Below are 56,129 nucleotides of genomic sequence, written 5' to 3'. Positions count from 1 at the left end.
CCCGACCACGGCCGAATGAAGTCCTTCTACCTGCTGCGGAGCACGATTGATGAGTACTCCCATTGATCTGACGGGTCTGAAAGAGCGCCAGAAAGTCGCCTGGGCCAGCGGTGATTACGCGGTGATCGGTACCACCTTGCAGATCGTCGGCGAAAACCTCGCCGAGGCCTGCGACCTGCACTGCGATGAGGAAGTGCTGGATGTCGCCGCCGGTAACGGTAATGCGACTCTGGCGGCGGCGCGACGTGGTTGTCAGGTGACCTCGACCGACTATGTCGCGGCGCTGCTGGAGCGGGGACAGGATCGGGCACGGGCCGAGCATCTGGATGTGATTTTTCAGGTCGCCGATGCCGAAGCGTTGCCGTTCGCCGACGAGAGTTACGACGCGGTGCTGTCGACCTTTGGCGTGATGTTTGCCCCGGATCAGGCGACTGCCGCAGCGGAACTGGCGCGGGTCTGCCGAAGGGGCGGGCGCATCGGTCTGGCGAACTGGACGCCGGAAGGTTTCGTCGGCCAGATGTTCAAGGTGCTCGGTCGCCACGTCCCGCCCCCCGCCGTGGCCCAGCCGCCGTCGAACTGGGGCACCGAAGCGTGGTTGCACAGCCACTTCAATGAGCGCGAATTTTTGCTGCAGGTCACCCGCCGCACCTTCAATTTCCGCTATCGCTCGGCGGCGCACTTCATCGACATTTTCCGCCACTGGTACGGGCCGGTGCACAAGGCCTTCGCGGCATTGCCGCCGGAAAGCGGGCAGGCGCTGGAGAGTGATCTGGCGGATCTGCTGAACCGCTCGAACCGGGTGGGAGAGAAGTCGCTGGTGGTGCCGAGCGAGTATCTGGAGGTGGTCATCACCAAACGCTGAATGTTCAGAATCATGCCAAAACCTGTGGGAGCTGGCTTGCCAGCGATGGCGGCCGTCCTGTCCAAACGATGTCGACTGGCAGTCCGAAATCGCTGGCAAGCCAGCTCCCACAGGTATTCGTGATTGGCAGGTCTGGTGCTATTTCAGGTGCGGCCGATCAAACCACTCCAGCGCCGTACGCCAGATGCAGATCCCCAGAAAGTACGCCGACGCCAGCAACCACAAACCCATCACCAGCGGATTGATCATCGGGTGATTAAGCACCAGCGACAGGCTGCACAGCAGCCAGATGGCCGTCACCGCGATGTTGATCGGCATGAACCGGCGTACCCGGAACGGGTGCAGGAACTTCATGCGGGTCACGGTCAGCAGCGCCAGACCGATGATGGTCAGAAAGGTGATCCACGGCCCCGGGTCGATGATGTACAGGCACAGGGCAACCACGTTCCACGCGGCGGGGAAACCGACGAAATAGTTGTCCTTGCTCTTCATGTTGACGTTGCAGAAACAGAACAGCGACGACACCAGAATCAGCGATACGCTCAGCAGCAGGGTGTAGTCGGGCAGGGGAATGTAGCGATAGATGAACAGCGCCGGAATGAACACGTAGGTCAGGTAGTCGATCACCAGATCGAGGATCGAGCCGTCGAAACTCGGCAGCACCGACTGCACATTGACCTTACGCGCGAGCGCTCCGTCGAGACCGTCGACGATCAATGCCACGCCCAGCCACATCAGGCAGTGAGTCGGCTGGTTTTCCAGCAGGGCGAGGGTCGCCAGAAAGGCTGTGACCACGCCGGTCGCGGTAAAACCATGGGCGCCCCATGCTTTGAGCCTGGCGATGTGTACGGTCGATATCACAGGGGCGTTCTCCAGAAAAATGAAGCATGCCGGTTATCACCCTCGGGCAAAGGGCGCCGGCAAACCGGGTCGGGGTTGCAGCTATCGACCGGTTTGGCCGGGATAAGGTTCACCACCTTTGAATCTTAGCTGCCCGCACAAAAAATACCTCGGCGAAATCTGCCAGCGTCAGCCAGACGGTGCTGGCGCGCCGGCGTCGGCGGTCTATTGTTGCCTGACGCATTTATTGCCAATGGCTGAGGACGAGATCATGAACACCAGTGATTTGCTCGAACAACTACTGCGGGGCCAGGCCTCGGTGGGACAACCAAGTGGCGCTTCGGCCGGCGCAGGTCTGGGCGGACTGGGCGGCTTGCTCGGTGGCCTGTTGGGCGGCGGCGCGAGTACAGGCGCCAGTGGCGCGCAGTCCGGTGGGCTGGGCGGTTTGGGTGGATTGCTGGGTGGTCTGCTTGGCGGCGGTGGCGGCGGTGGATTGGGCGGCGCGTTGGGCGGGGCACTCGGTGGCGGCGGTACACAAAGTCGTTCCGGCGGCACCAATTATGCGGCACTGGCCTCGTTGGGAATGATGGCGTTCCAGGCGTATCAGGCCTGGCAGCGCAGTCAGGCGTCGGCGGCGCCACAGCAGATTCCGCCAACCGCAAATCTGCTGGCCGGGCCCGAAGTCGAGGAGCACGGGCATGCTGTGCTGCGGGCGCTGATCGCGGCAGCCAAGGCTGATGGTGAGATCGATGACCGGGAACGGCAGATGATCGATGAAGAGATTGGCAAACACACCGACGATCCAGAATTGCAGCAATGGTTTAACGCTGAAGTTGCCAAACCGCTGGATGCGAACGAAGTCGCGCAGGCGGCCAACGACGACCCGGCGACGGCCGCCGAAATGTACCTGGTCAGCGTGATCCTGGTGGACGATCAGCAAGACGCCGAACGCAACTACCTGGATGAACTGGCTGCCGCGCTGCAGATCGACCCGCAATTGCAGGTGCATCTGGAGGCTCAGGCCAAAGGTCAGGCCTGAAGCACCGTCAAAAATCGCGGTCTCGGGCAGCCCTTGCCGGGACCGCGATGCTCCGTCCGTCAGGGCAATTTTCATGTCGATTGAATTTTTCTCCGTAGCGGTTGCTCTGCTGATGTAGAGGCGTGAAACAACGCCCTGACCGGCCACCCGAGTGAGAACACTGACATGACTGCCCTGACCCCTCTGCATGCGCCGAGTGCGCAGCAACAGCCCATCACTGCCGACGGTGACCTGCGGCGCATTTATGAGGCACTGCTGCTTGAGGATGCGCCTGAAACTCTCGCGCAGGACTTTGTTGCCGAGCAGTTGCAGCGCGCCGCGCTGTTGCCCGAGGAACTTCCGCAGGATCCGTCGGCGTGGCAAGGCTGGGTCGCCGAACATTGCACAGAAGTTGCCCGGCAGTACGCCGATTACCTGCAACAGCGCCAGGCCGGCGGACCGCGCCAGTTCTTCCGCAACAAGGCTCACGCGTTGTACTTTCTGCAGGCCGTGGCGCCGACCAAACTGGTCGATGGTGCTTGGCTGTACGGTTTGTTGGCGCAGTGGCGCGACCCGCGTTTCGACGGATTGCTGTGTACCTATCTGGAAGAGTTGGGCGACGGCAATCCAGCGCAAAACCACGTGGTGATCTACCGCAAACTGCTCGCTGAGCACGGTTTGCAGGACGCCAGCGCCATCGCCGATGAACGCTACCTGCAAGGTGCGCTGCAACTGGCGCTAGGTGCCTGTGGCGAAAGCTTGCTGCCAGAGGTGATCGGCTACAACCTCGGCTACGAACAACTGCCGCTGCACTTGCTGATCAGTGCCTATGAACTCAGCGAGTTGGGCATCGATCCGTACTACTTCACCCTGCATGTGACCATCGACAACGCCAGCACCGGGCATGCGCAAAAGGCCGTGCAGTCGGTACTTGACTTGCTGCCGCTGGAAGCCGATCGCGGCGAATTTCTGCGCCGGGTGTCGCTGGGCTATCGGCTCAATGACCTGGGGCAGGGCAGTCGCGCGATCATCGAGGGTTTTGACCTGGAGCAGGAAGTGCTGGCGATGCTCGAGCGCAAGCGCCCGTTCGGTCAGCACATGCATTCCGACTACTGCCGTTTCGAAGGCAAAACCGTCAATCAGTGGCTGGCCACTCCCGAGCAGCTACCGGGTTTCCTGCAGGCAATGCAGGACAAAGGCTGGATCAAACTCAACGAAGATCCGCAAGCCAGCCGTTTCTGGCAGCTGATCGATGGCGACGGTGCGGCGATGTTCGGCGTGTTCAGTCCGTATGAAAAGCAGCTGTTGCACGACTGGATTGCCGGTGACTGGACGTTGTCGGAGAAAAAAACGGTGCCAAGACGCAGCCGTCAGGTTGCCACCCCGGACGCCGCCGTGCCCGAACACGATCCCGATGTGCAGCGCCTGATGTCTGCCCTGCAAGGTCAGGACGGACACGCGCAAATGGCCACGCTGATCCCATGGTTGGCACCGGCCCGCCATGCCCATCCGGCGGGGCTGCTGGCGACACGTCGCTTCATCGAACTCAAATCCAGTCTGCGCTAAGGAAATCTCCATGAATCAGGAAGAACAACTGTCCGCCAATGATCTCACGCTGCTGCAACTCGGCCGGCGCTTGCAGGCCGACGGCTACCGTTTCATCACGCCAACGCCCTTGACCCATCAGCGGGTCAACCAGCGTGACGAAGGGCAGGTGGCCGATACCCTGCGCGACGTGTTCGGCTGGTCGCGCCCGTTCGAACCGGGGCTGTTGTCCGCTGACGAACAGCGGCAATTGCAGGAGGCACAAGTGATTGACGTCTACGACGGCCGCTTGAAAAGCCGGGTGCGCTGGTCGAGTCTTGATGACTTGTTGTTCGTGCATTCCGGCTTTCCCACCGATGCCGCCGATTCGGTGTTTTTCGGCCCGGACACCTACCGTTTCGCGCAGCTGATTCACGCGCATCTGCAACAGAGCTTCGCGCCGATTCAGCGTGCGGTGGACATTGGCTGCGGCGCCGGCGTCGGCGCCATCCTGATTGCCCGCGCACGGCGTGAAGCGCAGGTGCTGGCGGTCGACATCAATCCCGCCGCGCTGCGCCTGACCGCGATCAACGCAGCATTGGCCGAAGTCGCGAATGTCGAGGTGCAGGCCAGTGATGTGCTGCAGGGCACCGAAGGCAATTTCGACCTGATCGTCGCCAACCCGCCGTACATGGCTGACCCGGCCGGGCGTGCTTATCGGCATGGCGGTGGCTCGCTCGGCGCCGGATTGTCGCTGCGCATCGTCGAGCAGGCGCTCAATCGGCTGGCACCCGGTGGCTCTTTGTTGCTGTACACCGGCGTGGCGATGGTCGATGGCCGCGATCCGTTTTTCGACACGGTGGTGCCACGCCTGGATTCGACGCGATTCGGCTGGACCTATCGCGAACTGGATCCTGACGTGTTCGGTGAAGAGTTGTTGAACCCCGGTTACCAGCGCGTAGACCGGATCGCCGTGGTCGCGCTGACCGTGACCCGCATTGGCTGACACAAGGCAGGTGCGCCATGACCAGGAACCTCGACGACTACAACCGCATGCGCGACTTTTCCGCAACGTCGGAGCCCGCCGCGGTCAAACGCCGTGGCCGCAGCAAGGCCAGCGAACATGCGCTGCAGTTCTGCATCCAGAAGCACGACGCTTCGCACCTGCATTATGACTTTCGCCTCGAACTCGATGGTGCGCTGAAGAGCTGGGCGGTGCCCAAGGGCCCGTCGCTCGATCCCAAGGTCAAGCGTCTGGCGGTACACGTCGAAGACCATCCGCTGGATTATGCGACGTTCGAGGGCAGCATTCCCGAGGGGCATTACGGTGCAGGCGATGTGATCGTCTGGGATCGTGGCGTGTGGATTCCGCAGGAGGATCCGGCCAAGGCTTACGCCAAGGGCAAACTCAAGTTCGAGTTGCAGGGCGAAAAGCTCTCCGGGATCTGGAATCTGGTGCGCACGCATATGCCGGGCAAGAAGGAAAACTGGTTTCTGATCAAACATCAGGACAGTGCGGCGCGCCCGCAGGACGACTACGATGTGCTCAGTGCGGAGCCGGACAGCGTGCTCAGCGAACGCACCCTGATCAGCAAACCCAAGCTCGCCGCCGAGCAAGCCAAGCCAGTGAAGAAGTCCCCGGCGAAACCGCGTAAAGCGGCGTCCGGGACGCTCACGGGTGCGCGCAAGGCCAAACTGCCGGCGCAGCTCAAACCGGAACTGGCGACCCTGGTCGACAGTGCACCCGAAGGACACTGGAGTTACGAGATCAAATTCGACGGCTACCGGATCATGGCGCGCATCGATCACGATCAGGTGCAACTGTTCACCCGCAACGGTCACGACTGGACGCACAAACTGCCGCAACAGGCGCAAGCCCTGGCCGAGTTGGGGCTGGAATCGGCGTGGCTGGACGGCGAAGTGGTGGTCACCAATGAACACGGTGTGCCGGACTTTCAGGCGCTGCAAAACGCCTTCGAAGCCGGGCGCAGCGGCAGCATCATGTACTACCTGTTCGACATGCCGTACCTCAACGGCGTCGACCTGCGCGAAGTGCCGGTCGAGGAGCGTCGCGCGGCGTTGTCCACGGTACTCGGCGGGCATGAGCAGCCGTTGCTGCGCTTCTCCGAAGCCTTCGATGAAACGGCGGACGCACTGCTCAACAGCGCCTGCCAGATGCAGATGGAGGGGCTGATCGGCAAACGCCTCGGCTCGCCCTACGTGTCGCGGCGCAGCAGCGACTGGATCAAGCTCAAGTGCAAGCATCGGCAGGAATTCGTGGTTGTCGGCTACACCGATCCGAAAGGTGCGCGCAGTGCTTTCGGTGCGCTGTTGTTGGGCCTGCATGATCGCGACAGTGGCGAGTTGCGCTATGCCGGCAAGGTCGGCACCGGTTTCAACGAAACCACACTGAAAAGCATCCTCGCTCAGCTCAAGCCGTTGCAGGTGAAGAAGGCTGCCGTGGTCAATCCGCCCAGCGGCTTCGAGGCCAAAGGTGTGCACTGGCTCAAACCCAATCTGTTGGCAGAAGTGGCATTCGCCGAAATGACCAAGGACGGTTCGGTGCGCCACGCTGTGTTCCATGGGCTGCGCAATGACAAACCGGCCAAGTCAATTACCGAGGAGCGCGCGAAACCCGTGAAGACTTCAGCGAAAGCCACCCCGTCGAAGAAAACTGCTTCGTCGAAGAAAGCTGCAGAATCAAAGAAAGCTGCTGAGCCGAAGAAAGCCGAACCGGCGCCGTCCCAGCTGGGGCTGGCCAGCGGCAAAGTGCGCATCACTCACCCCGATCGGGTGATCGATGCGGTCAGCGGCACCACCAAGATGCAACTGGCCGAGTATTACGCCAGCGTTGCCGAGTGGATTCTGCCGCAGCTCAAGGATCGCCCGGTTGCGCTGGTGCGGGCGCCGGACGGCATTGCCGGCGAACTGTTTTTCCAGAAAAACGCCGAGCGCCTGGCGATTCCCGGCATCACCACACTGGACAAGGACGTCACCGGGCAACCGGTGATGCTGATCAACAACGCCGAAGCCTTGATCGGCGCAGTGCAGATGAGCACGGTCGAGTTGCACACTTGGAACGCCACCACCGTCGATCTGGAAAAGCCTGACCGGTTTGTTCTCGACCTCGATCCAGACCCTGCGCTGCCGTGGAAAAGCATGGTCGAAGCCACGGCGCTCACCCTGACCGTACTGGATGAACTGGGGCTCAAGGCGTTTCTCAAGACCAGCGGCGGCAAGGGCATTCACCTGGTGGTGCCGTTGACGCGCAAACATGGCTGGGATGAGGTCAAGGACTTCAGCCATGCGATCGTCAGTCACATGGCGAATTTGTTGCCGGAACGCTTTTCCGCAGTGTCCGGGCCGAAAAATCGTGTCGGGCGGATCTTCATCGACTACCTGCGCAACGGTCTGGGCGCCACCACCATTTGTACCTACGCCGCGCGAACCCGTGAGGGACTGCCAGTGTCAGTACCGCTGTTTCGCGAAGAAGTGGGGGAGATCAAGGGTGGCAATCAGTGGAACATCAGCAATGTCCATGAGCGTCTGAACGAAGTCGGCGATGAGCCGTGGGCCGACCTGAAGAAAACCCGCCAGAGCATCACCGCGGAGATGCGCAAGCGGGTTGGCATGAAAAAATGATCAGGTGTCGCGCAGCAAGTCGTGAGCGTTGAGCAGCTCGAAAGCGATTTCGGGGCGGTTGTTCAGGCCTCGGCGAATGGCCGCCGGAATTGACTTGCGGGTCTTGCGGCACAGTCCCGGCAGCGCCTCGATCTGAATCTCGATGCCGAGCATGCTGCGCACTTCATGAAAGCCCGGGGAGATTTCCACCCGCAGGCCCAACTGTTCGTGCATGCGCTGTTGCAGATGCCGCAAGTCCGCAAGGTCTTTGAGTTGTTCCAGTCGGGCGAGGAGAATTTTTTCCTGCTCGCGGGTCAGGCGCAGAATGCGCAGATCCGTGCCCGGCGTTTCCAGCAACGCGTCGCGCCCGCAATCGCAGGCGCCGGGCGGGCAGGGTGAGCGCAAAGGCGCAGGAGGCGCAAGAGTCGTCATGGCCTCCATCATAGAGGCCGTCAGACGGTTTTGCCTATGCGCCCTCAGCTGCCGTCCATCGGCCGCTGCATCCCTGGCAACTACTGATTCAGGCCTTCGTAATGCACCAGAATCGCGTTGGCGAGGTCTTCATCGCTGGCATTGAGGCCGGGGTTGTCGTGCCGCACCTGTTGCAGTACCGACTCAAGATAAACCCCACGGATGGCCCCGCCGCTGGCGACGAACGCTGACAGGTCGTCGCGCGCCGGGATCACCATTTTGTGATCCTTGAAGGTCGAGTACAGCGACGCGGAAACGCCCGCCGAGGTGGCGACGTCTCCGGCATCGACACGGGCCAGAGCCGAGCCGACAGGGAGGCAGAGCAGGAGAGAAGCAATGAGCACTAACTTGCGCATGACGATGTTCCTCCACAAGCGCGAAGCAAAAAGGAAGGACTACATAATCTCAGAGGTGCGACCTTTGCCGGAGTTCCGTCCGAACACGCGGATACTTGCTGAAACGCTCTGAAGCGGCACATCTGCACAAATAAGCTTAACTGAAATCCTGAAAGGCGCATTCCGGCGCGCCTCAGGGGAGGAACCCACCGTGTCGATCAAATTGCGTTTGCTGCTGCTGATTGCCACCAGTCTGTTGACGGCGCTGATCGTGAGTCTGGTCAGCTATGTGGGGAATACGCGCATGTCCGCAGCGGTGAACGACAACGCGGTGACCATGACCGCGCTGCGCAATCACATGGAAGCCGACATGATGCACGACGCGCTGCGGGCCGACGTGTACTCGGCGATGCTGGTCGGCCTGGGCAAAAGTACCGGCACGGCCGCAGAGGTGCGGGACTCGATCAACGAGCACGCCACGCATTTTCGCGAAGTGCTGGAAGAAAACCTCAAATTGCCGGTCAACCCGACGATCAAGTCTGCGCTGGAACACATAAAACCCAGCCTGGACACCTACATTGCAGCGGCCGAGCGCATTGTCGGCCTGGCACTGGACAACCCGGACAGCGCGCAACGGGAGCTGGGCACGTTCAATGCGGCCTTCAGTCAGCTCGAAGAGCAGATGGCGGCCCTCAGCGAACTGATCGAAAGCAACACCCGTGACACCAGCCAGGCCACTGAAAGCGCTATTCGCAACGCCAACATCGCCCTCGGTGTGGTGTTGCTCGCCAGTCTGTTGCTGTTATTGGGGCAAGGGCGTTGGGTGACCCGCAGCATCATGGGGCCGCTGAAATCCGCTAACCAGATCGCGCAGAGCATTGCCCACGGCAACCTCAGCGAACCGATCAGCGAGCCGACCGGCAAGGACGAGGCCAGTACGCTGATCCGCAGCCTGGCGACCATGCAGCGCGACCTGCGCAACATGATCGACGTCGTTCGGCGCAACGCCCATGGCGTCAGCGGCATGAGCGAGCAGTTGAGCCACGGCTGCCATCAGGTCGCTGACAGCAGTCAACAGCAAAGCGCCGCGGCCGGCACCATGGCCGCCGCCGCGAGCCAGATGACCGCCAGCATCGAGGAAATCACTCGTCATGCCGAACGCGCGCTGGGCATGGCCAATCAGGCCGAGTCGCTGGCCAAGAGCGGCGGGCAGGTGATCCATCAGGTGGTCAGCGACATGGACGACATCGCCCGCTCGGCGCAACAGTCGGCACAGGTGATCCGTACGCTGGATCAGGAATCCGAAGGCATCTTCAACATCATTCAGGTGATCAAGAGCATCGCCGACCAGACCAACCTGCTGGCACTCAACGCCGCCATCGAGGCAGCGCGGGCCGGCGAGCAGGGCAGGGGCTTTGCCGTGGTTGCCGACGAAGTGCGCAGCCTGGCGGCACGCACCAGTGCCTCAACCCAGGAAATCGCCGCGATGGTTGCACGGATCCAAAACAGCACCCGGGAGGCGGTCAGCAGCATGGAGGCCGGCGTGGCCCAAGTCGACAAGGGCATGGCGGTCACGGCTGAAGTCGAACGGGCGATTCGCGAAATCCTCGACGCCACCCTCAGCACCACGCAACTGGTCAACGACATCACCCGCACCATCGTCGAGCAAAGCCAGGCCAGCAACGAAATCGCTCATCAGGTGGAAATGATCGCCGGGATGTCCGAGGGCAACAGTAAAGTGATCGGGCAGACGGCCAATACCACCGATGAACTGTCGAGTCTGGCGGGGGCGTTGGCGTTGTCGGTGGATCGGTTTCGGTTGTAACGCCGCCATCGCGAGCAGCCCATTCCTTGTAGGAGCGAGCCTGCTCGCGATGGGGCCAGCCCAGCCACCACAGGTTTCGGGATCATGTTCAGCCCATACCGGCCGATAACGCCCACAGCGGAAAAAGACTCTCAAGTCGGGAACAGACGCGCGGGTTTGCCCTGACGTGATATTCTTCGCGCCAACTTGGTTTGACCTTATTCGGTTTGCCTGCCTTTGGGGCGGGCTGACGGAATCCCTGTCGCTCAAGTAGCTGAAGCCAATAATGATAAGAAGTCAGTTCAGAAGGGACATTAACTGAGGTCGATGCGGTACGTCGGCCTTGTGTGCCCACCCGTCAAAATTGAAGTGTGCCGGAATCTGCGACGCGAGCCTGAGCGTCATCAAAGCGGATCGCATACAGATAACAGCGGCGGGCGGAAGGCGTTTTATCATAGGTGCAACGGATGTTTAAGAAAGTGAACACAGCCTTGCTCGGGCTGGCTTTGGCGATGGGGATGTCGTCCGCCAATGCTGCAGAAGCAAAGAAAGTCGACGTTCTGCTGATCGGCGGCGGCATCATGAGCACCACCCTGGGTGTGTGGATCAATGAGCTGGAGCCAAGCTGGTCGATGGAAATGGTCGAGCGCCTCGATGGCGTCGCCCTGGAAAGCTCCAATGGCTGGAACAACGCCGGTACCGGTCACTCCGCCCTGGCTGAGCTGAACTACACCCCGGAAGACGACAAAGGCAACGTGACGATCCCGAAAGCGGTCGAGATCAACGAAGCGTTCCAGGTGTCCCGTCAGTTTTGGGCCTGGCAGGTTCAGCAAGGCGTTCTGAAGAACCCTCGCTCGTTCATCAACACCACGCCGCACATGAGCTTCGTGTGGGGCGATGACAACATCAAGTTCCTGAAAAAGCGCTACGAAGCCCTGCAAGCGAGCCCGCTGTTCGCCGGCATGCAGTACTCCGAAGACCCGGCTGTGATCAAGAAGTGGGTCCCGCTGATGATGGAAGGGCGTGACCCGAACCAGAAAATCGCGGCCACCTGGAGCCCGCTGGGTACCGACATGAACTTCGGCGAAATCACCCGCCAGTTCGCCGGTTACCTGCAGACCAAGCCTAACTTCGACCTGAAGCTGTCGAGTGAAGTCGAAGACATCACCAAGAACGCCGACGGCACCTGGCGCGTCAGCTACAAAAACCTGAAAGACGGCACCAAGACCGAAACCGACGCCAAGTTCGTGTTCATCGGCGCTGGTGGCGGCGCTCTGCACCTGCTGCAGAAGTCGGGCATTCCTGAAGCCAAGGAATACGCTGGCTTCCCGGTCGGCGGCTCGTTCCTGGTGACCGATAACCCGGCCATCGCCGAGCAGCACCTGGCCAAGGCCTACGGTAAAGCTTCGGTTGGCGCACCGCCGATGTCGGTTCCGCACCTGGACACCCGTGTTCTGGACGGCAAGCGCGTCATCCTGTTTGGCCCATTCGCGACCTTCAGCACCAAGTTCCTCAAAGAAGGCTCGTACCTGGACCTGCTGACCAGCACCACCACCCACAACATCTGGCCAATGACCAAGGTCGGCATCAAGGAATACCCGCTGGTCGAGTACCTGGCCGGTCAACTGATGCTGTCGGATGAAGACCGTCTGAACGCGCTGAAGGAATACTTCCCGAACGCCAAAGCCGAAGACTGGCGCCTGTGGCAAGCCGGCCAGCGCGTGCAAATCATCAAGCGTGATGAAGCCGCGGGCGGCGTGCTGAAACTGGGCACCGAAATCGTTGCTGCACAAGACGGCTCCATCGCCGGCCTGCTGGGCGCATCGCCAGGCGCGTCGACCGCTGCACCGATCATGCTGAGCGTGCTGCAGAAAGTCTTCAAAGACAAAGTCGCCACCCCTGAGTGGCAGGCCAAGCTGCACCAGATCGTGCCAAGCTACGGCACTCAGCTGAACAGCGATCCGGCCAAAGTGGCACAAGAGTGGGCGTACACCGCCAAGATCCTCGAACTGCCAACTCCACCGGTGATCGGTCAGGCTGCTGCTCCGGCTGCACCTGCAGCTGAAAAAGCTGAAGCACCGAAGGAAAATGCTGCACGTGACATGGCGCTGTAACTAGACGCCAGATACGCAAAAGCCCGCTGAACCGGTAATGGTCAGTGGGCTTTTTTTGTGGCGCCTGATCCTACTTTGGTTTCGCGCTTGCCAGATACGCACCAAGCCGCCGCCCCATCTCTTCGCCGAGAGCCTGCAACCCGCTCAACGGCCGCACCATCACCTCGAACTCGACAATCTTCCCGCTCTCATCAAAGCGAATCATGTCGATCCCCTTCAACTCCTTGGTCCCGACCTTGGCGCTGAACTCCAAAACCACATTCAAGCCATCGGCCGTCACCAGTTCGCGGTGATATTTGAAATCTTCAAACACGTCGAACACGGTGTTGAGGATCATCGTCACCACTGGGGCGCCGGGGTAAGGCGAGTGGGCCATGGGCGAGCGGAATACCGCGTTCGGGTCGAGCAGTTCGGGCAAGGCCTTGAGATTGCCGGTGCGGATCATCTCGTGCCAGTGCTTTAGGGATTCGGCGGCGTTGGGGTGCAGGTTCAGTTCGGACATTGACCACTCCTGGGATTGTTATTGTTCTTCGCGCGACGGCAATCACTCTAGTTCAAAGCGGCGGATCACGAACCGTTGTGTGCCGATCTGAATACCAGATCATGTCCGGAGCGGATCAGATGGGCATCTGATCCGTATTTTTCTGTTGGATCTGCCTCTGTAACCGGCTCAGTCAGGCGCTCAGAATAGCCCGGCAATTCGGTCACCCGCGGCAGCCCTTCATCCCGAAGCGCCCGGTGCACCGCAAGCTCAACATTAAGGAGAGCAGCATGAACAAGATGGCGATTTTCCTCGGTGGGTTTCTGACGTTGACCATTCTGATCGGAATGCTTGCGACGATTTCTCCGGTCTGAACCCCGGTCGTTTTACTCCAGACTCCAGCGCCCTTTTTTATCGAAGGGCGCAACTGTTTCTACTGCGCTGTAACTTCTCGCATCACACCGAACTGGACTGAACCGGGAGGCGGCGCAAGCGATTGAGGGTGTCTGTACCAGCCTCTACGAGCAAGCCCGCTCCCACATGGATTTGTGAACAACACAGATCCAGTGTGGGAGCGGGCTTGCTCGCGAAGAGGCCAGTAGCGTCACTGAAAAGCTCTCAAGCGAATCAAGGCGCGCCAAACACCATCGTCCAGTAAACCCCCTCATCACTGCGCGCCTCACTGGCGAACCCGGCCCCGACCTGAGTGAACATCGGGTTCATCAGGTTGGCGCAATGGCCGGGGCTGGCCAGCCATCCGGCCATCGCCTTGCCCGGTGAACTCTGGCCGGCGGCGATGTTTTCGCCTATCTGCCGTCCCCGATAACCCGCCGCCCGGGCGCGATCTGCCGGCAGGTCGCCGTCCGGGTCGCGGTGGGCGAAATAGTTGCCGTAGGCCATTGCTTTGCTGTGGCCTTGTGCGGCGGCGCCCAGCGCGGCGTTCCAGCTCAGGGGGCGGGCGGCGGCGAAGCGTTGGCGCCCGCACATCCGTGGTCGCGCCCGGGCGGCGTTGACCTGCGCAAGCAAGGCCTTGCCGACGCTGCGGTTGTCGCCGACACGACCGTCGAGCACCGGTTGCGCCAGCACCACTTGCCATTCACCACGGGAGCGGCTGACGCCGATGTCGGCGTACTGAGCGTCGAGCAGTGCGCTGCAGTGGCTGTCTTGCAGCTGTTCGAAGGCTTCCTCGGCATCCCCGGCCCCAATGATGCGGATACTGCGTACCGCCACCGACGAATACCCCGAAGATTTCAATCTCTCGCGCAAGCCACCGCCGTAGCCATAGCCGATCGGCAGCGCCAGATTCGATTTCAGCGACAGTGGCGCCAGGCGCTGGGCCGGGCGGCGGTCGCAGCGTTGCGGATGGGCGCGGTAGTCGTTGATCGCGGCCACCAGCTGCCGCTCCTCGCTGGCGTGGGTGGTCTCGGTGAACAATGGGGCAAGGATCAGCAGGCACAGCGAAACGAAGCGTGATGAGCGAACGACATGGCGCATGGGACGGCAGACTCAGGGAAAAGGACAGTGCTGAAGTGGGCAGCCGCGGAATACGGCGCCACTAGGACTGGGCTTTTTGCACTTGGTTCATGCTGGCCATCTGGCTTTTTTGGTGGGTGATGAAGGGGAGGGCGATCCTTGGATTTTGTGTTGTTCGCACTGGCGCCTTCGCGAGCAAGCCCGCTCCCACAGGGGATTGCATTATCAAGGTGGGAGCGAGCCTGCTCGCGAAGGGGCCAGTTCAGCCAACGCAATAATCGGCTATCAGCGATCAAGCACTTCCTGCATCCACTGCAGATACTGCACCCGCTCGGAAATCGAGTTGTGCCCCGAATCCGGCACCACGCGCAGCGTCGCCACGCCTTTGGGGAAATGCGTCAGCAGCCGCTGCGTGCTGTCTCGTGGAATCACTTCGTCATCGCTGGCCGCCAACAGCAACGTCGGCACGCGAATGTGCGCGGCATAGCGGCCCGACTCGAAGCGATCCTTGAGCAACCATTTGACCGGAAACCACGGGTATTGGCGGACGGCAATTTCTTCGAGGCTGTTGTACGGCGTCACCAGAATCAATCTGGTCGCCGGACGCTGACTCGCCAGCCGCACCGCCACCCCCGATCCCAGGCTGCGGCCGATCACGGCAATCTGCGGATGGCTGGCGTACACCTGATCAAACAGCGCCAGCGCATCTTCGGCAATCGCTTCTTCCGAAGGTGAGCCGCCGCTGCCACCGAAGCCCCGGTAGTTCAGCAAAAACACCGCGTAGTCGGGAAAAGCCTCGCTGAACGACGGCAGATTGCGCGACACATCTTCGGCATTGCCGCCAAAGTAGATCAGCGCTTTTGGCCCGGCATGCGCGCGCGTGGTCACCCACACATCGGCCTCCGGCATCGCCAGTTTCAGCCGCGAATCTTCCGTAGTCACGGCGTTGTCAGGCTGGGGGAAATAGATCAGCGAGCGCTGAAAAATGAACAGCGCCCCGCACAGCAACAGGTAGAGGGCGATGAGCAAGGCGACGAGTGACATCAGTTTTCTGGACATTCGACTAACTTTAACGGGGCGCGGGTGTTCGCAGTCGCAGTGTAGTCCAGTGAATCGGGCCGGCCGCTGTCGCATACAAGGTGCAACAGATTCACGCAGCAGAGGAACCCGCATGAGCCACACTGAGGGTTGTTCCCGGCGCCGCTTGCTCACGCTGGCTGCCGGGGTTTCGGCGGTCCTGACCTTTGACCGGGCGTTGGCCACTGCCATCACACCGACTGCCACTTCGCCGAGCCAGGCAGGAGACCAGACCATGCAGACCCGCGCCATCCCTTCCAGCTCCGAGCTGTTGCCCATAGTGGGCGTGGGCACTTATCGCGGCTTTGACGTTGCTCCCGGCGATCCGGCTTATAAGCTATTGCCAGCAGTGCTCGACGAGCTGTTCAAAAAGGGTGGCACGTTGATCGACAGCTCGCCGATGTATGGCCGCGCCGAGCAAACTACTGGCGAGCTGCTATCGATTCACGAACCGCGTTCACCCGCGTTTCTGGCGACCAAGGTCTGGACCCGAGGGCGCAAGGAAGGTATCGCGCAGATGGAGGAATCCTTCCGTCTGCTGCGCACCGAACGCATCGACCTGATGCAGATCCACAATCTGCTGGACTGGCAGAGCCATCTGCCAATTCTGCGGGAATGGAAAGAACAGGGGCGCATTCGCTACATCGGCATCACCCATTACACGCCGTCGGCCTACGATGAAGTCGAAGCAGTGCTCAAGGCCGAACAACTGGATTTTTTGCAAATCAACTACGCCCTCGATGACCGTGGCGTGGAGAAACGCATTCTGCCGCTGTGCCGTGAACGCGGGGTGGCGGTGATCTGCAATCGGCCTTTTGGCGGCGGCGGGTTGCTCGCCCGTCTCAAGGTCAAGCCGTTGCCGGCCTGGGTCTCGGACGTGCAGGTCGACAGCTGGCCGCAACTGGCGTTGAAGTTCCTGCTGTCGCACCCGGCGGTGACCTGTGTGATTCCCGGCACCGGCAATCCGCGCTATATGGCCGACAACGCTGGTGCCGGGTTCGGGCCGATGCTCACCGATGCGCAGCGGCACCAGTTGATTGCGCTGCTGGGGTAGGCGGTCAACCGCGATACCGTAACGCCTCCACCAACAACGCGAACGCCGGCGCCGCCTGCCGTCGGCTCGGGTAGTACAGGTGGTAACCGGCAAACGTCGGGCACCAGTCTGCCAGCACTTGCACCAGACGCCCGTCGGCCAGATGCGGCGCGACGATATTTTCCGGAATGTAGCTGAGGCCGAAACCGTCGACTGCGGCGTCGAGTAGCGGGTAGACGCCATTCAGCGTGACTTGCCCGGACACTCGTACCTTGAGGCTTTCGTCACCCTTTTCGAACTCCCAGGTGTACAGCCCGCCGTTGGTGGGCAGGCGCAAGTTGTTGCAGGCGTGGTCAGTCAAGTCTCTTGGCGTTTGCGGGTGTGTACGGTTGGCGAAATAGGCCGGCGAGCCGACCACCGCCATGCGCATGTCGGGGCCGATGCGGGTGGCGATCATGCCTTGGGCCACGTCTTCGCCCAGCCGAATGCCGGCGTCGAAGCCTTGTCCGGCGATGTCGACGAAACCGTAATCGCAGATCACCTCGACGGCGATATCCGGGTACTGCGGCAGGAATTCCTTGAGCACCGGGCGCAGCAGCCAGTTCAGCGAATGGTCGGTGGCGCTGATGCGGATCCGGCCGGCCGGGGTTTCGCGCAGGTTGCTCAGGGCCGCCAGTTCCTGTTCGATCTCTTCGAAGCGCGGGCCGATGGTCTGCAGCAAATGTTCGCCGGCCTCGGTGGGTGAGACGCTGCGCGTGGTGCGGGTCAGCAGGCGCAGGCCCAGACGCGCCTCAAGGGCGCGGATGGTATGGCTGAGCGCCGATTGCGAGACGCCGAGTCTGGCCGCGGCTTTGGTGAAACTGCGCTCGCGGGCCACGGCGAGGAAGGCGAGCAGGTCACTGGCGTTTTCTCGAAGCATTGATGAGTGTCCTGCATAAGTTTTTTCGAATTCTAGTCGATTATCTGAAGAGTACGGCTCGGTAAAGTGCGGCTATTGATCACCGGAGACCATCGCCATGAACCCGATTGCCGCTTCTGCACTGACCCTGTCCTTACTTGCGGGTGAGGCCCAGGCCAACGAATCCCCGCGTGTCACTGTCACCCCCAACGGCTCGCAACCCTCGGCCCAAGGCCCGGCAGACTGGTTCACCGGCACTGTGCGTGTTGACGCGCCGTTCAAGGGCAGCGATGCCGCGCGTGTCAGCGGCGCCACGGTGACCTTCGAACCCGGCGCACGCACGGCGTGGCATACCCATCCGTTGGGTCAGACGTTGATCGTCACCGCCGGTTCAGGTTTTGTTCAAGAGTGGGGTCAGCCGGTTCGACAGATCCGTCCCGGCGATACGGTGTGGATCGCGCCGCAGGTGAAGCACTGGCATGGCGCCGCGCCGACCACAGCGATGACGCACATTGCGATTGCCGAAGTGCTGGACGGTGAAGTGGTGGAGTGGATGGAGCAGGTGAGTGCGGCACAGTACCCGAACTGATCTCTGTAGGAGCTGCCGCAGGCTGCGATCTTTTGATCTTGATCTTCAAAAAACAGATCAAAAGATCGCAGCCTGCGGCAGCTCCTACAGGGAGTCAGATCATCTCTGGCAAGGAAGAGAGAATCTTGTCCAGCGTAATCGGATACTCACGCACCCGCGCCCCGGTGGCGTTGTAGATCGCATTCGCTACCGCCGCGCTCACGCCGCAAATCCCCAGTTCCCCCACACCCTTGGCTTTCATCGGCGATGAAATCGGATCGGTCTCATCGAGGAAAATCACCTCCTGATGCGGGATGTCGGCATGCACCGGCACCTCGTATCCGGCCAGATCGTGATTGACGAAAAAGCCCAGCCGCTTGTCCACCGCCAGCTCTTCCATCAATGCCGCGCCGACGCCCATGGTCATCGCGCCGATCACTTGGCTGCGCGCGGCTTTCGGGTTGAGAATCCGACCTGCTGCGCACACCGCCAGCATGCGCCGCACGCGGACTTCGCCGGTCGCTGCATCCACCGCAACCTCCACGAAATGCGCGCCGAAAGTCGATTGCTGATACTGCTTGGCGAGGTCGGCGAACTCGATGCTGTCCTCGGCCTCGACCACGCCATCTTTTGCCGCATCACGCAGCGGCAGGGTCTTGCCGCCGGCGCGCACCTGACCGTCAGCAAACTCGACGTCACTACCGCTCATGCCCAGCTTCGTCGCCACCGCTTCACGCAGTTTCATGCACGCGGCATACACCCCGGCAGTCGAGCAGTTGCCGCCGAACTGGCCACCGGAGCCGGACGATACCGGGAAAGTCGAATCCCCCAGATGCACGCTGACATCCGCCAGGTCCACGCCCATCATCTCGGCCGCGGTCTGGGCGATGATGGTGTAGCTGCCGGTGCCGATGTCGGTCATGTCGGTTTCCACCGTGACCTTGCCGTCGCGCTCCAGCCGCACCCGGGCGCCGGACTTCAGCAGCAGGTTGTTGCGAAACGCGGCGGCGACGCCCATGCCGATCAGCCAGCGGCCTTCGCGACGACTACCGGGTGTGGCGTTGCGCTGGTTCCAGCCGAATTTCTCGGCGCCGGTCTGCAGGCATTCGATCAGCCGTCGCTGGGAGAACGGACGCTCGGTTTTCACCGGATCGACCTGGGTGTCATTGAGGATGCGGAACTGCACCGGGTCGAGCTTGAGCTGCTCGGCCATTTCGTCCATGGCGATCTCCAGCGCCATCAGCCCCGGCGCTTCACCCGGCGCGCGCATGGAATTGCCTTCGGGCAGATCCAGCGGCGCCCGGCGCATGGTCACCCGGCGGTGTTCCCCGGCATAAAGCAACTGGCTCGGCTGCGCGGCGACTTCGACCTTGCCGTCCTTGAGGTTGCCCGACCAGCCTTCGTGAGCGATGGCGCTGAGCTTGCCGTCCGCCGTCGCGCCCATCCGAATGCGCTGGATCGTGGCCGGGCGGTGGGTGGTGTTGTTGGCCATTTGCGGGCGGGCGAGGGCGACTTTCACCGGGCGGTTGGCCAGGCGCGCACCGAGGGCGGCGAGGATCGCGTCGGCACGAATGAACAGTTTGCCGCCGAAGCCGCCGCCAATGTATGGCGAGATCAGGCGCACGTTCTCCTTGGGCAGGCCAAGGGTAGTGGCGACGTCGCCGACGCTCCAGGCGATCATCTGATTGGAGGTCCACAAAGTCAGATGATCACCTTTCCACGCGGCCAGGGTCGCGTGCGGCTCCATCATCGCGTGGGACTGATCTGGAGTGGTGTAGGTCTGGTCGAACTGCACCGGCGCGGCGGCGAAGGCCTTGTCGAAATCGCCGTGAGTGACGTCGGGCAATTCGTCGTCTTCGACACCCTGGTCGCGCACGTTGGCCAGCTCGAACTCGCCTTTGGCCGCGACGTAATCGACCTTGACCAGTTGCGCTGCGGCGCGGGCCTGTTCGAAGGTCTCGGCGACCACCAGCGCCACGGCCTGGTGATAGTGCTGCACCTCGGGCCCGGCGAGCAGCGGTGCCGCGTTGTATTGGCCTTTGCCGAGCTTGACGGCATTGGCGGCGGTGACGATCGCCAGCACGCCGGGCGCGGCTTCGGCGGCGTCGAGATCGATGTGGCTGATGCGGCCCTTGGCGATGGCCGAGCCGACCATGAAGCCGTAGGCCTGATTCGCCACGGCCTCGTGCTGCTCGTAGGCATAGGGCGCCTGTCCGCTGGTTTTCAGCGGGCCTTCAATGCGGTCGGTGGGTTTGCCGACGACCTTGAGCTGGTCAATCGGGTTGGTGGTGGCGGGCGTGTCGAACTTCATGCTTCATCCCTCGCTTGCGCCAACACCGAGCCGAGCGTGCGCTCGACCAGGGTCAGTTTGAATTGGTTGTCGTGGGTTGGCGTGGCACCGTCGAGCAAGCGTTCGCTGACGGCTTTTGCGCCTTTGGGCAGCAACGCGTCGGCGTCTTCGACCCGCCACGGTTTCGGCGCAATACCGCCGACCGCCACACGGCCGCTGCCGTCCTTTTGCAGGATCAGACCGACCGATACCAGCGCGAAAGCGTACGACGAGCGATCGCGCACCTTGTGATAGATGTGCGTGCCGCCGACCGGCGCCGGCAGGGTCACTGCGGTAATGAACTCGCCTGCTGTGAGGCTGGTTTCGATGTTCGGCGTGTCGCCCGGCAGTTGATGGAAATCGGCGATGGCGATGCTGCGGGTGCTGCCGTCCGGCTTCACCGTTTCAACCTGCGCATCGAGGGCGCGCATGGCAATCGCCATGTCACTCGGGTGAGTCGCGATGCAGGCGTCGCTGACGCCGATCAGCCCCAATTGCCGACTGACCCCGCCAATCGCCGCGCAGCCACTGCCGGGCTGGCGTTTGTTGCAGGCCTGATTGACGTCGTAGAAGTACGGGCAGCGGGTGCGTTGCAGCAGGTTGCCGGCGGTGCTCGCCATGTTGCGTAACTGGCCCGAGGCACCGGCGAGCAGGGCGCGGGAAAGCAGTCCGTAGTCTTTGCGCACGCGGCTGTCAGCGGCCAGGTCGGTGTTGCGCACCAGCGCGCCGATGCGCAATCCGCCTTCAGGCGTGGCTTCGATCTGATCGAGGCCCAGGTGGTTGACGTCGATCAGGTGCAGCGGGGTTTCGATGTCGAGTTTCATCAGGTCCAGCAGGTTGGTGCCACCGGCGATGAACTTCGCGCCTTCGACCTGTGCCGCCAGCGCTGCGGCTGCGGCAGGGGAGTCGGCGCGGCTGTAATTGAACGGTCTCATGCTGGCACCTGCGCGACTTCAGTGATGGCTTCGATGATGTTCGAGTAGGCGCCGCAGCGGCAGATGTTGCCGCTCATGCGTTCCTGGAATTCGCTGGCGATCAGTTGCGGCGCTTCGGTCAGGCTCGGGCTGGCGTGGCTGGGAATGCCCTCGCGGATTTCCTTTAGCACCGCCACCGCCGAACAGATCTGCCCCGGCGTGCAATAGCCGCACTGGTAGCCGTCATGCTTGATGAACGCGGCCTGCATCGGGTGCAGGTTGTCGGGCATGCCCAGGCCTTCGATGGTGGTGATCTCGCTGCCTTCATGCATCACCGCAAGCGTCAGGCAGGAGTTGATCCGGCGGCCGTCGGCGATGACGGTGCAGGCACCGCACTGGCCGTGGTCGCAGCCTTTTTTGCTGCCGGTCAGGTGCAGGTGCTCGCGCAGGGCGTCGAGCAGGGTGGTGCGGTTGTCCACCTCAAGGGCTTGGGGTTTACCGTTGACGTTGATCGTCAGTTTGGCCATGGCGGGTTGCTCCAGACTGGCCGCGTAGGCCTTGAGGCTAATGAAGGGGGGCATTGCAAACGCGGTGGCGGTCACCGCGCCGAGGATCAGGAATCTTCGTCGGGAAATCGTCATGCTTCGATTCCTCTCTGGCTTAATCAGGACGGCAGGGATTGAAGGGCCCAAACGGGCGCGCCGGCATGTTTACCGGTCTCGTTCTTGGAATGACCTGCGCGGAGGGGAAAAGGTTTTTGCGGATTTGCGCTATAGAGTTATGCGCATGGCTCATCAATTGGCTGGGCAATGCTTAACCTTGTGGGAGCTGGCTTGCCAGCGATGAGGTCGTGTCAGTCAGCCTTTCGCTTAAATGACACACCGCCATCGCGGGCAAGCCCGCTCCCACAGAGTTTGTGATCAATGCCCGCCAACCACCATGTGCGTAAACGGCGCCACATACGCCTGCAATGTCACCAGCCCGCCCACCAGGATGGCCAGCACGATCGAGTGGAAGAACACGTAGCGCAGAATCTCGCCCTCATGCCCATACCAGCGGGTGGCGGTGGAGGCGACCACGATCGATTGCGCATCGACCATTTTGCCCATCACCCCGCCGGAACTGTTGGCTGCGGCCATCAGTACCGGGCTGATGCCGAGCTGTTCCGAGGTCACCCGTTGCAGTCCGCCGAACAGCACGTTCGAGGCCGTGTCCGAACCGGTCAACGCGACGCCGAGCCAGCCGAGCAGAGTGCCGAACATCGGGTAGAACACCCCGGTCGCGGCAAACGCCAGACCCATGGTGGCGTCCAGTCCGGAATAACGCGTGAGAAATCCCAGCGCCAGCATCGCGGCAATGGTGATCAGCGAAAACCGCACCACCCACAACGTGCGCAGGTATTGCTTGATCAGTTGCGGGATCGAATAGCCCATCAGCAGCCCGCCGACAATCGCCGCCAGCAGGATGCCGCTGCCGGTGGCAGTGAACCAGGTGAACTTGTAGATCGCCTCTTCGGCTTTCGGCGCCGGCACCACCGGTGGGACTTTCTGCACTTGCAGGTGCAGGGTGGTAAAGGTCAGCGCCGGCGAGAAAATCGGATTGGCCTCATTCAGCGGTTTGCCTTGCGCATCAAGTTTCACCGAATGGGTTACCGGATCCAGCGCCGGGCGCACGTCGAAGATGTTCTTGAAGCCCTGGGTGCCCCAGGCAAACACGAACACCGTGAGGATGATCCACGGCATCCACGCACGCATCACCGCCGGGCGCGCCTGATCGCTGAAGGCGCCGCTGGCGGTGACTTTTTCTTCCTCGACCCGGGAGTTGTCGACCCGCCCGGACAGGGCGGCCGAGGTGTACACCGTCGCCGGTTTCCAGACCCGCAGAAACAGGGTCAGGCAGGCCATGGAAATCAGCGCGGCGATCACGTCCACCAGCATCGGCCCGTGGTAGTTCGACACGAGGAACTGCGGCACCGCGAAGCTGACCCCGGCCACCAGAATCGCCGGCCAGATCTCCAGCATCTTGCGCCACCCGGCAAACGCCCAGATCAGCCAGAACGGTACCAGCACCGAGAAAAACGGCAGCTGCCGACCGACCATCATCGACAGCTCCATCTCGTCCAGCCCGGTGACCTTGGCCAAGGTGATGATCGGCGTGCCGAGGGCGCCGAACGCCACCGGTGCGGTGTTGGCAATCAGCGCCAGCCCCGAGGCGGCCAACGGCGAAAAACCGAGGCCGATCAGAATCGCCCCGGTCACCGCCACCGGCGTGCCGAACCCGGCCGCGCCTTCGAAAAACGCGCCGAAGCAGAACGCGATCAGCAGCAACTGCAAACGCCGGTCATCGGTGATTCGCGCCAGGGAATCCTGCAGCACTTTGAATGAGCCGTTCTCGGTGGTCAGGCGATGCAGAAAGATGATGTTGAGCACGATCCAGCCGATCGGCAGCAAGCCATTGGCCGCACCGAACAGCGCCGCCGAACCGGCCATGCTCGCCGGCATGCCGAAGGCGAAGATCGAGATGAGCAGGGCCGACGCCAACGCCAACAGAGCGGCCAGATGCGCCTTGACGTGAAAGAACGCCAGCGCCGCGAGCATCACCACCACCGGCACAGCAGCCATGAGCGTGGAGATCAACGGGTTGCCGAACGGGTCGTAAATTTGCTGCCAGACCATGGTCCACCTCTGCTTGTTGTTATCGAGGCGCAGATCCGTTGCGTGGGAGTCGCTAAGCAGCAGTATAGGTGGCATTTCGCCGCTGCCCGGATGCTGGCGGCGGGCCGATCAACGGTCGTGGTCGGGCAGTGAATCAAAGTCCTTTTGTCCGGTCGTATCAGCGGCTGCGCGCACTGCGTCCTGAAGGCGCGGGCAGTGACAGCCGTTCCGTGGTCAAGACTTTGGTGTTAGGGAAGTTTGAATGAAGCGTGCAACAACCTTGCTGTTGACGATATCCGCTGCTGTTTTGCTGGCTGGCTGTGTGGCGGACTTTGATGATGATCATCGCCACGGACGACATTACGACCGTGATCACGGTCGCTATTACGACCATGACCGGCGTTGGGATGACCGCGACGATGGTAGTCGCGACGGGCGTCGTTACTATCGTGATCGCGACGATGACTGAGTAGAAATCAAAAGGGCGTTCCCGCGACGGGAACGCCCTCGGCGATTAAAAATGAGCGCTCGCCCGGACGCTGGAATGCGCAGGCGCGGTGGCCTCGAGATCCAGCAAATGGGTGGCGAGTATGTCGCTCAGAAAGCGGAACTGATCGTTGATGCCGACCACTTCATTGCTGAAATGATTGCTCGCGGCGGGCATCAGCACATCATCGAAATCTTCGTTGAACAGCAGCGCCTGGGTCTTGCGCGAGACGACTTGCTGGTCGTAGTAGTTGCTGCCGAACACCGGGAAGCTCACGGAGAGGGTGATGGTGCGAATCATGATGGGTACTCCTCGTTGCGTCTCGGATGGGTGAATCGTGCCTTCGCCGGGCGGCGGGCGGAAGGCAATCGTGGCGATGGTGAATATCGACGGCGTTGATGGTTGATGTTCTCCCCAGTAGGAGTGGGTTTGCTCCCACCTTGAAATGCGTTCCCCTGTGGGAGCGAGCCTGCTCGCGATGGGGCCAGCCTGGCCACAACCGACAAATGGCCCAATACCCGCACCTATACTCAAATCTGTTTTCCTCCATTCAAGGACTCCACCACCGTGAACCTGCGTGCGCTGGTCGTCGCCGCACTGTGTCTGCTGGCTGGCTGTGCCTCCTCGGCGCGGGCCCCGGTGGCGCCGCGAGCGGTGGTGGTGTCCCCGGCGACCTGGCAGCAGATCGATCGCGACATCGTCAGCGCCTCGCAGCAATCCACCGAGCAAGTCAAAGTATTTGCCCGGGGTTCGATGGAACATTGGCGCACTCGCGTCTATCAGCAAACTGAAGAAAATTTCATTCCGTGGTTCAGCAGCTACTGGACCCAGGAATGGCTGTCAATGAAGGTCAGTTGGTACACCATCAGTGCCGGCGGCGAACAGGACGCTTCGGCCAAGCGCCTGGCGAGCTATCTGCTTGAGCAATATCAGGAAAGGGTGCTGGAACCGGTGGCGGTGGAGATTGATCCGGACGCGATCCTCGGGCAGGCCACGGCGTTCTACGCGCAACTGATGGCCCGGCAGATGCCGCTCATCGCCCAGCGCTACGGCGTGCCGGTGGCCCAGCTCAACGGGCGTCTGCAGAAGGTCCCGGCGATTGCCCTCGGGCCGCCGCCGGCGCGGGATGCGTCGCTCTATCAGGTCATCAGCACCGAGCCGCTGAACACCTTGCCGGCGTATGCCGCGTTGATCGACAAGATCCACACCGAAGGCGGCAGCAAGGGCATCGCTTCGACCGACGCCGGCATGGCCCCCGTGGCCAAACGCGCCAGCCAGCGGATGGAGGCGGAAATGGCTCCGCGCGGTGCGGCCAGTGCGGTGGCGGCTGCGGCGGGCAAGTTGGTCGGCGGGGTGATCTCGATCGGCGTGGCGGGCATCCGCGCGATCATCCAGGCCAACGACCGGCCCGACAGCGAAGCGCTGATTCGCAGCAGCCTGGGCAGCACGTTCGACAAGGCCTGGGCGAAACTGCTGCAGAACCCGACCACCGGGGTCATGGCCGGAACCCTGCATATCGCCGGGCAGGTCGAGGGCAGCCTTGGCGGGGGCGAACAACCGTCGGTCGGGCAGGGCGTGAATCGTGTCGAATGGCAACCGCCGCAATCGACTACCCGGCAGATCGAACCCAACGTGCAAGGAGAGTGATCATGGCTTACATCGATATTTTTGTAGCACCCGTGCCGAATGCCAATCGCGAACAGTACAAAAAACACTGTGAGATCGCCGCGAAACTGTTCAAGGAATACGGAGCGAAGGAGGTGGTTCAGTGCTGGGGCGATGACGTGCCGGAAGGCAAAGTCACGTCATTCCCGATGGCGGTAAAACTCAAGGACGGCGAGACGGTGTCGTCCGGCTGGCTGATCTGGCCCGACAAAGCCACCCGCGATGCCGGTATGGCAAAGATGATGGAAGACCCGCGCATGCAACCGGACGTCAATCCCATGGGGTTTGATGGACAGCGGATGATCTTTGGTGGTTTCAAGAACATTCTTGAAGCCTGAAACTCACCAGATTCCGTGTAGGAGTGAGCCTGCTCGCGATGGCGGTGTGTCAGTCAGCGGGTTTGCAAAATGTGCCGGCCTCTTCGCGGGCAAGCCACGCTCCCACAGGGTTTTGCGGATGGCGACGATCATGGGCACGCCACAAATCCAGTGTGGGAGCGGGCTTGCTCGCGAAAGCGGCGTGTCAGGCAATGTGAGGCTGAATGTGCGGACGCTTTCGCGAGCAGGCTCGCTCCCACATGGGGTGGTGGTCACTCCGGAGTGGGGGTGATACGGCAGCCTTTGCGGTTGCGAATCTGCTCTTCCGTGGGCCGTTCGCGGACGAATTCGAAACGCGGTTCACCTTCGCTGTAATGCACCAGCCAGCCCCATTCCAGCTCGCTTTCATCCTGCCCTGGGCTGGGTGGCCGGGCCCACCACGGTTCTTTGCTGAGGATCTCGCGCATGGCGACCTCCGGTTCGATGGCAATCCTTGAACTATAGCCGGGCGTCGCCAGTCGTCAGAGGAGCCTGTGTAGAATCGGCTGATCGACGAGCGAAGGAGTTGGCCCATGACCGATGATGCGCGCAGGGATGAACCGTTCAAGCGACTGTTTTTTGCCCTCGACTGCCCGCCACCGCAACGCAAGGCCATTGCCCAGTGGCGCGGCGAGCTGGGGTTGCGCACCGGCAAAGCGGTGCCGGCGGATAACTTTCACCTGACGCTGCTGTTCCTCGGTGCCGTACCGCTGGCGCAGATCAATGAAGTCTGCGAGGTCGCCGGCAAGGTGCGCACGCCGGGTGAACCATTGAAGATCTTGCTGGATCGTCTGCAGGTCTGGCATCGGGCCGGAATTCTGTCTCTGGCGCCGGAACAGGCGCCTGCGGCGCTGTTGCGTCTGGTGTATGCGCTGGAGCAGGAGATGCTGCCGTTCGGCTTCGAAGAATCACCACGCGAGTTTCGCCCGCACCTGACCCTGGCCCGTGACTATCGAACAGAGGCGCCGGAATCCACCACGCCGCCGGAATTCTTCCTGCGCGCCGAGCGCTTTGCCTTGTTCGAATCGCACAAGGGCCGCTACCGGATTCTGCAGGATTGGCCGCTGAATTGAGCGCAGAAAAAAAGGCGCCCGAGGGCGCCTGAAATTCACCTGAGCCGAGGGAGCCAGGTGAGGCCGTTCATTGCAGGGTGCAGCGGTGGTAAGGCGCTGCGTGAACGGGAAATCGAAAGTCAGACACAGACCCTGTGGGAGCGAGCCTGCTCGCGAAGGCGTCGGCACATTCAGCATTTTGGTTAACTGAACCACCACTTTCGCGAGCAGGCTCGCTCCCACATTTTTTGATTTGCAGTGAATTATTTACCGAGCTTCACCCGGGTCCAGCCGCGGGTCATGATCCGTTGGGTGGCAATCGGCTGATCCGGCACCGCATATAACGTCGCCATCACCGTCTGCGACGGATACGACCCCGGGTCGTTGCGGATCGCTTCGTCCACCAGTGGCGTAGCGGCCGAGTTGGCGTTGCTGTAGCCGTTGCTGTTGGTGATCTCGGCGATGATGTCCGGGCGCATCAGGAAGTTCATGAACAGGTAGGCGTTCTCTACGTTGGCGGCATCGCGCGGGATGGCGACCATGTCGTAGAAGCTGCCGGCGCCTTCCTTTGGAATGCTGTAGTCGATCTGCACTTTGTTGCCGGCTTCCACCGCGCGGGCCTTGGCCTGCAGCACGTCACCGGAGTAACCGACCGCCACGCAGATATTGCCGTTGGCCAGGTCCGAGATGTACTTCGAGGAATGGAAGTACGCCACGTACGGGCGGATCTTCATGAACAGCGCTTCGGCTTCGAGAATGTGCGCCTTGTCCTTGTCGTTCACCGGATAGCCCAGATAGTGCAGGGCGGCCGGGATCATTTCGGTCGGCGAGTCGAGGAAACTGATGCCACAGGCTTTCAGCTTCTCGGCGTTTTCCGGCTTGAACAGCAAGTCCCAAGAGTTGGTCGGGGCCTTGGCGCCGAGCACTTCCTTGACCTTGTCCGGGTTGTAGCCGATGCCGATCGAGCCCCACATGTACGGGAACGCGTGAGCGTTGTCCGGATCACTGGCGGCGGCGTTTTTCAGCAGCACCGGGTTGAGATTCTTCCAGTTCGACAGCTTGGATTTGTCGAGCGGCTGATAGACCCCGGCCTTGATCTGCTTGGCCAGGAAACTGTTGGACGGCACGACAATGTCGTAACCGGATTTGCCCGCCAGCAAACGCGCCTCGAGGGTCTCGTTGCTGTCGAACACGTCGTAGGTCACCTGGATGCCGGTCTCGTCTTCGAACTTCTTGACGGTGTCCGGCGCGATGTAATCGGACCAGTTGTAAACACGCAGCACCTTGTCGTTGGCCTGGACGCCCGTGGCGATTGCGCCCATTAAGGACAGTGTCAGCAGAGTCCTGCCAAACATTTTCATCGGTGAAACTCCATTCTTTTTATTCAAAAACACAAACCGGGTGTACGTAAAACCTGTGGCGAGGGAGCTTGCTGTGGTGAGGGGATTTATCCCCGATGGGTCGCGAAGCGGCCCCAAGCCAGGCACTTGCGGTGTAACAGGGACACCGCATGCAATGGTTTGGCGACTGCTTCGCAGCCGATCGGGGATGAATCCCCTCACCACAGTGTTCATCGGTGTTGCTTAGGCGGTGGCTGCGCGCTGAGGCTGCCACGCCTCATTCGCTGTCTGATCCATCGCTTCCTGAATCGCTTTCTTGCGGTTGGCTTCTGCCTTGCGACCGAAGTACCAGACCAGGAAGGTCACCAGCGACACCGCCAGCAGAATCAGGCTGGCCACGGCGTTGATCTCAGGCTTCACGCCCAGACGTACCGCCGAGAACACTTCCATCGGCAGCGTGGTCGAACCCGGACCTGAGACGAAGCTCGCCAGCACCAGGTCGTCCAGCGACAGGGCGAACGACATCATTCCGCCCGCTGCCAGCGACGGCGCGATCATTGGAATGGTGATCAGGAAAAACACCTTGAACGGCTTGGCCCCCAGATCCATCGCGGCTTCTTCGATCGACAGATCCAGCTCCCGCAGGCGGGCGGAGACTACCACCGCCACATAGGCGGCACAAAACGTGGTGTGGGCGATCCAGATCGTGACGATGCCACGCTCCTGCGGCCAGCCGATCAACTGCGCCATCGCCACGAACAGCAGCAACAGCGACAGACCGGTGATCACCTCAGGCATCACCAGTGGCGCCGTCACCAGACCGCCAAACAGCGTGCGACCCTTGAAGCGCGTCACTCGCGTCAGCACGAAGGCGGCGAGGGTGCCCAACGCCACTGCGGCAATCGCGGTGTAGCAGGCGATTTCCAGCGAGCGCACCACCGAGCCCATCAGTTGCGTGTTGTCGAGCAGGCCGACGTACCACTTCACCGACCAGCCGCCCCACACCGTCACCAGTTTTGAGGCGTTGAACGAGTAGATCACCAGAATCAGCATCGGCAGATAGATGAACATCAGGCCGAAGATCAACATGAACTTGGAAAAACCGAAGCGTTTCATCCCCGTGCCTCCATCTCTTTGGCCTGGCTGCGGTTGAACAGCAGAATCGGCACAATCAGGATCAACAGCATCACCACCGCCAGCGCAGACGCCACCGGCCAGTCGCGGTTATTGAAGAACTCTTGCCACAGCACGCGACCGATCATCAGCGTCTCCGGGCCACCCAGCAATTCGGGGATCACGAACTCGCCGACCACCGGAATGAACACCAGCATGCAGCCAGCAATGATGCCGTTCTTGGCCAGCGGCACGGTGATTTTCCAGAAGTTGTTGAAGTTGCTCGAACCCAGATCCGACGCGGCTTCCAGCAGGCTGCCATCGTGCTTCACCAGGTTGGCGTACAGCGGCAGCACCATGAATGGCAGGTACGCATACACCACGCCGATATACACCGCGGTGTTGGTGTTGAGGATCTCGATCGGGTGATCGGTGAGCCCGGTCCACATCAGAAACGCGTTGAGCAGACCGTTGTTGCTGAGGATGCCCATCCACGCGTAAACACGGATCAGGATCGCGGTCCAGGTCGGCATCATGATCAACAGCAGCAGGACGTTTTGCGCTTCCTTGCTCGCTTTGGTGATCGCATAGGCCATCGGGAAACCGATCACCAGGCACATCAGCGTGCTCAGCGCCGCGACCTTCAGCGAACCGAGGTAGGCCGACAGGTACAGCTCGTCTTCGCCGAGCATGGTGTAGTTGCCGATGTTGAGCATCAGCTGGAATTTCTGTTCGGCGTAGGTGTAGATCTCCGAGTACGGCGGGATCGACAGCGCGGCTTCCGAGAAGCTGATCTTCATCACCAGGAAGAACGGCAACATGAAGAACAGGAACAGCCAGATGAACGGGATGCCGATGACGAACTTTCGCCCGCTGGGCACCAGGCGCAGGAATTGCTGATTGAAGGTTCTCATGAGCGCAGTACCACGCCGCTATCGTCTTCCCACCAGACGTAGACCTTGTCGTCCCAGGTCGGACGCGCGCCACGGCGTTCGGCGTTGGCCATGAACGACTGGACGATCTTGCCGCCGGGCAGTTCGACGTAGAACACCGAGTGGCCGCCGAGGTAGGCGATGTCATGCACCTTGCCTTCGGACCAGTTGTAGCGCGTCTCTGGCTTGAGGGTGCTGACGAGCATTTTTTCCGGACGGATCGCGTAGGTGATCGACTTGTCCTGCACCGACGTGCTGACGCCGTGGCCGACGTAGATCTTCTGCTGCAGATCCGGGCTGTGGATGATCGCGTGACCTTCAAGGTCTTCCACCACGGTGCCATCGAAGGCGTTCACGTTGCCGATGAATTCGCAGACCATGCGGCTGACCGGTGCTTCATAGATGTCCACCGGGCTGCCGATCTGGGCGATCCAGCCGAGGTGCATGATCGCGATGCGCTCGGCCATGGTCATGGCCTCTTCCTGGTCGTGGGTCACCATCACGCAGGTCACGCCGACGCGCTCGATGATCTCGACCAGTTCCAGTTGCATCTGCGAACGCAGTTTTTTATCCAGCGCGCCCATCGGTTCGTCGAGCAGCAACAGCTTCGGACGTTTAGCGAGGGAGCGGGCAAGGGCGACGCGCTGGCGCTGACCGCCGGACAACTGATGGGGTTTGCGTTTGGCGTATTGGGTCATGTGCACCAGGCGCAGCATCTCTTCGACACGGGCATCGATTTCGCTGGCCGGCAAACGGTCCTGCTTGAGGCCGAAGGCGATGTTCTGCGCCACAGTCATGTGCGGGAACAGCGCGTAGGACTGGAACATCATGTTGATCGGCCGCTCGTACGGCGGCATGTCGGTGATGTCCACGCCGTCGAGCAGAATCCGCCCTTCGGTCGGGCGCTCGAAACCGGCGAGCATGCGCAGCAGGGTCGATTTGCCCGAGCCGGAGCCACCGAGCAGGGCAAATATTTCGCCCTGATGGATCTCCAGGGACACATCGTCCACTGCCGTGGTTTCGTCGAACTTCTTGGTGACACGATCGACTTTCACCAGAACCTTTTTCGGTTGCTGGTGGCCTTCAAGTGCCTTCCGGTAAGTGCTGGAGGCGTTTGCCATGTGAAACTCCCAACAGGTTTCGTTCGCTCGGCCAACGTGGCCGGGCTTAAGTGGATTGCAAGCCTGTAAGCGCAATTTCAGTCATTACATATCCCCCTGTAGGAGTGAGCCTGCTCGCGATGAGGCCATCTCAGTCGACATCTCTGTTGACTGGTCTACTGCTATCGCGAGCAGGCTCACTCCTACAGGGGAATTGCGCATGCCTGACTGACCTTGCGCTGCCGAGGGCTTGTTCGGCGCCGCCGTCCTGGCTGCCTGGGTCGTACTTGTTGTTATTACGGTTTGTTGTTTTCACGGATGACGGATGCGCACACGCGCAACCGCCGACCCCGTGGGGGCAGTAAACAGTTTTGAAATCCTGGGTGGTGTCAGCGCTGGTTGCGTCGCGCTGCCCGTTGCCGGCAGGCCTCGCCGAATGCCTGGAAAATCTTCAGGTAGTTCGGGTTGTCCAGCACCTGCCATTCCGGGTGCCATTGCACGCCGAGGGCGAATGTCGGGCTGTGCTCGACCGAGATCGCCTCGATCAGGCCATCCGGCGCCACCGCTTCGGCACGCAGGCCGGGCGCGAGGCGGTCGATGCCCTGGCTGTGAATCGAGTTGACCTGGAACTCGCCCGGCAACGCCAGCGCTTCGAACACACCGCCCGCCAGCACGCTCACGGCATGCGCCGGTGCGTATTGCACGGCCACGTCCGGGCTGTCGGCTTCACGGTGATCGAGCATGCCCGGCAGCTCATGCACTTTCTGGTGCAGGCTGCCGCCGAACGCCACGTTCATTTCCTGGAAGCCACGGCAAATGCCGAGCACCGGAACGCCCGCGGCAATGGCTGCACGCAATAAAGGAAGGGTAGTGGCGTCCCGCGCCGGATCGTGATCCGTACCGGGTTCGCTGGCCGGGCCTTGATAGTGGAAGGGCTCCACGTTCGAGGGTGAGCCGGTCAGCAACAGACCGTCGAGTTGACCGAGCAGGTCTTCGATTTCAGTCAGTTTGCCAAGGGAAGGAATGACCACTGGAAGACCCTGAGCGCCAACGCTGACAGCACGTACGTACTTGTCGCCGCTGATGTGATAGGGGTGCAGGCCAATCTGTTTGACGCACGCAGTAACGCCGATCAATGGCTTGAATGCCATTTTTATTCACCTCGAAGTTTGACACTTGAACGAGCTTTTCCGGAGCTTAGCCTCGTTGATTTTAATTAACAACTGCCATGTAAAAAATTCTAAACGCCGTTCATCCAATCTTCATGATTCCAGGCCTTGCGGCGCCTGCATTGGCACGTGAGTGTTAAAAAAAGCCCGAAAAATAAACGCTGAGCGGCCAGGTGTTCGCTATTGACTTCACTTTGCCTTTCGGATTGACTGGCTCGGCGAAACAGCAGTGAACATAATAATTAACAGCTAAATAGGTGCATCATGTCGGTCCCTCTGCGTGCCGTTCAACTCAACGAAGCAAACGCATTCCTTAAGAAACATCCTGAGGTTTTGTACGTCGACCTTCTGATTGCAGACATGAACGGTGTGGTGCGCGGCAAGCGCATCGAGCGCACCAGTCTTCACAAGGTTTACGAGAAAGGCATCAACCTGCCGGCCTCGCTCTTCGCCCTCGACATCAATGGCTCCACGGTGGAAAGCACCGGTCTGGGCCTGGACATCGGCGACGCCGACCGCATCTGCTACCCGATCCCTGGCACCCTGAGCATCGAGCCGTGGCAGAAGCGCCCTACCGCACAACTGCTGATGACCATGCACGAGATCGAGGGCGAGCCGTTCTTCGCCGACCCGCGTGAAGTGCTGGCCAACGTGGTGCGCAAGTTCGATGAACTGGGCCTGACCATCTGCGCCGCGTTCGAACTGGAGTTCTACCTGATCGACCAGGACAACGTGAACGGCCGTCCGCAGTCGCCACGTTCGCCGGTGTCCGGCAAGCGCCCGGTGTCGACTCAGGTGTATCTGATCGACGATCTCGACGAATACGTCGACTGCCTGCAAGACATTCTGGAAGGCGCGAAAGAGCAGGGCATTCCGGCTGACGCCATCGTCAAGGAAAGCGCCCCGGCGCAGTTCGAAGTCAACCTGCATCACGTCTCCGACCCGATCAAGGCTTGCGACTACGCGGTGCTGCTCAAGCGTCTGGTGAAGAACATCGCCTACGACCACGAGATGGACACCACCTTCATGGCCAAGCCGTATCCGGGCCAGGCGGGCAACGGTCTGCACGTGCACATTTCGATCCTGGACAAAGAAGGCAACAACATCTTCGCCAGCGAGGATCCCGAGCAGAACGCCGCGCTGCGCCACGCGATCGGCGGTGTGCTGGAGACCCTGCCTGCGCAAATGGCGTTCCTGTGCCCGAACGTCAACTCGTACCGCCGCTTCGGCGCGCAGTTCTACGTGCCGAACTCGCCGAGCTGGGGCATCGACAACCGCACCGTTGCGGTACGTGTACCGACCGGTTCGGCTGACGCCGTGCGCATCGAACATCGCGTGGCCGGTGCCGACGCCAACCCGTACCTGCTGATGGCTTCGGTACTGGCCGGCATTCACCACGGCCTGACTAACCAGATCGAGCCGGGCGCGCCGGTTGAAGGCAACAGCTACGAGCAGAACGAACAGAGCCTGCCAAACAACCTGCGCGACGCGTTGCGCGAGCTGGACGACAGCGAAGTCATGGCCAAGTACATCGACCCGATGTACATCGACGTGTTCGTCGCGTGCAAGGAAAGCGAGCTGGCCGAGTTCGAGAACTCGATTTCCGACCTTGAGTACAACTGGTATCTGCATACCGTCTGATTTGCAGACCAACACCGACCCAATGTGGGAGCGGGCTTGCTCGCGAATGCGGTATGTCATTCAAAGTTAATGTTGGCTGACACGACGTCTTCGCGAGCAAGCCCGCTCCCACAGGGGATTCGGTTACCCAATTCGATTGACGGGTGTTTGCCCGTCATCCATCCCCTTGTCGAGCCACAACAATGACAACCACACGCAACGACTGGGAACAACGCTTCCAGTCCCTGACCATCGAATCCCGCGCGTTCATCAACGGTGAATATCGCCCGGCGATCAGCGGCGCCACCTTCGAATGCCTGAGCCCCGTCGACGGCCGTTTTCTCGCCTCCGTGGCCAGCACCGATGAAGCCGACGCCAACCTCGCCGTCGAAGTCGCGCGCCAATCGTTCAACTCCGGCGTGTGGGCCAACAAAGCCCCGGCCGAGCGCAAACGCATCCTGATCCGCTTCGCCGATCTGATCCTGCAACACCAGGAAGAACTGGCGCTGCTGGAAACCCTCGACATGGGTAAACCGATCAGCGACTCGATGAGCATCGACATTCCGGCGACCGCCAACGCGATCCGCTGGAGCGCCGAAGCCATTGACAAAATCTACGACGAAGTCGCCGCCACCCCGCACGATCAACTCGGCCTGGTGACCCGCGAGCCATCCGGCGTAGTCGCCGCGATCGTGCCGTGGAACTTCCCGCTGATCATGGCCAGCTGGAAATTCGCCCCGGCGCTGGCGGCGGGTAACTCGTTCATTCTCAAGCCTTCGGAAAAGTCGCCACTGACCGCGATCCGCATCGCCCAGCTCGCGCTGGACGCGGGCATTCCGAAAGGCGTGTTCAACGTCCTGCCGGGCTTCGGCCACACCGTTGGCAAGGCGCTGGCGCTGCACATGGACGTCGACGTGCTGGCCTTCACCGGCTCCACGGCGATTGCCAAACAACTGATGATTTATGCCGGCCAGAGCAACATGAAACGCGTCTGGCTCGAAGCCGGTGGCAAGAGCCCGAACGTGGTTTTCGCCGACGCCCCGGACTTGCGCGCGGCCGCCCAGGCTGCGGCCGGTGCGATCGCCTTCAACCAGGGCGAAGTGTGCACTGCCGGTTCGCGCCTGTTGGTCGAGCGTTCGATCCGCGAGCAATTCATCCCGCTGCTGGTGGAAGCGCTGCAAGCGTGGAAACCGGGGCACGCCCTCGACCCGGCGACCACCGTCGGTGCGGTGGTCGATCAGCGTCAACTGGACAACGTACTGCGCTACATCAGCATCGGCCGTGAGCAGGGCGCCGAGCTGATTGCCGGCGGCCAGCGCACCCTCGAAGAAACCGGTGGCCTCTATGTGCAACCGGCGATCTTCGACGGCGTGACCAATGCGATGACCATCGCCCGCGAAGAAATCTTCGGCCCGGTGCTGTCGCTGATCACCTTCGACACCGTTGAAGAAGCGCTGCAGATCGCCAACGACAGTATCTTCGGCCTCGCCGCCGGTGTCTGGACCAGCAACCTGAGCAAGGCGCACACCTTCGCCCGTGGCCTGCGGGCCGGCAGCGTCTGGGTCAACCAGTACGACGGCGGCGACATGACCGCACCGTTCGGTGGCTTCAAACAGTCGGGCAACGGTCGCGACAAATCGCTGCACGCGTTTGACAAGTACACCGAGCTGAAAGCGACCTGGATCAAGCTCTGATTTTCTACAGCGGCGGTCGCTCCTGATGAGCGGCCCTCGGAGAACAATAAAATGAAGCAACAACACGTCAACAGCTACTACGCCGCCACCCGCAACGAAGTCATCGACTTCCCGACCCTTGAAGAGTCGGTCGAGTGCGATGTCTGCATCATCGGCGCCGGCTACACCGGCCTGTCCTCGGCGCTGTTCCTCACCGAGGCCGGCTATAAAGTCACGGTGCTCGAAGCGGCGAAAGTCGGCTACGGCGCCAGTGGCCGCAATGGCGGGCAACTGGTCAACTCCTACAGTCGTGACGTCGATGTGATCGAAGAGCGCTACGGCGACAAGACGGCGGAAATCCTCGGCAGCATGATCTTCGAAGGTGCCGACATCATCCGTTCGCGGATCAAGGACTACGACATCCAATGCGACTACCGCCCGGGCGGCATTTTCGCAGCGATGAACAAGAAACAGCTCAACGGCCTGGCCGAGCAGAAGCGCAGTTGGGAACGTTACGGCAACAAGAACCTGAAGATGCTCGATGCCGCTGACATCCGTCGCGAAATCGGCTCCGACGCCTACGTTGGCGGCCTGCTGGACTTGCAGGGCGGTCACGTACATCCGCTGAACCTGGCCCTCGGTGAAGCCGCGGCCATCGTGCGTCTGGGTGGCAAGATTTACGAGCAATCGGCAGCCGTGGAAATCAAGTACGGCGAGCCGAACGTCGTGCGCACCGCCAAAGGCCAGGTGCGCGCCAAGTACCTGCTGATCGCCGGCAACGCCTATCTGCCGCAAGGTCTGGACAACCGCGTGACCGCGAAAAGCATGCCGTGCGGCTCGCAGATCGTCGTCACCGAACCGCTGACCGAGAAGCAGGCGCGGAGCCTGATCACCAACAACTACTGCGTCGAAGACTGCAACTATCTGCTGGATTACTACCGCCTGACGGCCGATAACCGTCTGCTGTACGGCGGCGGCGTGGTCTACGGCGCCCGCGAACCGGACGACATCGAACAGCTGATCCGGCCGAAGATCCTCAAGACCTTCCCGCAGCTCAAGGACGTGAAAATCGACTACCGCTGGACCGGCAACTTCCTGCTGACCATGTCACGCATGCCGCAATTCGGCCGCATCGAGAAAAACGCCTACTACATGCAGGGCTACAGCGGCCATGGCGTCACTTGCTCGCATCTGGCCGGCAAACTGATCTCGGAAATGATCCGCGGCGACGCCGAACGCTTCGACGCCTTCGCCTCCCTGCCACACATGCCAATGATCGGCGGCCGCACCTTCTCCGCCCCGTTGACCGCCCTCGGCGCCGTCTACTACTCGCTGCGCGACCGTTTCGGCATCTAAGTTACCTCCCCGGCGGCGGCCCCCAGGACCCCGCCGGTTTTTTACCTGAAACACCAAGGTGACCACTGTAGGAGTGAGCCTGCTCGCGATGGCGCCAGTACAGGCACCATCACTCCCACAGAAACACTGCAAACCCTGTGGGAGTCTGGCTTGCCAGCGATGACTCCCTGACAACCGCCACAAAGCCAACTGACACAAAAGTGATCCGACTGTGGGAGCGAGCCTGCTCGCGAAGAGGCCATATCAACCAACATCGTTGTCGACTGACACACCGCTTTCGCGAGCAGGCTCGCTCCCACAGTGACTGTATTAACAAGGCAAGAGGGACTTTTGCCCCACCGTCCATCGAACCTGCTGAGCAACACCGGCAAACGTGATTTAATAGCCGCCTTTCACGGTTCCGGGACACGGGAGCAACGTGATCCGCGCGCCTTGCGCGGCACCCGCCACCCACCCCCATTACCCTTAAGTACTACTCACATAAGGCTGTCATGGATACGGGTTCTCGACTCAAACTAGTACGCGAAAGCTACAAACTCTCCCAGCGCGAGCTGGCCCGGCGTAGCGGCGTGACCAATGCCACCATCTCCCTGATCGAACAGAATCGCGTCAGTCCTTCCGTCAGCTCGCTGAAAAAGCTGCTCGAAGGCATCCCGATGTCCCTGGCCGACTTCTTCACCTTCGACCAGCCCCCGCGCGAACACCAATACGTCTTCCGCGCCAACGAACAACCCGACCTCGGCCGCCACGGCCTGCGCCTGCTGCTCATTGGCGCCTCGGTGCCGAGCCGTCAGATGCGCTTGCTGCGTGAGCAATACGCACCGGGCGCGAGCTCCGGGGAAGAGCCGATCGTGCATGCGGAAGGTGAGGAGTGTGGGCTTGTTACGCGCGGCACTGTTGAGTTGACCGTGGATGGGCAAGTGAGCGTGTTGAATGCGGGGGATGGGTATTATTTTCCGACGACACTGCCGCATAAGTTCCGGAATATCGGGGCGGATGAGGCGGAGATTATTAGTGCGAATACGCCGGCGAATTTTTGATTTGTTTTACTTTGAAAATTAATTCAATCCGTTGTGCTTGAGCACGTTTGCTGAAAGTGCACCACTGAACTCCAGAGAGCCAGCGGTGCATTTGGAGGCGTATATAGTGATTTTTTGTATGAGCCAATAGCCTCGAAAGCATTTTTTTTCTCGTCCAAACTCTAGCGAAGTCTTAATACGATCTGGTAGGCCCTGATCCTAGGCTGTCTTTCGCTGACGTTATTGTCGGGGCTGCCGAGGGAGCAGGTGAAATTCTGTATTTTTCGCGACTGTTATCAAATTCTTGCTCAGTCATGAACTTTCGGCTTTTTTCATCGTAATACCAACCCTCTTTTATTTCCTCCGTGCATGAAACGCTCTCACCTTTGAAATACATAGCCTCAGCCCCTTTCATGAGTCCAACTTTTATTATGCGATTGGCAGAAAACTCGTCGGACTTATTGTAGTAGGCATATAACGCACTCATGGATAATCTCCTGAACGATAAATATTGATCTTGCCGAAAACATAGGTTATCGCAATAGCCGTTTTTTCTAACCTGTCATTGCTGACAGGTTTTTGAATGAAAAATTAATAACTCACCTTTTAATCAGTTATAAAGCTTCACGTTCGCTGACTCGACGGTACCGCTAGCAAAACGGACTATTCGGTTTTGGGGCCGCTTCGCAGGCCCAGCGGGAGCAAGCTCCCTCGCCACATGAAGTGTTTTCCTACGAAGTTTTCAGATATCGAAACTACGCGAAATGACTGGGCGATAACCATTCGTCCGACACACCGCACCTTCGCCACACACCTTCTTCCAATGCTGTAACTCACCCAGCAGAGGAAGAGCCACCATGTTGAACCATAAAATCGCGGTGTTGACCCTCGCGGCGTTGCTGTCCGGCAGCTCGCTGTATGCGATCGCGGCCGGCGATACGCCCACCCCAACGGCAAACGACGGCAACAGCCAGACTCGCGACCCGGCGTCCCCTGCCACCCATGCCGATCCGGATGCCAATTCGCTGCCTGAAGGTGGGGATGGTGGCAAGACCGATAATGGGCCGGTGCCTTCTGCCTCCAAGCCCAGCCCTGCAGGTCAACCGTCCGGTAGCAGCAGTGGGGGTAACGGCGGTGGTTAACGGATATTGCGCATTAAAAAGCCCGGTCTTTTGAGCCGGGCTTTTCTTTGCCTGTCGCAAACACAGATATCAAACGCTTACTTCGCCTTCCAATGCCCACCACCATTCTCACAATCAATTCGCGCCTGGGCCAAATGATCCACGTCATAGTAATACGTGGTCACTTGGGCGTTGTCGGGGATATTCAGCGCCTTGGCATTTTTGTCTTTGCTGGTGGAGTGAGGGTTGGCCAGGGATTCCTGGGTGATCGTGGCGATACACGTGGCCTGATAGTGGTCGGCACAGTGCTCGACCTTGGTTTTCTTACTGTTGAGCATGTCTTTGCTTTCATTGCTGCACGACCAGTCGATGGAGCTGACGGGCATGCCTTCGTATTCGTAGCAGCTGTGGGTTTCCACCGCTGGCACCGAAGCGCTGGAGGATTGGGTCTGAACGTCGCAGCCTTCGGCCATGACGCAGGTGGGGATGACGGCGAACGTGGCGATCAGAAGCAGGAAGCGAATGTTCATCGGGGTTTCCTCTTCAGGGGCGCCGGGTCTGATCGAAGCTTTTGGCGCTTTATAGTTTCGAGATGGCGTGGAGGAGGGAGGTTCCATCGGGTTTTTGATTTGCTCGTGTGGCGTACACTGCGAAACAATCGGAAACATTAAGCGCCCAAGGATTGGAACATTGCCCATGATCGAAATCGGCAGCCGCAATAACGCGCTCCCATCGCAGCATCCCTTTCACGACATCTATCTGTTTCACATTGACCCTGCAAAGCCAGACTCGCCTTTCTGTTTCGAGCAGTCGATGTCGGGCGGGCACATGGAACACGGCGGTGCGCGATGGTTGGCGCTGAATGAGTTGGACGCTTGGCCGGGCGAGTGGCGTGAACACCTGAGAAAAGCTGATTGTGCGTGGGTTGCCGAGTTGATCGATGCCCATCCAAAAGCCGATCAGTCCACCGTGGTCTCGCTGATTCTTCAACGTCATTCCGGGCCAGCGAAGCCAACCGGACGGCTTGAAGCGATCCGCAATTGGCTCAAACGCAACATCCACGTTGGCGGCCGCTATGGCGTTTAAACCACGGAGACTTCCATGACTCAAACCCTCGAACGCGCTATCGCCATCGCCGCCACCGCCCACACCGGGCAGGTCGACAAGGGCGGTGCGCCGTACATTTTGCATCCGCTGAAAGTCATGTTGCGCATGAATTCGCTGGAAGAACGCATCGTCGCCGTGCTGCACGACGTGGTCGAGGATTGCGGCGTCAGCCTCGATGACTTGCGCAAGGAAGGTTTCAGCGAAGAGGTGCTGACGGCGATTGAATCAGTGACCAAAGTGCCGGGCGAATCCTACGAGGATTTCGTCGAGCGCGCGGCGCAGAACCCGATTGGCCGGGTGGTGAAACTGGCGGATCTGGAAGAGAACAGCGACCTGTCGCGGATTGCCTCGCCAAATTGGGAGGATCTGGAACGGGTCGAGAAGTATCGGCGGGCGATTGGGCGGTTGCGCACGTAAGAAGGAATACCCCCCTGTAGGAGCTGCCGAAGGCTGCGATCTTTTGATCTTGCTTCTAAAAATCAAAGTCAAAAGATCGCAGCCTGCGGCAGCTCCTACATGGGATTGATGTCGGGTCAGTTGAATAGCCAGGAAGGCGAAGAATATGAAATCGATTCTGTGTTTGTTGATCGCGGCCGCCGTTGGCGCTGCATTGCAGGTCAGCGGTGTTCCTCATGGCCTGTTGCTGGGGGCGATTCTTGTCACCGCATTGGTCGCCACCAAGTTCGGGTTTGCCCCTGCGACGCCTTATGGTTTGGGCTACATCCAGGTCACGCTGGGCATCGCCACCGGGCTGATGTTCGAGGCGTGGGACAGTGCGACGGCTTCGGCGATGTTGCCAAGCCTCGGCGTTCTGCTGATATGCCTGACCGTGCAGATTGCCCTCGCCGGATGGTGGCTGACTCGCGGCGCGGGATGGAATCGCACCGATGCGCTACTCGCGGTGTACCCCGGCGCACTGGCGGCGGTGTTCGATTTGCTGGAGTCGGAAAAGGCCTCGAGCAAGGTCATCATCGTGCACCTGATGCGCTTGCTGTTGATCACGGTGCTGGTGAGCTTTTTGATTCCCGGGCAAGCTTCGTTGACAGTGGTTGAAAGCGCTCCGTTGAGCACGGGTATGGCGTTGACCGTATTCGTTCTGATTGGCCTGAGCGTGGTGCTCGGGCGCTTGCTGCTGGTGATCGGCGTGCCTGCGCCGTTCATGTTGACGGCAATTCTGCTCACTGCGGTGTTTGTGAAATCGGGATGGCTGCACGGCTTTCACATGCCGGACTGGAGCCTGAACCTGGCGGCGCTGATTCTCGGCGTGCGGATTGGCTCGCGCTTTCAGGGACTCGGCCTTGCGGAGCTGGGGCGGCACGGGCGGACGGCGTTGGTGTCGGTGGGGCTGATGATCGTGGTGGCGGCGGCATTTGCCAAAGTGGCGGCGCGGTGGCTGGGCAGTGATCCGCTGTCGCTGTGGCTGGCGTACATGCCGGGGGCGATCGAGACGATTGCGATTGTCGCGTTTGCCGGCGGGCTGAATGTGGTGTTTATCCTCACGCATCATCTGGCGCGGATGGTGTTGCTGCACTTTGCGCCGGCGTTGTTGGTGCAGGTGCGGCGAGTGCGGGAACAAAGCTGATCCGGCCTGGACGTCGGGCCGGTGCGCCTACAGCACATTAGAAGCAAAAGATCGCAGCCTTCGGCAGCTCCTACACAGGAATTACGTTTTCCCTGTAGGAGCTGCCGAAGGCTGCGATCTTTTTTTTCGGGTCAACGCAGATGCGCGGCGAAGCCTTCCTCACCGGGGGCGACATCGTCCTTGAGCGTTAACGCCGGAATCTCGTAATCCCCGGCATTCTGCTGCCGATACGCTATCGGCCGCGTGCTCCACAATTCATCCAGACGCGTGCCCAGTGCCTCGCAGGTCTCGGCAAACCGCGCTTGATCCATGCGGCTGGCGCGGTACACCAGGAAGGGCGGCACCACGTCGAAACCGGGGTAGAACAGCACGCCGTGCTGAATCGGAAACAGCAAATCATCAATCGGCCCGTTGATCCCGCGCGGGCTGTAATGCGAATCCCAGCCTCCGGTGGTGACCAGCAGCATCGCGCGTTTGCCTTTCATCTTGCCTTCGCCGTAGCGCTCGCCCCAGCGCGCATCGGAGTGTTCGCCGACACCGTAGGCAAACCCGTAGGCATACACGCGCTCGACCCAGCCTTTGAGGATCGCCGGCATGGTGAACCACCACAGCGGGAATTGCAGGATCAGCGCGTCGGCCCACAACAGTTTTTCCTGCTCGCGGGCGATGTCGGCGGACTGCCGGCTCTGTTGGTAAGCCAGTTTCGAATCGATCGAGGCGTGGAATGGCCGGCTTTCATCGCGACCGGGCGCGTCATCGGCGTCGATCGTGGTCTTCCAGTTCATCGCATACAGGTCGGAGACCTGCACGGTGTGGCCGGCGGCTTGCAGACGCTGGACGGTGAAGTCCCTGAGCGAGCCGTTGAGCGAAGTAGGTTCGGGGTGGGCGTAGACCAGTAGCACATTCATGTGGCAACTCCTTGGTTGAATGCAGGCAGGATCAATCCTTGATCGGTATATTGGAAATGAATGTCTGATATGTCAGGTATAGCCATGAATAATTTACGACGTCTGGATATCAACTTGCTGTTGACCCTAGACGTGTTGTTGGCAGAACACAACGTAACCCGCGCCGCAGAGCGCTTGAGCCTGTCGCAGCCTTCGGTGAGCGTGCACCTGGCCAAGTTGCGCGAGATCTTCGGCGACCCGCTGTTGCTGCCCGGGCCACGGGGCATGCGGCCGACGGCGCGGGCCGATGAACTGCGCGAGCCGTTGCGCGAGGCACTGGAAGCACTGGAACGCGCGGTGGCGCCGGCCAGCGCGTTCGATCCGGCGCAGGCCCGCCACATCTGGAAAGTTGCGGCGACGGATTACGGTGAATCGACGGTGGTGCTGCCAGCCCTTAGCGGTTTGCGCACTCAGGCGCCGGGCACACGGTTGGCGGTACTCGATCTGATGCCGGCGCAGTTGGCCAGGCAGGCGGAGCAGGGCGTGTTTGACCTGGCGCTGCACATCACCGAAGAGGCGCCGCTGGATCTGCATCAACGGGTGCTGTTCACCGAGCATTACGTGTTGGCCGGTCGCGTCGGGCATCCGGGGTTGAAGCGTAAGCCGACTCGCGAACAGTTCTGCGCGCTGGAACACGTGATGGTGTCGCGCGAGGGCGGGGGCTTTTTCGGGGTGACCGACAAGGCGCTGGCCGAGGTCGGCCTGGCGCGCAAAGTGGTGCTGTCGGTGCCGCATTTTCTGATGGTGATGTCGGTGCTGGCGAGTACCGATCTGGTGGCGATGCTGCCGTCACGCTTGGTTCGCGACAACCCGGCGTTGCAGGTAGTCGATGCGCCGTTGCCGGTGCCGGGCTACGAAATGGCGATGTTCTGGGGCGAGCGCGCGCATCGCGATCCGGCACACAAATGGTTGCGTGAGCATCTGGCGGCGTCGGTATGACGGATCAGGCGTGGCCCAACGCAATCGCAAAAGACACCACGATCATGCACGCAAACGCAAAATTGAGATTCATCAGCTGTTCATCCTGAGCCTTTTTAAAGTGAGGCCATTCTGAACAGGCTGAATGCAAAGAAAAAATTCGGCATGTTGATTCCAATGATCGAAACAATTGATACCGGCCGGTTTGTGTTTGCCCAAGGCTTTCGCTAGTCTCGGCAAAACCTGCAACTACAAGCATAAACAGGCAAAACCATGCACGATCATTCGGTCACCGAACTGCCATCCCTGCGTCGGCAGAAAATCCTCCTGATCCTCGAACGCGACGGCAAGGTCATGGCCTCCGAGTTGAGCCAGCACTTCGCCGTGTCCGAAGACACTATCCGCCGCGACCTCGCCGAACTGGACAACGCCGGGCTGGTGCAGCGCGTGCATGGCGGGGCGCTGCCAAGGCCCAAGGACAGCGGCAAGGATTACTTCACCCGTCTGGAGGAGACCGATGAGGTAAAAGTGCGGCTGGCGCAGTTGGCGGCGCAAAAGGTCGAGGACGGGCAGATTGTGCTGTTCGATTCCGGTTCGACCGCGTTGCAGGTGGCGCGCTCGTTGCGCGCGGATATCCAGATCACTGCGGTGACCGCCGCGCCGATGACAGCGATTGCCTTGTCCGAATACAAGGGCGTGAAGGTGATTCTGGCCGGAGGGCAACTGAACCCGCGCACGATGTCGGCCAGCGGGCACGAGGCGGTGCGCATGCTGGCCGGCATCAAGGCCGATCTGGCGTTTACCGGCGTCTGTGCGATTCACCCGGAGGTGGGCATCACCTCGCTGCACTTCGATGAAGTGCCTGTGAAACAGGCGCTGCTCGACAGCGCGACGCGGGTGATTGCGGTGACCACGGCGGACAAGCTCGGCGCGGTGGAGCCGTTTGTGGTGGCGTCGTGCACGCGCCTGCATACGCTGATAACCGAGCGGCACCTGGCGTCGGGGAGTGTCGAGGATTATCGGCGGTTGGGGATTGTGGTGGAGCAGTTGCCCGACTGAAGTTTTGTGCTGAGGCTGATGGCCTCATCGCGAGCAGGCTCACTCCTACAGTTGGAACGCGTTTCCCTTGTAGGAGTGAGCCTGCTCGCGAAGGGGCCAGTGCGATCAACGCAACTTTTCAAGCATCTGGTAATACCACATCCCCGCCGCCAGCAACGGATTGCCCAGCAAATCCCCCATCGGCACCCGAATATGCTGGCACTGCGCAAAGGTGTCGAACTGTTCCATCTGCCCGGTGATCGCGCGGCTCATGATTTCGCCCATGATGTGGGTGGTGGCGATGCCGTGTCCGGAATAACCCTGGCAATACCAGACGTTTTCCGAGAGCTTGCCCAGTTGCGGGATGCGGTTGATCACGATGCCCATCGCGCAGCTCCACTGGTAGTCGATCTGCACCCCTTTGAGCGCCGGGAAGGTCTGCTCGATGCACGGACGCAGTTCGGCGGCGATGTCCCGTGAATCCTTGCCGCTGTAGTTGGCGCCGCCGCCGAACAGCAGGCGCCCGTCGGCCGTGAGGCGGTAGTAGTCGAGGACGAAACGGCAGTCGTACACCGCGAGGTCTTCGGGGTTGATCTGCCGCGCCAGATCGCCCAGCGGCGCGGTGGTGACGATGCCGCCCATGGCCGGGAAGATCTTGCCCTTTAGCTGGCCCGGTTCGAGCTTGTGATAAACGTCGCCGGCGAGCATCACCTGATTGGCGTCGATCTGGCCATGGGCGGTGCGCACCCCTGGGGTTTTGCCGTGAATGATTTCCAGCACCTCACTGTTCTCGAAGATCAAGGCACCTAGACTTTCCGCCGCCCGCGCTTCGCCGATGCACAGGTTGAGCGGGTGCAGGTGCATATTGCGGGTGTTCTTGATCGCGCCGTGGTAGAGGTCGCTTTGCAGCAGGTCGCGCACCTGACTGCGGTCGAGCAGGCTGACCTCATCACCCAGGCCGCGACGCACGGCTTCGTCGTAATCCTGGCGCAAACCGTCCATGTGGCTTGGCTTGTAGGCGGCGTGCAGATGGCCGTGTTTGAGGTCGCACTGGATGCCGTACTTCTCGACCCGCTGCTGGATAATTTCATGCCCGCGCCAGCGCAGGTGCCAGATGAAATCGTCGACTTCATCACCGAGTTTCGGGCGCATCTGTTTACGCATCGCACCGTCGCCGGAGAGGCTGCCGGTGACTTGTCCGCCATTGCGTCCGGTGGCGCCCCAGCCGATCTTGTGGCTTTCGACGATGGCGACCTTCAGGCCTTTTTCGGCGAGTTCGACAGCGGTGGCGACGCCAGTGAAACCGCCGCCGATGATCACCACATCGACCTGATGCCGGCCCTGCAGGGTCGGGTAGTCGGTGTCCTGGTTGAGGGTGGCGGTGTAGTAGGAATTGCAGCGTTGGGTCATGTCTGTGTCCACACAAATTCTTCGGTTGTACGCGGTCCCCTGTAGGAGTGAGCCTGCTCGCGATGAGGCCATGTCAGACACATTATTGCTGAATGACACACCGCTATCGCGAGCAGGCTCACTCCTACAGGGGTTAGTGGTGAGGCTTCAGGCTTCGGTCAGATACCAGCGCCAATCCTGTTCACCCACCTCGGCCATGAACTGCCGGTACTCGGCACGCTTCACCGCCAGGTACACCCCGAGAAATTCCTGCCCCAGGGCATCCCGTGCCCACACCGAATTTTCCAGCGCCTGCAGCGACGTCAGCCAATCGGTCGGCAGCAATTCCTTGGCCTGCGCATAGCCGTTGCCCTCGACCGGCGCGCCCGGATCAAGATTTTCACGAATTCCGCGATGGATCCCGGCAAGGATCGCTGCCGCCGCCAGATACGGGTTGGCGTCGGCGCCACAGATGCGGTGTTCGATATGCCGGGTATTGGCCGGACCGCCCGGCACGCGCAGGCTGACGGTGCGGTTGTCGACGCCCCAGGTCGGCGCCAAAGGCGCATAGCTGTTGGCCTGGAAGCGGCGGTAGGAGTTGGCGTTGGGGCAGAACAGCAGCAACGTATCGAGCAGCGAGGCGAGCATGCCGCCAATCGCCGTACGCAGCAGCGGGGTGCCCGCCGGATCTTCGGCGGCGAACAGATTGCGCCCCTCGCCATCAGCAAGGCTGACATGCATGTGCATGCCGGTGCCGGCCAGATCATCGAACGGCTTGGCCATGAACGTCGCTTGCATGCCGTGCTTGTGTGCCACGGCTTTGACCAGGCGTTTGTAACGCACCGCCTGATCCATCGCGAGCAACGCGTCGCCGTGTTCGAGGGTGATTTCCACCTGGCCCGGGGCGTATTCCGAGATCGCCGTGCGCGCCGGAATGCCGTGCAGTTTGCAGGCGCTGTAGAGGTCGGCGAGGAACGGTTCGATCTGCTCCAGTTCACGCAAACCGTAGACCTGGGTGTGTCGCGGTCGGCCACCGTCGGCGTCCAGCGCCGGTTGCGGACGGCCGTTGTGATCGCGTTTGGCGTCGAGCAAATAGAACTCCAGCTCGCAGGCCATCACCGGGTGATAACCCTCGGCCTTGAGGCCGTCGATCACCTTGATCAACAGATGACGCGGGTCGGCGATGCTCGCCGGCATTCCCTCGGCGGGGTGCATGCTGACCTGCACCGCCGCGGTCGGAATCTGCCGCCACGGCAGGCGCACCAGACTGCCTTCGAGCGGGTAGGCGCGGCAGTCGATGTCGCCGACGTCCCACACCAGACCCGAGTTTTCCACGTCTTCGCCCTGCACGGTCAGGCCAAGGATGGTGCTGGGCAGCGGGCGACCGCTTTCGTATACGGCAAGCAGTTCCTCGCGGTGCAACAGCTTGCCGCGCGGCACGCCATTGGCGTCGAGGATGAACAGCTCGATCATGTCGATATCGGGGTTCTGTTCAAGGAACAGGCGTGCGTCTTCGATGGCTGCGAATTTCATGGTCAATCACTCACGATGGCGCCGCATGGGCGCGCAGGATCGGGCCGGACACGACGCGGTAAATAGGCGTAGTGTCCTGGCAGGGATATCAAAAAGAAAAAAGTATTTCGCTAATGTCCGGCAGTCGGAAGTGACACTGAACCTGTGGTGAGGGGATTTATCCCCGACGGCGCGCGTAGCGGGCCAAAAAGATAGGGACTGCTGCGCAGTCCATCGGGGATGAATCCCCTCACCACAATGGATCTTTTCTGACTGATGGAAATCAGCAGGCGATATCCGGCGGGCGTGCGGAGTGACGCAGCTTGGAACGGCGCAGGGCCATGGGGAGATTGACGATACGGTTCATGCGCGGCCCCTGTGACAGAGGGCGCACACAGCGGAGACGTTCAACCTTTCTGGTTGTTGTGGTGACGTGCTCATAACGCGTGTTTCCGTTGGCGGAAAACGTCGGTGGCGGGGCAGGCCCGCCGACCGGTGTGCCCGGATAGTAAGGGGGAATTCGCGGGCGTGTAAACGGGAGAATCGCAGGCCAGGATTCAGCGCATCAGATGAAAGCCCAGCCCGGCAAGGGCGCAAACGATCAACACTTCGATCACCCCGCGTTTGAAAATGAACAGCGCCAGTGCCGCCAGCAGCGCCAGCCCGATCGAAAACAGATCCGCGTGCCCGGCAAAACCGTTCGGCCAGAACACGTGATAGGCGAAGAAACACGCCAGGTTGAGAATCACCCCAACCACTGCCGCAGTGATCGCGGTCAGCGGTGCAGTGAACTTCAGTTCGTTGTGCGTTGATTCCACCAACGGCCCGCCAGCGAGGATGAACAGGAACGAGGGCAGGAAGGTGAACCAGGTCACCAGCGTCGCCGCCAGTGCGCCCGCGGCGAACGCATGTTCCGCGCCGAACGCCGGTTGCACGTAACCGCCGATGAAACCGACAAACGCCACCACCATGATCAACGGCCCGGGCGTGGTTTCGCCGAGGGCGAGGCCGTCGATCATCTGCGTCGGCGTCAGCCAGCCATAGTGCCCGACCGCGCCCTGATAGACGTAGGGCAACACCGCGTAAGCGCCGCCGAAGGTCAGCAATGCGGCCTTGGTGAAGAACCAGCCCATTTGCGTGAAGGTGCCATCCCAGCCGAACAGCGCGGTCAGCAGGCCCATCGGCAAACACCACAGCGCTGCGCCAACCAGCAGCAGACGCCACAGTTTCGGCAGGCTGAATCGCGCATGCTCAGGTGTCGGTGTGTCGTCATCGATCAGCGCCGGGCCGAAGGATTTGGCACTGCTGCGCTGCCCGCCATTGTTGAAGCGCTGTGGCGCCAAGCGTCCACCAAAATAGCCGAGCAATGCCGCGCCGAGGACGATCAGCGGGAACGGCATATTCAAGGCAAAAATCGCCACGAATGACGCCCCGGCGATCGCCCACAACCAACTGTTTTTCAGCGCCCGCGAACCGATACGGTGCGCGGCGTGCAAGACGATCGCGGTCACCGCCGGTTTGATTCCATAGAAAATTCCGGCCACCACCGGTACATCGCCGAACGCGATGTACAGCCACGACAGCGCAATCAGGATGAACAGCGACGGCAGCACGAACAGCGCCCCGGCGATCACCCCGCCCCAGGTGCGATGCAACAGCCAGCCAATGTAGGTTGCCAGTTGCTGGGCCTCGGGGCCGGGCAGCAACATGCAGTAGTTGAGTGCATGCAGAAAGCGCCGCTCGGAGATCCAGCGCCGGCGCTCGACCAGTTCCTGATGCATGATCGCGATCTGCCCGGCGGGGCCACCGAAACCGATGCAGCCGAGCTTGAGCCAGAAGCGCCAGGCCTGGCGCAAGGTGACGGGAGCGGGGCGGGGCAGGTTGTTGGGCGCTGTGCTCAAACGAAACTCCGGAGTTTAATCCTGGCGGAGTGGCTATCTAATCAGACTTTCAACCCTCACCCCAACCCTCTCCCAGAGGGAGAGGGGGCCGACCGAGGTGTCTGGCGTCATCCATCGACCTGAGAGATCGAGTCGATTATGGATTTGGTCTTCAGCCATACGCCTGCGCGTGAAGGGGCCGACCGAGGTGTCTGGCGTTATCCATCGACCTGAGAGATCGAGTCGATGATGGATTTGATCTTCAGCCATACGCCTGCGCGTGAAGGGGCCGACGGAGGTGTCTGGCGTTATCCATCGACCTGAAAGATCGAGTCGATTATGGATTCAGAACCAATCTTTCAATTCGGTGAATTTCTTCAATATCCCCCAATCAGTCCCCTCTCCCTCGGGGAGAGGGCTAGGGTGAGGGGCTCTTGATCTTCAGGCATGCGCCAGACTCCAGCGCAGCGCCGCATTCTGGTCACTCTCCCGCGCCTCGACCCAGTACGAACCCTGCGCTGTGCTCTCGCGTTTCCAGAACGGCGCGCGGGTCTTGAGCACGTCCATGATGAACGCGCAGGCTTCGAACGCCATGTGCCGGTGCTTGCTGCTGACGCCAACAAACACGATCGGCTCGCTCACCGCCAGTGCGCCGACCCGATGCACAATCTCCACACCCAGCAGCGGCCAGCGCTCGCGTGCCTCGTCGGCGATCCGTTCGAGGGCTTTTTCGGTCATGCCCGGATAGTGCTCGAGGAACAGCTCGTTCACGCTCTGCCCGATGTTCAGATCACGCACATAGCCGATGAAATTCACCACCGCGCCGACCCGTGGATTGCGCGCATGCAGGTCGGCGGTCAACTGGCCGACGTCGAAGCTTTTGTACTGAACTCGAACCGTCATGCTCAGCCCCCGGTGACCGGTGGGAAAAACGCGATCTCGTCGAAGTCTTCGATCGCCGCGCTCGGTTGGCACAGCTCTTGGTTCAACGCACACATCAGGTTGCCGGCGCCAAGCACTTCGCGCCATTCCTCACCACGGGCCATGAGCATCTGCCGCACGTCCTCGATACAGGTCAGGTCGTCGCTCAGGGGGATTTTTTCCCCGCCCAGATTCAGGCGATCACGGTAGCTGGCGAAGTAGTTGATCAGGATCATTGCGCGTTCTCCCATTGAAAATGCCCGGAGCGGCCGCCCTGTTTGCTGAGCAGGCGGATGTCGCCGATGACCATGGCCCGGTCCACGGCTTTGCACATGTCGTAAATGGTCAGCGCCGCGACGCTGGCGGCGGTCAGGGCTTCGAGTTCGACGCCGGTCTGGCCGGTGAGGCGGCAGGTGCTGGTGATCTGCACGCGGTCCGGTTCGCAGGCCTTGAGTTCAACGTGAATCGAGCTGAGCAGCAGCGCATGGCACAGCGGGATCAGTTCGTGGGTGCGTTTGGCCGCCTGGATTCCGGCGATGCGCGCCACGGCGAAAACGTCGCCCTTGGGGTGACCGTTGGCCTGGATCATCTGCAGCGTTTGCGGTTGCATCTGCACCCAGGCCTGCGCCGTGGCTTCGCGGCGAGTCGCGGCTTTGTCGCTGACGTCGACCATGTTGGCGCGGCCCTGATCATCAAGGTGGGTGAGGGTGTTGCTCATGGCAAAAGCTCCTGGATCGGGCTGTAGATTCGGGGGGCGTTGCGGTGCGGCACGTGGATCAGATTGAGCCGATGCTTGAGCGCCCAACGCACGGTCAACGCGGTGGGGGCGGACAGGCTGACAAGGGTGCCAAGTCGGGCGCGCACGGCTTTGTGGATCAGCTCCAGGCTGCAACGGCTGGTGACCACCACGAAGCCCTGGCGCGCATCGACGTCAGCGATTTGCATCGCGCCGATCAGCTTGTCGAGGGCGTTGTGCCGGCCAATGTCTTCGCGGCACAACAGCGCCTCACCGCTGGCATCGAAGTACAGCGCCGCGTGCAGGGCGCCGCTGCTGCGGGCCAGTTGCTGAGCCTGTTCGATGCGTTGGCGGATACCGTCAAAATGCGCGGCCGGCGGCAGCGCGCAGGGTTGCAGAATCTGCAGTTGCGGCAACGCCTGCTCCAGCGCCTCGACGCCACAGATGCCGCAGCCGCTGGTGCCGGCCATCTGCCGACGATGATCTTTCAGCGCCCAGAACGCGCGACTGGATATCTGCACCTCGGCCTGACAGGCCTGATCGAAATGGCTCAGGCGGATGTCGTAGATCTCGTCGACGCTGTCGATGATCGCGTTGCTCAGGCTGAAGCCCCGGATGAAATCTTCAAGGTTGCCGGGCGAGACCATCATCACCGCCTGGCTCAGGCCGTTGAAGGTGATCGCCAGGGCGATCTCCGCGGCCAGGGCGACGTGCGAGAGCGGGGCGTGCGGCAGGTATTCGCGAAACGCCACCTGTGACGGTTGCGGGGCGGGGGCGTTGGGTTCGGTGTTGGATTCGACGTGGCAGAGCATCTTGAAAAGTCCCGAAGCGCTGAAGTGGGTTCAGGCTACGGGGGTGGTGAAAGTGCGTCCAATCGCTTGTTCTGATCTGGTGATTGGGTGGGTCGATCACCGCTGTTATATCCGAAATGTGTATTCGCTGGGCGGTCCTCTTCGCGAGCAAGCCCGCTCCCACAATTGAAATGCATTCAACCTGTGGGAGCGGGCTTGCTCGCGAAGACGGTCTGACAGCCAGCATCAATGTCTGGAGAGATCACTCAAGCAACCGGCAACTCAACCCCGAACAACTTGCGCGCCTCGGCAAAACACTTCTCGGCTATCGCCGAACGCGGCTCGGTCTTGCGCATTACCAGCCCCAGCGGCGCCAGCACGCTGGCATCCGGCAGTTGCATGAACGACAGGTGTTCGATTGGCTCTTCCAGCCCGCTGTCCAGCGGCATGATCGAGCAGCAGAAACCCTGGTGAATCGCCTGCAGCAGTTGATAGGTCGAATCACTTTCCAGGATCGGCTGCGGATTGAGCCCGCGACTGCGGAAGCTCAGGTCGATGGATTTGCGGTAATGCATGCCGGTGGTGATCATCCCCAGCGGCAGTTCGGCGGCGTCTTCCCAGCTCATTTCCGAGCCTTCGAAATGGTAGTGACGGTTGTCGTAAAGCAGACCGACGCGGGTTTCGCCGATCTCGAAAAAATCGAAATAGTTCGGGTTGACGTGGTCGAGGTAGCACACGCCCAGATCCAATTGGTTGTTGCCCAAACCGGCGATGATCTCGTCGGAACTCCCCGACGACAGGCTGAATTTCAGCTCCGGATAGGTCCCGGACAAACTCTGAATGTAATTGACCGGGTTGAAATTGCTCAGTGGCACCAGCCCTAGGCGCAAGCTACCGACCAGTTGCCCGCGGCACGCCGCCGCTTCGGCGAACAGACCGTCATGCGCGGCCAGCAGGGTGCGCGCCCAGGCCAGTACCCGTTCGCCGGCCTGGGTGAAACCCTCGAAGCGCTGACCGCGATTGACCAGCACCAGATCCAGCTCATCTTCCAGATTGCGCAGACGCATCGACAGGGTCGGCTGGGTGATGTGGCAGCGGGCGGCGGCCTGGCCGAAGTGTCGGGTTTCGTCCAGTGCGATCAGGAACTTGAGTTGTTTGATGTCCACGCAGGCACCTGCTCGTTGAGAAATTGAATGGAGTATTGACGCAGATGCGCGCAGCGCACGAAAAACGCGAGGTGTGACGATCTCACCTGCCTGTATCTGCGTCCAATCGGAAGAATTGAAAAGCCTATCGATCAGCTCTATCGCCCATGGTTTCAAAGGCGTTGGCCGAGGTCAACGGCGCCGATAGAGCAGCTCGATAATGTGGTTGGCCAGAGTGATTAGACAGTACTCATAAGTGGCACTTAGGCTGCTTGGCAATCTGATTGACTACTGCCGGAGATTCCCATGAGTGCGAAAGCGGATGCCCTGTTTGTCCCCCTGAACATTGCCGTACTGACCGTCAGCGATACTCGAGATTACGCGAGCGACACGTCCGGTCAATTGCTGGTCAGCCGTCTGCTGGAGGCCGGGCACACCTTGAGTGAGCGCAACCTGCTCAAGGATGACCTGTACAAGATCCGCGCCCAGGTCGCGCAGTGGATTGCCGACGACAGCATTCAGGTGGTGCTGATCACCGGCGGCACTGGTTTCACCGGGCGCGACAGCACGCCGGAAGCGGTGGCCTGTCTGCTCGACAAGCAGATCGACGGGTTTGGCGAGTTGTTCCGCGCCATTTCGATTCTTGACATCGGCACCTCGACCGTGCAAAGCCGCGCGCTGGCCGGGCTGTCCAACGGCACGCTGGTGTGCTGCCTGCCGGGTTCGACCGGTGCCTGCCGCACCGCGTGGGAAGGCATCCTCGCCGAGCAACTGGATAACCGCCATCGCCCGTGCAACTTTGTGCCGCACCTCAAATCAGTCGCTGCCTGTGGGCCGCGCGGATGAGCAAGGCAGGGTTGATGCCGGTCGAGGACGCCCTCGACCAATTGCTCGGCATGGCCAATGAGCAACGTCTGGCCGATAGCGAACTGTTGCCGCTCGACGAGGTGCGCGGGCGGGTGTTGGCCAGTGATCTGGTGGCGACACTCGACCTGCCGCCATGGCCGAACAGTGCCATGGACGGATATGCCTTGAATCTGGCCGATCTGCATCGCCAGCCGTTGAAGGTGTCGCAAAAGGTCTACGCCGGCCAGGCGCCGGACGCGCTGCTGCCCGGTACCTGTGCGCGGATCTTTACCGGCGCACCGTTGCCACCTGGCGCTACCTGCGTCGAGATGCAGGAGAACGTCGAAGTGCTGGAGGACGGCCGCGTGCGTTTTTTGCAGCCGTTGAAGGCGGGGCAGAACATCCGCGCGCAAGGACAGGAAAACCGCGTCGGCGACATCCTGCTGCGTGCCGGCAAACGCCTCGGGCCGTTCGAACTGGCGGTCGCCGCCGGGCAGGGGCTGGCACAGGTGCACGTGGTGCGACGCCCGCGCGTGGCGCTGCTGTCGACCGGTGACGAACTGGTCGAGCCGGGCCTGCCGCTGCGTCCCGGCAGCATCTACAACAGCAATCGTGTGCTGCTCGGCCACTGGCTGAAGGAACTGGGCTGCGAGGTGATCGACGCCGGGATCCTGCCGGATCGTCCGGCGCAGACGCGGCTCAAACTTGAGCAACTGCAAGTGGCGGCTGACCTGATCCTGACCACCGGCGGGGTGTCTGCCGGCGATGCCGATTGCCTTGGGCAGGTGCTGCGCGAGGACGGCAAACCGCTGCTGTGGAAGCTGGCGATCAAGCCTGGCAAACCGTTGACGGTGGGGCATTTCGGCAGCGTGCCGGTGATTGGCCTGCCGGGCAATCCGACCTCGGCGCTGGTGACCTTCGGCCTGCTGGCGCGGCCGTACCTGCTGCGCATTCAGGGCGTGGAAGAGGTCATGCCGTTGAGCTTCACGGTGAATGCCGGGTTCGCCTGGAACAAGGCGGGCAGCCGTCGAGAGTATCTGCGGGTGCGGCTGGAGGCGGGGCGCGCGGTGTTGTATCCGAACCAGAGTTCCGGCGTTTTGCTCGGAGCGACCTGGGCCGATGGGCTGGTGGAAGTGCCGGAAAACAGCACCCACGGCATTGGCGATCCGCTGCGCTTCATACCCTTCAGCGAACTCTTCTGACCCCGACACAAATCAAAACTGTGGGAGATTCTATGTTGCTCAGCAACCCTAGAATCTCAAACTGATCGGTATTCGCCCTGATTCTTCATCAGGGTG

At 61.1% G+C, this 56,129-nt stretch carries 55 protein-coding genes (1 of these 55 running past the window's edge); 26 read left to right on the top strand and 29 right to left on the bottom strand.

Annotated features, from left to right (window positions below; genetic code table 11):
* Both AC3WMV_RS08150 and AC3WMV_RS08145 read left to right on the top strand, forming a co-directional pair.
* Window positions 1-19, top strand: partial view of a DUF4242 domain-containing protein gene (locus tag AC3WMV_RS08150; protein WP_007962415.1) — the end only. The gene continues 254 nt to the left of window position 1, outside the view; the window shows 19 of its 273 coding nt (coding positions 255-273); the start codon falls outside the window, past its left edge; the stop codon is at window positions 17-19.
* A 30-nt stretch (window positions 20-49) separates the two neighbouring features.
* Window positions 50-862 (top strand): class I SAM-dependent methyltransferase, encoded by an 813-nt coding sequence (locus tag AC3WMV_RS08145; protein ID WP_097088834.1) that lies wholly within the window; start codon window positions 50-52, stop codon window positions 860-862.
* Between the two features lie 138 nt (window positions 863-1,000).
* Here the strand turns inward: AC3WMV_RS08145 and pcsA are convergent, their stop codons facing one another.
* Window positions 1,001-1,723 carry a phosphatidylcholine synthase gene (pcsA, locus tag AC3WMV_RS08140; protein ID WP_096796489.1) on the bottom strand — a complete coding sequence of 241 codons (723 nt, stop codon included), beginning with the start codon at window positions 1,721-1,723 and terminating at the stop codon, window positions 1,001-1,003.
* 250 nt (window positions 1,724-1,973) lie between these two features.
* Between pcsA and AC3WMV_RS08135 the strand changes: the two genes are divergently transcribed.
* From AC3WMV_RS08135 to ligD, 4 genes are all read left to right on the top strand, one after another.
* Window positions 1,974-2,741, top strand: coding sequence for a tellurite resistance TerB family protein (locus AC3WMV_RS08135; RefSeq protein ID WP_103367690.1), 768 nt, complete (start codon window positions 1,974-1,976; stop codon window positions 2,739-2,741).
* A gap of 165 nt (window positions 2,742-2,906) precedes the next feature.
* On the top strand, window positions 2,907-4,286 hold the full coding sequence (locus AC3WMV_RS08130) for an iron-containing redox enzyme family protein (protein ID WP_103367691.1): 1,380 nt from the start codon (window positions 2,907-2,909) through the stop codon (window positions 4,284-4,286).
* A gap of 10 nt (window positions 4,287-4,296) precedes the next feature.
* Window positions 4,297-5,250 carry a methyltransferase gene (locus tag AC3WMV_RS08125; RefSeq protein ID WP_103367692.1) on the top strand — a complete coding sequence of 318 codons (954 nt, stop codon included), beginning with the start codon at window positions 4,297-4,299 and terminating at the stop codon, window positions 5,248-5,250.
* A gap of 17 nt (window positions 5,251-5,267) precedes the next feature.
* Entirely contained in the window at window positions 5,268-7,886 is a 2,619-nt protein-coding gene (gene ligD, locus AC3WMV_RS08120; protein ID WP_103367693.1) for a DNA ligase D, read from the top strand.
* Here the strand turns inward: ligD and AC3WMV_RS08115 are convergent, their stop codons facing one another.
* Entirely contained in the window at window positions 7,887-8,309 is a 423-nt protein-coding gene (locus tag AC3WMV_RS08115) for a hypothetical protein (protein WP_103367694.1), read from the bottom strand. It abuts the gene before it with no gap.
* Window positions 8,310-8,377: 68 nt separating this feature from the next.
* On the bottom strand, window positions 8,378-8,692 hold the full coding sequence (locus tag AC3WMV_RS08110) for a DUF2388 domain-containing protein (RefSeq protein WP_103367695.1): 315 nt from the start codon (window positions 8,690-8,692) through the stop codon (window positions 8,378-8,380).
* A 190-nt stretch (window positions 8,693-8,882) separates the two neighbouring features.
* On the opposite strand from AC3WMV_RS08110, the gene AC3WMV_RS08105 reads away from it, so the two are divergent.
* Window positions 8,883-10,496, top strand: a complete 1,614-nt coding sequence (locus AC3WMV_RS08105) for a methyl-accepting chemotaxis protein (RefSeq protein WP_103367696.1) — start codon at window positions 8,883-8,885, stop codon at window positions 10,494-10,496.
* Window positions 10,497-10,942: 446 nt separating this feature from the next.
* A complete protein-coding gene (mqo, locus tag AC3WMV_RS08100) occupies window positions 10,943-12,589 on the top strand; it encodes a malate dehydrogenase (quinone) (protein ID WP_027611669.1) in 1,647 nt (548 codons plus the stop codon).
* A 70-nt stretch (window positions 12,590-12,659) separates the two neighbouring features.
* Here the strand turns inward: mqo and AC3WMV_RS08095 are convergent, their stop codons facing one another.
* From AC3WMV_RS08095 to AC3WMV_RS08085, 3 genes are all read right to left on the bottom strand, one after another.
* Window positions 12,660-13,091: a nuclear transport factor 2 family protein gene (locus AC3WMV_RS08095; protein ID WP_103367697.1), complete on the bottom strand. Its 432-nt coding sequence runs from the start codon at window positions 13,089-13,091 to the stop codon at window positions 12,660-12,662.
* A 606-nt stretch (window positions 13,092-13,697) separates the two neighbouring features.
* Complete coding sequence (locus AC3WMV_RS08090; protein WP_103367698.1) at window positions 13,698-14,564, bottom strand: CAP domain-containing protein; 867 nt, start codon at window positions 14,562-14,564, stop codon at window positions 13,698-13,700.
* 264 nt (window positions 14,565-14,828) lie between these two features.
* Window positions 14,829-15,602, bottom strand: a complete 774-nt coding sequence (locus AC3WMV_RS08085; protein ID WP_103367699.1) for an alpha/beta hydrolase — start codon at window positions 15,600-15,602, stop codon at window positions 14,829-14,831.
* Window positions 15,603-15,714: 112 nt separating this feature from the next.
* On the opposite strand from AC3WMV_RS08085, the gene AC3WMV_RS08080 reads away from it, so the two are divergent.
* A complete protein-coding gene (locus AC3WMV_RS08080) occupies window positions 15,715-16,674 on the top strand; it encodes an aldo/keto reductase (RefSeq protein WP_178085229.1) in 960 nt (319 codons plus the stop codon).
* Window positions 16,675-16,678: 4 nt separating this feature from the next.
* Here the strand turns inward: AC3WMV_RS08080 and AC3WMV_RS08075 are convergent, their stop codons facing one another.
* Window positions 16,679-17,572, bottom strand: a complete 894-nt coding sequence (locus AC3WMV_RS08075; protein ID WP_103367700.1) for a LysR family transcriptional regulator — start codon at window positions 17,570-17,572, stop codon at window positions 16,679-16,681.
* Between the two features lie 97 nt (window positions 17,573-17,669).
* On the opposite strand from AC3WMV_RS08075, the gene AC3WMV_RS08070 reads away from it, so the two are divergent.
* Window positions 17,670-18,140 carry a (R)-mandelonitrile lyase gene (locus AC3WMV_RS08070; RefSeq protein WP_103367701.1) on the top strand — a complete coding sequence of 157 codons (471 nt, stop codon included), beginning with the start codon at window positions 17,670-17,672 and terminating at the stop codon, window positions 18,138-18,140.
* 94 nt (window positions 18,141-18,234) lie between these two features.
* On the opposite strand, the gene paoC is transcribed toward AC3WMV_RS08070, so the two are convergent.
* The 4 genes from paoC to AC3WMV_RS08050 form a co-directional block, all read right to left on the bottom strand.
* Entirely contained in the window at window positions 18,235-20,430 is a 2,196-nt protein-coding gene (paoC, locus tag AC3WMV_RS08065; protein WP_103367702.1) for an aldehyde oxidoreductase molybdenum-binding subunit PaoC, read from the bottom strand.
* Window positions 20,427-21,383 (bottom strand): FAD binding domain-containing protein, encoded by a 957-nt coding sequence (locus tag AC3WMV_RS08060; RefSeq protein ID WP_103367703.1) that lies wholly within the window; start codon window positions 21,381-21,383, stop codon window positions 20,427-20,429. Before AC3WMV_RS08060 ends, paoC begins: the two co-directional genes overlap by 4 nt.
* On the bottom strand, window positions 21,380-22,003 hold the full coding sequence (gene paoA, locus AC3WMV_RS08055) for an aldehyde dehydrogenase iron-sulfur subunit PaoA (protein WP_103367704.1): 624 nt from the start codon (window positions 22,001-22,003) through the stop codon (window positions 21,380-21,382). Before paoA ends, AC3WMV_RS08060 begins: the two co-directional genes overlap by 4 nt.
* 279 nt (window positions 22,004-22,282) lie before the next feature.
* Window positions 22,283-24,037 (bottom strand): L-lactate permease, encoded by a 1,755-nt coding sequence (locus AC3WMV_RS08050; protein WP_103367705.1) that lies wholly within the window; start codon window positions 24,035-24,037, stop codon window positions 22,283-22,285.
* A gap of 241 nt (window positions 24,038-24,278) precedes the next feature.
* Between AC3WMV_RS08050 and AC3WMV_RS08045 the strand changes: the two genes are divergently transcribed.
* The gene (locus AC3WMV_RS08045; protein ID WP_103367706.1) at window positions 24,279-24,485 is read left to right on the top strand and encodes a hypothetical protein; all 207 of its coding nucleotides are present in this window, start codon (window positions 24,279-24,281) and stop codon (window positions 24,483-24,485) included.
* Between the two features lie 45 nt (window positions 24,486-24,530).
* On the opposite strand, the gene AC3WMV_RS08040 is transcribed toward AC3WMV_RS08045, so the two are convergent.
* Window positions 24,531-24,803: a hypothetical protein gene (locus AC3WMV_RS08040; RefSeq protein WP_003226119.1), complete on the bottom strand. Its 273-nt coding sequence runs from the start codon at window positions 24,801-24,803 to the stop codon at window positions 24,531-24,533.
* 267 nt (window positions 24,804-25,070) lie between these two features.
* Here AC3WMV_RS08040 and AC3WMV_RS08035 point away from each other — a divergent pair, with 267 nt between their 5' ends.
* Together AC3WMV_RS08035 and AC3WMV_RS08030 are read left to right on the top strand one after the other, a co-directional pair.
* The gene (locus tag AC3WMV_RS08035; RefSeq protein ID WP_103367707.1) at window positions 25,071-26,150 is read left to right on the top strand and encodes a hypothetical protein; all 1,080 of its coding nucleotides are present in this window, start codon (window positions 25,071-25,073) and stop codon (window positions 26,148-26,150) included.
* 2 nt (window positions 26,151-26,152) lie between these two features.
* Window positions 26,153-26,506 carry a DUF1428 domain-containing protein gene (locus AC3WMV_RS08030; RefSeq protein WP_027611682.1) on the top strand — a complete coding sequence of 118 codons (354 nt, stop codon included), beginning with the start codon at window positions 26,153-26,155 and terminating at the stop codon, window positions 26,504-26,506.
* Window positions 26,507-26,757: 251 nt separating this feature from the next.
* On the opposite strand, the gene AC3WMV_RS08025 is transcribed toward AC3WMV_RS08030, so the two are convergent.
* Window positions 26,758-26,952: a hypothetical protein gene (locus AC3WMV_RS08025; RefSeq protein WP_103367708.1), complete on the bottom strand. Its 195-nt coding sequence runs from the start codon at window positions 26,950-26,952 to the stop codon at window positions 26,758-26,760.
* A 105-nt stretch (window positions 26,953-27,057) separates the two neighbouring features.
* On the opposite strand from AC3WMV_RS08025, the gene thpR reads away from it, so the two are divergent.
* A complete protein-coding gene (thpR, locus tag AC3WMV_RS08020; protein WP_103367709.1) occupies window positions 27,058-27,597 on the top strand; it encodes an RNA 2',3'-cyclic phosphodiesterase in 540 nt (179 codons plus the stop codon).
* 242 nt (window positions 27,598-27,839) lie between these two features.
* On the opposite strand, the gene AC3WMV_RS08015 is transcribed toward thpR, so the two are convergent.
* From AC3WMV_RS08015 to AC3WMV_RS07995, 5 genes are all read right to left on the bottom strand, one after another.
* Complete coding sequence (locus tag AC3WMV_RS08015) at window positions 27,840-28,937, bottom strand: polyamine ABC transporter substrate-binding protein (RefSeq protein WP_103367710.1); 1,098 nt, start codon at window positions 28,935-28,937, stop codon at window positions 27,840-27,842.
* A gap of 222 nt (window positions 28,938-29,159) precedes the next feature.
* Window positions 29,160-30,032: an ABC transporter permease subunit gene (locus AC3WMV_RS08010; RefSeq protein ID WP_103367711.1), complete on the bottom strand. Its 873-nt coding sequence runs from the start codon at window positions 30,030-30,032 to the stop codon at window positions 29,160-29,162.
* Window positions 30,029-30,910, bottom strand: a complete 882-nt coding sequence (locus tag AC3WMV_RS08005; protein ID WP_171061872.1) for an ABC transporter permease subunit — start codon at window positions 30,908-30,910, stop codon at window positions 30,029-30,031. Before AC3WMV_RS08005 ends, AC3WMV_RS08010 begins: the two co-directional genes overlap by 4 nt.
* A 29-nt stretch (window positions 30,911-30,939) precedes the next feature.
* On the bottom strand, window positions 30,940-32,082 hold the full coding sequence (gene potA, locus AC3WMV_RS08000) for a polyamine ABC transporter ATP-binding protein (protein ID WP_041073459.1): 1,143 nt from the start codon (window positions 32,080-32,082) through the stop codon (window positions 30,940-30,942).
* 368 nt (window positions 32,083-32,450) lie between these two features.
* The gene (locus tag AC3WMV_RS07995; RefSeq protein ID WP_027611688.1) at window positions 32,451-33,212 is read right to left on the bottom strand and encodes a gamma-glutamyl-gamma-aminobutyrate hydrolase family protein; all 762 of its coding nucleotides are present in this window, start codon (window positions 33,210-33,212) and stop codon (window positions 32,451-32,453) included.
* Between the two features lie 282 nt (window positions 33,213-33,494).
* On the opposite strand from AC3WMV_RS07995, the gene AC3WMV_RS07990 reads away from it, so the two are divergent.
* From AC3WMV_RS07990 to AC3WMV_RS07975, 4 genes are all read left to right on the top strand, one after another.
* Window positions 33,495-34,871, top strand: coding sequence for a glutamine synthetase family protein (locus tag AC3WMV_RS07990; protein WP_027611689.1), 1,377 nt, complete (start codon window positions 33,495-33,497; stop codon window positions 34,869-34,871).
* A 182-nt stretch (window positions 34,872-35,053) separates the two neighbouring features.
* Entirely contained in the window at window positions 35,054-36,544 is a 1,491-nt protein-coding gene (locus tag AC3WMV_RS07985) for an aldehyde dehydrogenase (protein WP_103370534.1), read from the top strand.
* A 51-nt stretch (window positions 36,545-36,595) separates the two neighbouring features.
* Window positions 36,596-37,879 (top strand): NAD(P)/FAD-dependent oxidoreductase, encoded by a 1,284-nt coding sequence (locus AC3WMV_RS07980; RefSeq protein ID WP_103367713.1) that lies wholly within the window; start codon window positions 36,596-36,598, stop codon window positions 37,877-37,879.
* Window positions 37,880-38,370: 491 nt separating this feature from the next.
* Window positions 38,371-38,919, top strand: coding sequence for a cupin domain-containing protein (locus tag AC3WMV_RS07975; RefSeq protein WP_003226097.1), 549 nt, complete (start codon window positions 38,371-38,373; stop codon window positions 38,917-38,919).
* A gap of 172 nt (window positions 38,920-39,091) precedes the next feature.
* On the opposite strand, the gene AC3WMV_RS07970 is transcribed toward AC3WMV_RS07975, so the two are convergent.
* A complete protein-coding gene (locus AC3WMV_RS07970; RefSeq protein ID WP_103367714.1) occupies window positions 39,092-39,385 on the bottom strand; it encodes a hypothetical protein in 294 nt (97 codons plus the stop codon).
* A gap of 370 nt (window positions 39,386-39,755) precedes the next feature.
* Here AC3WMV_RS07970 and AC3WMV_RS07965 point away from each other — a divergent pair, with 370 nt between their 5' ends.
* The gene (locus AC3WMV_RS07965; RefSeq protein ID WP_103367715.1) at window positions 39,756-40,040 is read left to right on the top strand and encodes a hypothetical protein; all 285 of its coding nucleotides are present in this window, start codon (window positions 39,756-39,758) and stop codon (window positions 40,038-40,040) included.
* Window positions 40,041-40,117: 77 nt separating this feature from the next.
* On the opposite strand, the gene AC3WMV_RS07960 is transcribed toward AC3WMV_RS07965, so the two are convergent.
* A complete protein-coding gene (locus AC3WMV_RS07960) occupies window positions 40,118-40,549 on the bottom strand; it encodes a hypothetical protein (RefSeq protein ID WP_097088875.1) in 432 nt (143 codons plus the stop codon).
* Between the two features lie 166 nt (window positions 40,550-40,715).
* On the opposite strand from AC3WMV_RS07960, the gene AC3WMV_RS07955 reads away from it, so the two are divergent.
* From AC3WMV_RS07955 to AC3WMV_RS07945, 3 genes are all read left to right on the top strand, one after another.
* Window positions 40,716-41,105 carry a hypothetical protein gene (locus AC3WMV_RS07955; protein WP_103367716.1) on the top strand — a complete coding sequence of 130 codons (390 nt, stop codon included), beginning with the start codon at window positions 40,716-40,718 and terminating at the stop codon, window positions 41,103-41,105.
* Window positions 41,106-41,120: 15 nt separating this feature from the next.
* On the top strand, window positions 41,121-41,543 hold the full coding sequence (locus AC3WMV_RS07950) for an HD domain-containing protein (protein WP_103367717.1): 423 nt from the start codon (window positions 41,121-41,123) through the stop codon (window positions 41,541-41,543).
* A gap of 145 nt (window positions 41,544-41,688) precedes the next feature.
* Window positions 41,689-42,708 (top strand): AbrB family transcriptional regulator, encoded by a 1,020-nt coding sequence (locus AC3WMV_RS07945; protein ID WP_103367718.1) that lies wholly within the window; start codon window positions 41,689-41,691, stop codon window positions 42,706-42,708.
* 131 nt (window positions 42,709-42,839) lie between these two features.
* On the opposite strand, the gene AC3WMV_RS07940 is transcribed toward AC3WMV_RS07945, so the two are convergent.
* Window positions 42,840-43,616, bottom strand: coding sequence for an NAD(P)H-dependent oxidoreductase (locus AC3WMV_RS07940; protein ID WP_103367719.1), 777 nt, complete (start codon window positions 43,614-43,616; stop codon window positions 42,840-42,842).
* 84 nt (window positions 43,617-43,700) lie between these two features.
* Between AC3WMV_RS07940 and AC3WMV_RS07935 the strand changes: the two genes are divergently transcribed.
* Together AC3WMV_RS07935 and AC3WMV_RS07930 are read left to right on the top strand one after the other, a co-directional pair.
* Window positions 43,701-44,594: a LysR family transcriptional regulator gene (locus AC3WMV_RS07935; RefSeq protein WP_177408963.1), complete on the top strand. Its 894-nt coding sequence runs from the start codon at window positions 43,701-43,703 to the stop codon at window positions 44,592-44,594.
* A gap of 252 nt (window positions 44,595-44,846) precedes the next feature.
* The gene (locus AC3WMV_RS07930) at window positions 44,847-45,632 is read left to right on the top strand and encodes a DeoR/GlpR family DNA-binding transcription regulator (RefSeq protein ID WP_103367721.1); all 786 of its coding nucleotides are present in this window, start codon (window positions 44,847-44,849) and stop codon (window positions 45,630-45,632) included.
* A 105-nt stretch (window positions 45,633-45,737) separates the two neighbouring features.
* Here AC3WMV_RS07930 and AC3WMV_RS07925 read toward each other — a convergent pair whose 3' ends face one another.
* From AC3WMV_RS07925 to AC3WMV_RS07890, 8 genes are all read right to left on the bottom strand, one after another.
* Entirely contained in the window at window positions 45,738-47,021 is a 1,284-nt protein-coding gene (locus tag AC3WMV_RS07925) for an NAD(P)/FAD-dependent oxidoreductase (protein WP_103367722.1), read from the bottom strand.
* A 147-nt stretch (window positions 47,022-47,168) separates the two neighbouring features.
* Window positions 47,169-48,533 (bottom strand): glutamine synthetase family protein, encoded by a 1,365-nt coding sequence (locus AC3WMV_RS07920; protein ID WP_103367723.1) that lies wholly within the window; start codon window positions 48,531-48,533, stop codon window positions 47,169-47,171.
* Between the two features lie 536 nt (window positions 48,534-49,069).
* The gene (chrA, locus tag AC3WMV_RS07915; protein ID WP_103367724.1) at window positions 49,070-50,413 is read right to left on the bottom strand and encodes a chromate efflux transporter; all 1,344 of its coding nucleotides are present in this window, start codon (window positions 50,411-50,413) and stop codon (window positions 49,070-49,072) included.
* A 420-nt stretch (window positions 50,414-50,833) separates the two neighbouring features.
* Complete coding sequence (gene moaE / locus AC3WMV_RS07910) at window positions 50,834-51,295, bottom strand: molybdopterin synthase catalytic subunit MoaE (protein WP_103367725.1); 462 nt, start codon at window positions 51,293-51,295, stop codon at window positions 50,834-50,836.
* 2 nt (window positions 51,296-51,297) lie between these two features.
* Window positions 51,298-51,549, bottom strand: coding sequence for a MoaD/ThiS family protein (locus tag AC3WMV_RS07905; RefSeq protein WP_095136553.1), 252 nt, complete (start codon window positions 51,547-51,549; stop codon window positions 51,298-51,300).
* Window positions 51,546-52,031 (bottom strand): cyclic pyranopterin monophosphate synthase MoaC, encoded by a 486-nt coding sequence (gene moaC / locus AC3WMV_RS07900; protein ID WP_098964455.1) that lies wholly within the window; start codon window positions 52,029-52,031, stop codon window positions 51,546-51,548. Before moaC ends, AC3WMV_RS07905 begins: the two co-directional genes overlap by 4 nt.
* A complete protein-coding gene (gene fdhD / locus AC3WMV_RS07895) occupies window positions 52,028-52,861 on the bottom strand; it encodes a formate dehydrogenase accessory sulfurtransferase FdhD (RefSeq protein ID WP_103367726.1) in 834 nt (277 codons plus the stop codon). Before fdhD ends, moaC begins: the two co-directional genes overlap by 4 nt.
* 245 nt (window positions 52,862-53,106) lie before the next feature.
* A complete protein-coding gene (locus AC3WMV_RS07890; protein WP_097090265.1) occupies window positions 53,107-54,006 on the bottom strand; it encodes a LysR family transcriptional regulator in 900 nt (299 codons plus the stop codon).
* A 285-nt stretch (window positions 54,007-54,291) separates the two neighbouring features.
* Here AC3WMV_RS07890 and moaB point away from each other — a divergent pair, with 285 nt between their 5' ends.
* The gene (gene moaB, locus AC3WMV_RS07885) at window positions 54,292-54,831 is read left to right on the top strand and encodes a molybdenum cofactor biosynthesis protein B (protein WP_007964888.1); all 540 of its coding nucleotides are present in this window, start codon (window positions 54,292-54,294) and stop codon (window positions 54,829-54,831) included.
* Entirely contained in the window at window positions 54,828-56,033 is a 1,206-nt protein-coding gene (locus AC3WMV_RS07880) for a molybdopterin molybdotransferase MoeA (protein ID WP_103367727.1), read from the top strand. The genes moaB and AC3WMV_RS07880 overlap by 4 nt, the downstream gene beginning before the upstream one ends.
* The last annotated feature ends 96 nt before the right edge of the window (window positions 56,034-56,129 follow it).

This window comes from Pseudomonas sp. FW305-3-2-15-E-TSA4 (genome assembly GCF_058787295.1).
The sequence above is the reverse complement of the archived record's forward strand: the minus strand, read 5'-3'. Positions and strand labels throughout refer to the sequence as shown.

Bases quoted from the DNA above. Each gene is read 5' to 3' on its own strand.
- AC3WMV_RS08145 (WP_097088834.1), top strand. From the start codon at position 50: ATGAGTACTCCCATTGATCTGACGGGTCTGAAAGAGCGCCAGAAAGTC.
- AC3WMV_RS08135 (WP_103367690.1), top strand. From the start codon at position 1,974: ATGAACACCAGTGATTTGCTCGAACAACTACTGCGGGGCCAGGCCTCG.
- AC3WMV_RS08130 (WP_103367691.1), top strand. From the start codon at position 2,907: ATGACTGCCCTGACCCCTCTGCATGCGCCGAGTGCGCAGCAACAGCCC.
- AC3WMV_RS08125 (WP_103367692.1), top strand. From the start codon at position 4,297: ATGAATCAGGAAGAACAACTGTCCGCCAATGATCTCACGCTGCTGCAA.
- ligD (WP_103367693.1), top strand. From the start codon at position 5,268: ATGACCAGGAACCTCGACGACTACAACCGCATGCGCGACTTTTCCGCA.
- AC3WMV_RS08115 (WP_103367694.1), bottom strand. From the start codon at position 8,309: ATGATGGAGGCCATGACGACTCTTGCGCCTCCTGCGCCTTTGCGCTCA.
- AC3WMV_RS08110 (WP_103367695.1), bottom strand. From the start codon at position 8,692: ATGCGCAAGTTAGTGCTCATTGCTTCTCTCCTGCTCTGCCTCCCTGTC.
- mqo (WP_027611669.1), top strand. From the start codon at position 10,943: ATGTTTAAGAAAGTGAACACAGCCTTGCTCGGGCTGGCTTTGGCGATG.
- AC3WMV_RS08095 (WP_103367697.1), bottom strand. From the start codon at position 13,091: ATGTCCGAACTGAACCTGCACCCCAACGCCGCCGAATCCCTAAAGCAC.
- AC3WMV_RS08090 (WP_103367698.1), bottom strand. From the start codon at position 14,564: ATGCGCCATGTCGTTCGCTCATCACGCTTCGTTTCGCTGTGCCTGCTG.
- AC3WMV_RS08085 (WP_103367699.1), bottom strand. From the start codon at position 15,602: ATGTCCAGAAAACTGATGTCACTCGTCGCCTTGCTCATCGCCCTCTAC.
- AC3WMV_RS08080 (WP_178085229.1), top strand. From the start codon at position 15,715: ATGAGCCACACTGAGGGTTGTTCCCGGCGCCGCTTGCTCACGCTGGCT.
- AC3WMV_RS08075 (WP_103367700.1), bottom strand. From the start codon at position 17,572: ATGCTTCGAGAAAACGCCAGTGACCTGCTCGCCTTCCTCGCCGTGGCC.
- AC3WMV_RS08070 (WP_103367701.1), top strand. From the start codon at position 17,670: ATGAACCCGATTGCCGCTTCTGCACTGACCCTGTCCTTACTTGCGGGT.
- paoC (WP_103367702.1), bottom strand. From the start codon at position 20,430: ATGAAGTTCGACACGCCCGCCACCACCAACCCGATTGACCAGCTCAAG.
- AC3WMV_RS08060 (WP_103367703.1), bottom strand. From the start codon at position 21,383: ATGAGACCGTTCAATTACAGCCGCGCCGACTCCCCTGCCGCAGCCGCA.
- paoA (WP_103367704.1), bottom strand. From the start codon at position 22,003: ATGACGATTTCCCGACGAAGATTCCTGATCCTCGGCGCGGTGACCGCC.
- AC3WMV_RS08050 (WP_103367705.1), bottom strand. From the start codon at position 24,037: ATGGTCTGGCAGCAAATTTACGACCCGTTCGGCAACCCGTTGATCTCC.
- AC3WMV_RS08045 (WP_103367706.1), top strand. From the start codon at position 24,279: ATGAAGCGTGCAACAACCTTGCTGTTGACGATATCCGCTGCTGTTTTG.
- AC3WMV_RS08040 (WP_003226119.1), bottom strand. From the start codon at position 24,803: ATGATTCGCACCATCACCCTCTCCGTGAGCTTCCCGGTGTTCGGCAGC.
- AC3WMV_RS08030 (WP_027611682.1), top strand. From the start codon at position 26,153: ATGGCTTACATCGATATTTTTGTAGCACCCGTGCCGAATGCCAATCGC.
- AC3WMV_RS08025 (WP_103367708.1), bottom strand. From the start codon at position 26,952: ATGCGCGAGATCCTCAGCAAAGAACCGTGGTGGGCCCGGCCACCCAGC.
- thpR (WP_103367709.1), top strand. From the start codon at position 27,058: ATGACCGATGATGCGCGCAGGGATGAACCGTTCAAGCGACTGTTTTTT.
- AC3WMV_RS08015 (WP_103367710.1), bottom strand. From the start codon at position 28,937: ATGAAAATGTTTGGCAGGACTCTGCTGACACTGTCCTTAATGGGCGCA.
- AC3WMV_RS08010 (WP_103367711.1), bottom strand. From the start codon at position 30,032: ATGAAACGCTTCGGTTTTTCCAAGTTCATGTTGATCTTCGGCCTGATG.
- potA (WP_041073459.1), bottom strand. From the start codon at position 32,082: ATGGCAAACGCCTCCAGCACTTACCGGAAGGCACTTGAAGGCCACCAG.
- AC3WMV_RS07995 (WP_027611688.1), bottom strand. From the start codon at position 33,212: ATGGCATTCAAGCCATTGATCGGCGTTACTGCGTGCGTCAAACAGATT.
- AC3WMV_RS07990 (WP_027611689.1), top strand. From the start codon at position 33,495: ATGTCGGTCCCTCTGCGTGCCGTTCAACTCAACGAAGCAAACGCATTC.
- AC3WMV_RS07985 (WP_103370534.1), top strand. From the start codon at position 35,054: ATGACAACCACACGCAACGACTGGGAACAACGCTTCCAGTCCCTGACC.
- AC3WMV_RS07980 (WP_103367713.1), top strand. From the start codon at position 36,596: ATGAAGCAACAACACGTCAACAGCTACTACGCCGCCACCCGCAACGAA.
- AC3WMV_RS07975 (WP_003226097.1), top strand. From the start codon at position 38,371: ATGGATACGGGTTCTCGACTCAAACTAGTACGCGAAAGCTACAAACTC.
- AC3WMV_RS07970 (WP_103367714.1), bottom strand. From the start codon at position 39,385: ATGAGTGCGTTATATGCCTACTACAATAAGTCCGACGAGTTTTCTGCC.
- AC3WMV_RS07965 (WP_103367715.1), top strand. From the start codon at position 39,756: ATGTTGAACCATAAAATCGCGGTGTTGACCCTCGCGGCGTTGCTGTCC.
- AC3WMV_RS07960 (WP_097088875.1), bottom strand. From the start codon at position 40,549: ATGAACATTCGCTTCCTGCTTCTGATCGCCACGTTCGCCGTCATCCCC.
- AC3WMV_RS07955 (WP_103367716.1), top strand. From the start codon at position 40,716: ATGATCGAAATCGGCAGCCGCAATAACGCGCTCCCATCGCAGCATCCC.
- AC3WMV_RS07950 (WP_103367717.1), top strand. From the start codon at position 41,121: ATGACTCAAACCCTCGAACGCGCTATCGCCATCGCCGCCACCGCCCAC.
- AC3WMV_RS07945 (WP_103367718.1), top strand. From the start codon at position 41,689: ATGAAATCGATTCTGTGTTTGTTGATCGCGGCCGCCGTTGGCGCTGCA.
- AC3WMV_RS07940 (WP_103367719.1), bottom strand. From the start codon at position 43,616: ATGAATGTGCTACTGGTCTACGCCCACCCCGAACCTACTTCGCTCAAC.
- AC3WMV_RS07935 (WP_177408963.1), top strand. From the start codon at position 43,701: ATGAATAATTTACGACGTCTGGATATCAACTTGCTGTTGACCCTAGAC.
- AC3WMV_RS07930 (WP_103367721.1), top strand. From the start codon at position 44,847: ATGCACGATCATTCGGTCACCGAACTGCCATCCCTGCGTCGGCAGAAA.
- AC3WMV_RS07925 (WP_103367722.1), bottom strand. From the start codon at position 47,021: ATGACCCAACGCTGCAATTCCTACTACACCGCCACCCTCAACCAGGAC.
- AC3WMV_RS07920 (WP_103367723.1), bottom strand. From the start codon at position 48,533: ATGAAATTCGCAGCCATCGAAGACGCACGCCTGTTCCTTGAACAGAAC.
- moaE (WP_103367725.1), bottom strand. From the start codon at position 51,295: ATGACGGTTCGAGTTCAGTACAAAAGCTTCGACGTCGGCCAGTTGACC.
- AC3WMV_RS07905 (WP_095136553.1), bottom strand. From the start codon at position 51,549: ATGATCCTGATCAACTACTTCGCCAGCTACCGTGATCGCCTGAATCTG.
- moaC (WP_098964455.1), bottom strand. From the start codon at position 52,031: ATGAGCAACACCCTCACCCACCTTGATGATCAGGGCCGCGCCAACATG.
- fdhD (WP_103367726.1), bottom strand. From the start codon at position 52,861: ATGCTCTGCCACGTCGAATCCAACACCGAACCCAACGCCCCCGCCCCG.
- moaB (WP_007964888.1), top strand. From the start codon at position 54,292: ATGAGTGCGAAAGCGGATGCCCTGTTTGTCCCCCTGAACATTGCCGTA.
- AC3WMV_RS07880 (WP_103367727.1), top strand. From the start codon at position 54,828: ATGAGCAAGGCAGGGTTGATGCCGGTCGAGGACGCCCTCGACCAATTG.